The organism is Dokdonella fugitiva, assembly GCF_004342425.1.
Lineage (GTDB): Bacteria > Pseudomonadota > Gammaproteobacteria > Xanthomonadales > Rhodanobacteraceae > Dokdonella_A > Dokdonella_A fugitiva.
In genome coordinates this window covers 57,672-114,521 of the sequence record NZ_SLWQ01000006.1, presented here as the reverse complement: position 1 = coordinate 114,521, position 56,850 = coordinate 57,672, and the positions used below count along the sequence as shown (strand labels likewise).

Genomic DNA, 56,850 nt, shown 5'->3' with positions numbered 1-56,850 from the left:
GGTGAGGCGCTCGAGTTCCTCGTCGTAGCTCTTGACGATATGGTCGTGGGAGTGCGGCGTCACGTTCATGTCTTGGCCTGTCGCAGGTTGTCGTTTCGTCGTGGGGCGGCTCAGCCGAAGCGGCCGGTGATGTAGTCCTCGGTCCGAGTCTTCGCCGGCTTGGTGAACAGGGTTTCCGTTTCACCGAATTCGACCAGTTCGCCGAGGTACATGAACGCGGTGTAGTCGGAGCAGCGCGCGGCTTGCTGCATGTTGTGCGTGACGATCGCGATGGTGAACTCGTGCTTCAATTCCGAGATCAGCTGCTCGATCTTGCCGGTGGCGATCGGGTCGAGTGCCGAAGTCGGCTCGTCGAGCAGGATCACTTCCGGTCGCAATGCGATCGCGCGCGCGATGCACAGGCGCTGCTGCTGTCCGCCGGACAGGCCGAGCGCGCTCTGCCTCAGCTTGTCCTTGACTTCGCCCCACAGCGCGGCTTGCGTGAGCGCCTGCTCGACGCGTGCATCCATCTCGCCCTTCGGGAGCTTCTCGTGATGGCGGATGCCGTAGGCGATGTTGTCGTAGATCGACATCGGGAACGGCACCGGCTTCTGGAACACCATGCCGACCTTCGAGCGCAGGCGGTTGAGCGGGAAGCGCGGGTCGAGGATGTTGTCGCCGTCGAGCAGAACCTCGCCCTTCGCCTCGAGCTTCGGATAGATCGAGTAGATGCGGTTGAACACGCGCAGCAGGGTCGACTTGCCGCAACCGGACGGACCGATCAGCGCGGTCACGCGCTTCTCGGCGATTTCGAGGTTCACGCCCTTCAGCGCGTGGAAGCCGTCGTAGTGGAAGTCGAGGTTGCACGCGGCCATCTTCGGGCGCGCCCCGGTGGCGGGCGCAGCCGCGGCGGCGGTGGGCGCGGACGGAGCGATGGCGAAATGGGCGTCAGTCATGGCTGGCCTTGTTGCGGAGCAGGATCGCGCGGGAGAGCAGGCTGAGCAGCAGCACGAACAGCGTGACGACGAACGCACCGGCCCAGGCAAGCGCGTGCCACGAGTCGTACGGGCTCATCGCGTACTGGAAGATCACGACCGGCACGCTCGCCATCGGCTGCGACAGGTCGTGCGTCCAGTACTGGTTGTTGAGCGCGGTGAACAGGAGCGGCGCGGTCTCGCCGCTGATGCGCGCGAGCGCGAGCAGCACGCCGGTGACGATGCCGGGCAGGGCGGAGCGGTACAGTACCTGGATCGTCACCTTCCACTGCGGCACGCCGAGCGAGAGCGCGGCTTCGCGCATCGTGCCCGGCACGAGCTGCAGCATCTCGTCGGTCGTGCGCACGACCACCGGCAGCACGATCAGCGCGAGCGAGAGTGCGCCGGCGTAGCCGGAGAAGTGCCCGCTGGTGCGCACGACGAGCGTGTAGACGAACAGGCCGAGCACGATCGACGGCGCCGACAGCAGGATGTCGTTGACGAAGCGGATCGCCTCGCCGATCGGAGCCTTGCGCGCGTATTCGGCGAGGTAGGTGCCCGCGGCGACGCCGATCGGCGTGCCGACGAGGATCGCGCCGAGGCTCATCACCGCGCTGCCGAACAGCGCGTTGGCGAGGCCGCCGTCGGACCCCGGCGGCGGCGTCATCCGGGTGAACAGGCCGGGTTTCATCGCGCCGAGGCCGGTGCGCAGCGTGGTCCAGAGGATCCATACGAGCCAGAACAGGCCGAACAGCGTGGCGAGGCCGGACAGGCCGAGCGCGATCGCGTTCCTGACGCGCCGGTTGCGGTAGAGGCGGTCGGACACCGCGTGCGACGGGGCGTTCACTTCGCGCCCTCCTGGCGGGACAGGCGGCGCAGCATGAGTTTCGCCGCGGCGAGGACGATGAACGTCACTACGAACAGCAGGAAGCCGAGCGCGATCAGCGAGGAGCGATAGATGTCCGAATCGGCTTCGGTGAATTCGTTGGCGATCGTCGCGGCGATCGAGTTGCCCGGCATCAGCAGCGAAGCGGTCAGCTGGTGCGCGTTGCCGAGCACGAAGGTGACAGCCATCGTCTCGCCGAGCGCGCGGCCGAGGCCGAGGAAGATGCCACCGATGACCGCCGAGCGCGTGTACGGCAGCACGATGTCCCAGACGACTTCGGTGGTGGTCGAGCCGAGCGCGTAGGCCGACTCCTTGAGGCGCGTCGGCACGGTGAGGAACACCTCGCGCATCACCGAGGAGATGAACGGGATCACCATGATCGCGAGCACGATGCCCGCGGTGAGCATGCCGATGCCGAGCGGCGGGCCGGTGAACAACGGGCCGACCAGCGGCAGCGCGCCGACGTGCGCGTCGAGCCACGGGCTCACGTATTCGCCCATCAGCGGCACGAACACGAACAGGCCCCACATGCCGTAGATGATCGAAGGGATGCCGGCGAGCAGTTCGATCGCGGCGCCGACCGGGCCGCGCATCCAGTCCGGCGCGACCTCGGTGAGGAACAGCGCGATGCCTAAGCTCACCGGCACGGCGATGATCATCGCGATGAGCGCGGTGACGAGCGTGCCGTAGATCGGCACGAGCGCGCCGAAGTGGTGGTTGACCGCATCCCATTCGGTCGAGAAGAGGAAACCGAGGCCGAACGTCGAGAACGCCTCGCGTCCGCCCCGGAGCATCGACAGCGCCGCGCACGCGAGCGCGAGCAGCACGAAGATGCCGGCCGCGGTGACGATCCAGCGGAACGCGCGGTCGGCGCGCGCGTCGCGCGCGCTGCGGCGGTCTGCATCGACGATCGCGGCGGTGATCGCCGGGGTGATGACGCTGCTGTTGGCGGCCATGGGGTGTCGTCGTTCGCGCAGTCGAGGAGGGTCTGCCGATGGCCACGGGAAGGGGATGGCGTTCGCGGCGACGTGGACCGCGACGCCATCCCCGGCCACGCCTTCCTCGCGGAAGGGTCCGGTGCGACGGGATCAGAGCTTGATCTGCGCCTGCCAGTAGGCTTCGACCTGCTCGACCAGGCCCTTCGGCAGCGGCACGTAGTCGAGTTCCTCGGCCTGCTTGCCGCCGTTCTCGTAGGCCCACTTGAAGAAGTCGAGTGCGGCCTTGGTGCCGGCACCGTCCTTGGGCTGCTTGTAGACGAGGATGAAGTTGGTCGCGGCGATCGGCCAGGCGTTCTCGCCCGGCGCGTTGGTGATGACGAGGAAGAAGTCCTTCGCATTCTTCCAGTCGGCGCCCGCGGCGGCGGCCTGGAAACTGGTCAGGCTCGGTTGCACGAACTGGCCCGCGGCGTTCTGCACCGCGGCGTACGTCATCCTGTTCTGCAGCGCGTAGGCGAGTTCGACGTAGCCGATCGAGCCCTTGATCTGCTTGACGTACGCGGCGACGCCTTCGTTGCCCTTGCCGCCGACGCCGACCGGCCACGATACGGCCGTGCCTTCACCGACCTTCGACTTCCACTCCGGCGACACCTTCGACAGGTAGTTGACGAAGTTGAACGTCGTGCCCGAACCGTCCGAGCGATGCACGACCGTGATCGCGCCGTCGGGCAGCCGGGCGTCCGGATTGATCTGCGCGATCGCCGGATCGTTCCATCGGGTGACCTTGCCCTGGAAGATGTCGGCGAGCAGCGGACCGGTGAAGCGGACCTTGCCCGCGTCGATGCCTTCGATGTTGACCACCGGCACGACGCCGCCGATCACCGAAGGGAACTGCGCGAGGCCGGCGTCGTCGAGTTCCTTCGGGTCGAGCGGCTTGTCCGACGAACCGAACACGACCGTCCCGGCCTTGACCTGCGCGATGCCGCCGCCGGAACCGATCGACTGGTAGTTGATCCTGTTGCCGGTCGCATTGTTGTAGCTGTCCGACCACTTCGACAGGATCGGATAGATGAAGGTCGCGCCGGCGCCGGTGATGTCGGCGGCGTGCGCGGACGCGGCGCCGATCACGCTGGCGAGACCGGCGGCGACGAAGCGGGACTTGATCGAGTTGAACACGCGGGACTCCTCACATGGAAAGGCGGACCGGCTTTGTGCCGACGCCGCGCTTTGTAGGCCCGCACAGTTGCAGAACGATGAGGGTTTTGTGACGGAAAGGTTTCAGGCACCACCGGCAACGGGCCGACGGATGCGAATGTCGTTGCCGTACAGCGACTTGCGCCATCGATGTCGATGGATCGGAGATGACCCATTCGCGGGTCAGTCGCTGCCGATCGTCTCGGGGCCCTCGCCCGTGGTCTTTTCGTAGCGCCCCTTGCCGACCTTGCGGTACTGCGTGAAACCGTGCTTCGCGAGATGGCCCTCGCGCAGCAGGTGGGCGCCACCGACGGCGACGGCCGGCGCGCCGAGCACGCGGCGCACCGGCGTGCCGCATGCGGTGCAGTGCGTCAGCGGAGCATCGGACAGCCGCTCGAGGCGCTCGAAGCCGTAGCAGCAGAGCGCGCAGCCTGGCGGTTCGAGCGGGACGTATTCGTGGATCGGCATGGCGTGCTGAACATGCGCCCTTGCTGCCCCGGTATCAAGCGACCGCGCGCACGGCGGCGGTCGCCCGGGGCACGCGTCAGGGCTTCTTCGTGACCGTCAGTTCATACGACGACGATGCCCCCTTGTCCACCGCGCCCTGCGTCATGAACACATGGATGACGTACGTGCCGTCCGCGCCCGGCTTGAGCGTCATGCGGGTCCGGCCTTCGCCTTCGCGCTGCGGCGCGCCCGGCGCGAAGACGTTGAAGTAGGTCACTCGGCTCTTGCCGTCGTCGACCGCCACGTCGTAGCTGGCGCCCGCCTCGAGGTCGATCGCGTAGTTGCGCACGACATCCTTGGGGGCCTTGAACTTTCCCTTGGCGGCGGCGCGCGCGCCGTCCTTGCCGAACTTGAGGACCGCCGGCGCGGCTTCCTTCGTCGCCGCGTCCTTCGCGGCGGTCGTCGCCGTCGCGGCGCCCTTGGCGCCTGCCGCGAACAGGATGGCGAGCACGGCGCCCGCGGCGAGGAGGACGATGCGGCGACGGATGGGCGAAACAGGCATGGCAGGCTCCGGGAGGAATGGAAACGATCAGGCGAAGGCAGGCATCGCGCGTGCGGATTCTTCCAGCTTCCGCCAGCGATTGACGATGTCGCAGAACAGTTGCGCCGTGCGCTCGGTGTCGTACACCGCCGAATGCGCCTCGCGCGGGTCCCAGGCGCGCCCCGAGGCCTCGACCGCGCGGCTCAGCACGGTCTGCCCGTAGGCGAGGCCGGCGAGCGACACGGTGTCGAAGCAGCTGAAGGGATGGAACGGGCTGCGCTTGTGTTCGGTGCGCCGGATCGCCGCGTTGAGGAACGCGAGGTCGAACGCGGCGTTGTGCCCGACGAGGATCGCGCGCTGGCAATCGCTCTCGCGCATCGCCACGCGAACCGGCCGGAACACGAGGTCGAGCGCTTCCTTCTCGGGCAACGCGCCCCGTAACGGATGCGTCGGGTCGATGCCGGTGACCTCGAGCGAGCGCGGGTCGAGCAGCGAGCCGGTGAATGGCTCGACGTGGGTCGACACGACCGGGTCGGCGTGGACGAAGCCGGACTCGTCCATGCGGATCGTCGAGACCGCGATCTCGAGCAGCGCATGGCGCTCGCTGTCGAAGCCGCCGGTCTCGACGTCGACGATCACGGGAAGGAAGCCACGGAAGCGCTGTGCCATGCGCGTGGCGGACGGGGAACTGCTGGCCATCACCTGAGCATAGCAAGCCGCGGCAGCGCTTGCCGCCGCGGCGGTCGAGCGGCCGGGTTCAGGAGGCGCGCAGGGCGCGCGTCGGCGCGCCGCTGCGACGCGCCGCGAGCGCGAGCAGCAGCGCGAGCACGAGCAGAGCGATGCCGAACTTCGGCAGCAGCATGAGGAACGGCACGCCGAGCACGGCCGAGGCGAACGACCAGGCGAGCGGGTCGTCGATCGCCGCGGGCGGGCTCTTCGCGCCGAGCAGGCGCGACGCGAGGTGGTCGAGACTGAACTTGCCCGCGCCGCGGAAGATCAGTGGCAGCAGCATCACCGCGAACAGCAACGGCAGCTTGAAGTTGCCGTGCCCCATGTCCTTGATCGCATATCCCTTGGCGAGGTCGCTCCACATCGACCACATGTCGGGCCAGTGCACGGCCGCGGTCGCGACGAAGGTGACGAACAGCAGCGCGAATGCGGCGACGCGCGTGCCGAGGCCGAGCCAGAGCAGCAAGGCGCCGGCGACTTCCGTCCACGTCGACAAGGTCCAGCTGAAACCGGCCGGCAACTGGTCGAACGGAAACGGGAAGCGCTGCTGGATGTCGGCGAACCAGTTCTCGCCGTGCAGCTTCTCGAGGCCCGACTCCCAGAACTCCCACCCCATGATCAGGCGCAGCACGAAGGGCGGCAGGGTCTCGCCGGCGCCGTCGAGGCGCGCGACCAAGAGGTTCCAGCTGCCCGCGCAGCGGGCAAGGACAGCGTTCATCGGTGTCTCCCTCGACAAGGATGCGGATCGGTGTGCGTGGACGGCGTGAATGACCGGGCCGCGGCGCATCCGCTTTCAGCGTGGCATGCTCGGAGACGCCCCGGGCTTGACCCTCACGCAACGTGAGGCCGCACGATCGGCCTGCCGCAACCGGAAGGAACGATGTCCACGCGCTACACCGTCAGCCAGATCGCCCGCCGCACCGGTCTCACCGTGCGCGCGCTGCACCACTACGAAGCGGCCGGCCTGTTGCGGCCGGCCGCACGCAGCGACGCCGGCTACCGCCTCTACGGCGAAGCGGAACTCCTGCGCCTGCAGCACATCGTGTCGCTGAAGGCGCTCGGCTTCACCCTGGCGGACATCCGCGCGTGCATCGACGCCGACGCGCCGTCGCTCGCCAACGCGCTGGCACGGCAGATCGACCGGTTGCGGCAAGCGGTCGTGCGCCAGCAGGAATTGCTCGGCCGGCTGGAGCGCGTCGCGCACCAGCTCGCCACCGGCGCCACGATCGATGCGGAAACCCTGCTCAACGGCATCGAGGCAACGACGATCATGGAAAAGCATTTCAGCAAGGAACAACTGCAGGCGATCAAGGCACGCGGCGATGCGCTCGGCACCGAGCGCATCCGCGAGGTCGAACGCGCCTGGCCGGAGGTCATCGCCGGCATGCAGGCAGCGCTCGCGCTCGGCAAGGATCCGGCGAGCGCGGAGGTGCGCGCGCTGGCGCGACGCTGGCGCGGGCTCGTGCGCGAATTCACTGGCGGCGACCCGGGGATCGAGCGATCGCTCGGCACGCTGTACCGCGCCGAGCCGCGAGCGATGCAGGAACGCACGGGCATCGATCCCGCGCTGATGGCCTACGCCTGCAACGCCATCGCCCTGCTCGGGGAGGGATGAGCGACCGCGGTGCGGCCGCAGGCGCCGGCATGAACGAGGCTGAACGCGGGCTCGGCAGGGACGCCGACCGCCGCTTGCGGCGTTCGGCGGCGGCAGAGTAGTGTCGGCGCCGGTGGCCGTTCCGGCGCGAGAAGGGAGACGCTCATGCTCTGGCAGAAGTCGCGGCGCAGCGACAACGTGGTCGAGGACGCCGGCGGCGGAGGCGGTGGTGGCGGCTTCGGCGGCGGTCGCGGACTCGGCCTCGGCGGCATCATCCTCGTCGTCATCGTGAGCCTGATCTTCCACAAGAACCCGCTGGAGATCCTGCAACTGATCGGCGGCGGCATCGACGACGGCGGCGGCAGCGCGCAGCAGCAGGTCGCGCCCGCAGGCAACGACCAGCAGACCGATTTCGTGCGCGCCGTGCTCGGCAGCACCGAGGACGTCTGGGGCGACATGTTCCGCGCGAGCGGCAAGCAGTACCCGGCGCCGCGCCTCGTGTTGTTCCACGGCGCGGTGCAGTCCGCGTGCGGCGCGGCGTCGGCGGCGATGGGCCCGTTCTACTGCCCGGGCGACCGCCAGGTCTATCTCGACCTCGATTTCTTCCAGGAAATGCAGCAGCGTTTCCACGCCGCAGGCGACTTCGCGCGAGCCTACGTGATCGCGCACGAAGTAGGCCACCACATCCAGAACCTCATCGGCGTCATGGACCAGGTCGAGCGCGCGGCGCGCGGAGGCGAACCGATGCAGGGTGCCGACGGGCTGTCCGTGCGCCAGGAATTGCAGGCGGACTGCTTCGCCGGCGTATGGGCGAACCATGCGCAGCAGAAGCTCGACTGGCTCGAGCAGGGTGACGTCGAAGCCGCGCTCAATGCCGCCAACCAGATCGGCGACGACACCCTGCAGCGGCAGGCGCGCGGCTACGTCGTGCCGGATTCGTTCACGCACGGCAGCTCGGCCGAACGCGTGCGCTGGTTCCGCACCGGCTTCTCGTCGGGCAACCTCAAGAGCTGCGACACGTTCGCCGCGACGCAGCTCTGATCGTCGGCAAGCCCCGTGGCAGGTGCCTCAATGCGCCGGCACCGGCGGCTTGCGCACCGGCAGCGGCACGTTGCACAGCCCGATCTTTCCCGCCGGCACCTTGTACCAGTCGTCGCGGCGGTTCCGCCGTGATTCGACCAGCGCGGCGAACGTCGGCGTGTCGGTGCGCAACACCTCGAGCGGCGTGCGTTCGGCTTCGGGCACCTCGGCGGCGAGGCGTACCGACGTGATCGGCAGGCGTTGCCCGGCGTCCTCGTAGAAGCCGAGCGGGCCCGTGCCACGCGGCAGGCTCGCGAGCAGTTCCATGCCCTGCACCACGCGGCCGACGAGGGCGATGTTGCGATCGAGCTGGCGCGGTTCCTGGCCGATCACGACGTAGAGTTCGGCACCGCTGCCGGTGTCGGCGCCATTGTCGCGGCCGGCACCGACCATCCCGTAACAATGCGCGAGCCAGGTCTTGCCGGCCTTCGGGTCGCGTGCGACCGGCATGCCGTCGCTGAAGCCGACTTCGGGCGCGTAGACATCGCCGTCGGGCAGGCGCGTGAACGCGAGGTCCTTCGTGATGCCTCGTTCGAACTCCGGCGCGAGCGTGCGCGAAGCCTTGCCGAAGTCACGCGCCTTGTCCTTCTCGCCCGCGTCGGGGTCGCCCCATTGCGTGACGAAGTTGTCCTGCACGCGCAGGATCGCGAGCCCGTCGAAGTAGTGCTCGCGCGCGAACGTGCGCAGATTGGCCGCATGCAGTGGCGCATAGGCTTCGGCAAGCTCGATGACGACGCGGCCCGCGGCAAGGTCGAGATACAGCGTGTTGCGTGGATCGAGCGCGCGCCAGTCGCCGGGCTTCGATGCCTCGAGCACCTGCTGCATCGTCCGCGCCGGCATCGTGGCCTGGGCGAGGGCGAGCGGGCAGGCGGGCGCAAGCATGAGGGCGAGGGCGAGGCGACGGACGGCAATCGGCATGGGCGGCTCCTGCGGGAACGGCCAGTCTACGCGAAGCGGCTCGCGCGGGTCCGTAACCCCGGTCCGCTTCCACGCGGCGGTGGCTGCCGTATCATGAGGCCGCGGTTCCATGCGAGGAGGGGTGTCATGATCGACCGACTGATCGAACGATACCGCGATGCGCTGCTGTTGATCGCGCGCATCCTGCTGATGTCGCTGTTCATCATTTCCGGCTTCGGCAAACTGATCGACTTCGACGGCACCGTGCATTACATGGAATACGTGCACGCACCGATGCCGGCGGTGTCGGCGACGATCGCGACGATCATGGAATTCGCCGTCGGCGCCGCGGTGCTGTTCGGCTTCCAGGTGCGCCTGCTTGCGCTCTTGCTCATGGTGTTCGTCGCAGGCACGGCGCTCATCGGCCATCCGTTCTGGACCATGGAAGCGGCTGAGCGGTCGCTCAACCAGGTCCACTTCCTCAAGAACATGGCGATCATGGGCGGCTTGCTGCTGCTCGCGATAACGGGTGCAGGGCGCTATTCGCTGACGAGACGCTGAGCGCGGTGGCGCGGGCGGTCCCCGCGCCGTTCGCGGCGGGCCCGGATCGCGAGGCCGGTCGCACGACCGTTCGCATCGGGCGCAGCTCGCGCAGCGAGCGGAGTCGAAACGCTTGCGTCAGGGTCGCGCGGCCCGTCGACTCCGGCCGTGCGGGCCTGCCGACCGTCGCGCCTCGGTGCATCGCGACGCTGCGGTTGCCCCAGCGTGGGCTCCCACAGGTTGCACCGCGCGTGCGATGGGAGCTCATCCGTACGCCCTGAGCGCAGGCCGCAGCCGGAGTCGAAGGGCCGTTGCCTCGATGGCGGGCGCTTCGACTCCGCCCGCTTCGCGGGTTGCGCTCAGCGCGAACGGAACGGGCGGTGTGCCGGCCGGCAAAGGCAGCGGGTCCCACAAGAGAACGCCGGTATTGGCGCCTCTCAGCCCCGGGTCATGCCTCGTGGTAGCGGCGAATGAACGCGCGCACGTCCGGATAGACGACATCGCGCCAGCGACGACCGCTGAAGATGCCGTAGTGGCCCGCGCCTTCGACCTCCAGATGCGCGTGGTCCTTCGCCGGGATGCCGGTGCACAGGTCGTGCGCCGCACGCGTCTGGCCGAGGCCGGAGATGTCGTCGAGCTCGCCCTCGATCGTGAGCAGGGCCGAGCCGTGGATCGTTTCGGGCGCGACGCGCTCGCCGTCGACGTGCCAGGTGCCGAGCGGCAGCCGGTGTTCCTGGAACACGATGCGGATCGTGTCGAGGTAGAACTCGGCCGGCATGTCGAGCACGGCATTGTATTCGTCGTAGAAGCGCCGGTGCGCCGCGGCGTCCTCGAGGTCGCCGCGCAAGAGGTTCTGGTAGAAGTCCCAATGCGCGTGGAAATGGCGGCTCGGATTCATCGCGACGAAGCCCGCGTGCTGCAGGAATCCCGGGTAGACGCGGCGGCCCTTGCCCGGGTAGTTCGGCGGCACGTCGAACACGACGTTCGTCTCGAACCAGGCGTACGGCTTGTGGGTCGCGAGATCGTTGACCTGGGTCGGGCAACGGCGCGGATCGATCGGTCCGCCCATCATCGTCAGCGTACGCGGCGTGGTTTCCCCGGCCGAGGCCATCAGCGACACCGCGGCGAGCACGGGCACGGTCGGCTGGCACACCGACATCACGTGCAGGCGTTCGGCGCCGAGGTGGCCGATGAAGCGGCGCACGTTGGCGATGTACTCGTCCAGGCCGAACGGACCCTTGTCGACCGGCACCATGCGCGCGTCGACCCAGTCCGTGATGTAGACGTCGTGGTCGCGCAGCAACGTGCGTACCGTGTCGCGCAGCAGGGTCGCGTGATGCCCCGACAGCGGTGCCACGACGAGCACGACCGGATCCTCGCGCAGCTGCGTCAGCGCCTGGGGATCGTCGCTGCAGCGCTTGAAGTGCAGCAGGTTGCAGAACGGCAGCTCGAGCGAGCGCTCCTCGATGACCGCCGCTTCGCGCCCGTGCGCGTGCACCTCCGTGATGCCGAACGCGGGCTTCTCGTAGTCCTTGCCGAGCCGGTAGAACAGTTCGTAACCCGCGGCGATGCGATCGACGCCCGGCATGCGCGCGAGCCAGTTGTCCGGCGCGGAGAGTGCATTCGCGGCCGCCCCCGACCAGGTGACCAGCGGGTTCAGCAGGGTGCGGTTGATTTCGTGCAGGTGGTACAGCATCGCGGATCCGGCTCGACAGGACAGCCGATCATAGCAGCCCGTCCGTGCGCGCCGGCGTGCCGTTCGTCAAGGACGGTGCCAGCGGTGCCGCCGTTCAGGGACGCTCCGGCCGTGCATGCGTGCAGTGCCCGCGCGTTCCGCCAGCGACCGTCGCCTGCGGCAGCGGCCAGACCCGGGCGCTGCGCGAGCGCGTGAAGATCGCGAGCGTGGTCGCGCCCGGCCGATGACGAGGTCCCGGACCATCGCCGGCAGGATGGCCTCGAAGCGGTTCCATACCGGCACGTCGGCATCGATGTCGTCGGTGTGCCCGCGTAGGCTTGGCCGGCACGTTCGGGTTTAGCGCGATGGCATCCGGGATCGCAGTCGACGCGGCGGGCTAGCCTCGAGTTTCCCGACGCCGCGTTTTTAACGAAGAACTTCGTAGATGGCGAGCGGGTGCGCCATGTGCGCATGCGGCGGCGCGATGCCATGTTCCGGCCCCACGTCCGACGCTCACGTGCCAACCGGTCGTGCCACAATCGGGGACTGTTGCGGCCGTTGCCGCGTTCCACGGAATCCCGCATGTCGTCATCGCGCCGCGCCGCCACCGCCATCGCCTTGTCATTCACGTTCGCCCTCGGCGGCGCGCATGCCGCGCAGGCGCCTCATCCGCTCGCCGCGAGCTGGCCGGGCACGATCCGCCTCGATGTCGACGCAACCGACATCGACCATCGCATCTTCCGCGTGCGCGAACAGGTCCCCGTTTCGCCGGGGCCGCTGACCCTGCTGTACCCGCAATGGCTGCCGGGCAAGCACGCACCGCGCGGGGCGATCGACAAGCTCGCGGGCCTGCATTTCAGCGCGAACGGCCAGTCCGTCGCGTGGAAGCGCGATCCGCTCGACGTTTACGCGTTCCAGCTCGAGGTGCCCGCAGGCGCGGACCGGCTCGACGTCGAATTCGAGTTCCTCACGCCGCAGAACCCCACGCAGGGCCGCGTCGTCGTGACGCCGTCGATGCTCAACCTGCAATGGGAAGCCGTGGCGCTTTATCCGGCGGGCGTCGAGGCGCGCGGCGTCATCGTCGACGCGAGCGTCAGGCTGCCGTCCGGCTGGCGCTTCGCCGGTGCGCTGGACGTCGCGCCCGGGCAGACGCCGAACGCGCCCGGCGCCGACGGCAGCGTGCGCTTCGCGCCGGTGCCGTTCGCCACGCTGGTCGACTCGCCGCTCTACGCAGGCCGCCATTTCAGGCGCATCGATCTCGCGCCCGGTGCGAAGCGGCCGGTGTTCCTCGACCTCGTCGCCGACGATGCGAAGGACCTCGAGGCGAAACCTGCGCAGATCCGCGCGCACCAGGTGCTGGTCGAGCAGGCGCGCAAGCTGTACGGCTCGCAGCATTACGACCACTATGATTTCCTGCTCGCGCTGAGCGACGACCTCGGCGGCATCGGCCTCGAGCATCACCGCTCGAGCGAGAACAGCGCCGATCCCGCGTATTTCACCGACTGGGACAAGCAGGCGCCGGGGCGCAGCCTGCTGCCGCACGAGTACACGCATTCCTGGAACGGCAAGTTTCGCCGGCCGGCCGACCTCGCGACCGCGAACTTCAACACGCCGATGCAGGGCAGCCTGCTGTGGGTCTACGAGGGCCAGACGCAGTACTGGGGCCACGTGCTTTCGGCGCGTTCGGGCCTGTGGAGCGAGGAGCAGGCACGCGATGCGCTCGCGCTCGTCGCGCACACGTACGCGGAAAACCGCCCCGGCTTCGGCTGGCGTGACGTGCAGGACACGACCAACGATCCGGTCGTCGCCGCGCGCCGCCCGCTGCCGTACCGCAGCTGGCAGATGAGCGAGGACTATTACAACGCCGGCTTGCTGACCTGGCTCGCGGTCGATGCGAAGCTGCGCGAGCTCAGCCACGAAAGGCGCTCGCTCGACGATTTCGCGCGCGCGTTCTTCGGCGTCGACGACGGCGAGTGGGGCGTCAGCACCTACACGCGCGCCGACGTCGTCACCGCGCTCGCGGCGATCGCGCCGTTCGACTGGGACGCCTTCCTGAGCGCGCACGTCGAAGCGAACGCGGCGCCGCTCGACGGCCTTGCCGCGGCCGGCTGGAAACTCGTCTACACCGACTCGCCGAGCGCTTACCAGCGCAGCGTCGAGGCCGACCGCAAGTCGCTCGACCTGTCGGCCTCGCTCGGCATCGTCGTCGGCACGAAGGACGGCCACATCAGCGACGTGCGCTGGAACGGCCCCGCGTTCAAGGCCGGCCTCGGCGCGACCGGCACGCTCGTCGCGGTCGATTCGCGCGCGTTCACGCCCGAGCGCCTCGCCGATGCGATCAAGGCTGCGAAGGGCGGCGGCGCGCCGATCGAGCTGCTGGTCAAGGACGGCGACTACTACCGCACCGTCCGCGTCGACTACCACGGGGGGCTCAAGTACCCGCACCTCGAGCGCATTCCGGGCACCGTCGATCGCCTCGCCGCGATCTTTGCCCCGCGCCGCTGAGCGCCACGCGAGCGGAACGCATCGTGCAGCGGATCGGGGCGCAGCAGGCACGCAACCTCCATCTCGCGGCGCAAGGCCTGCTCACGCCGCCGCGCCGGCGCGCGCGCAAGGACGACGTGTTCGCGGCGATCGCGCGCATGCGCGTGCTGCAGATCGACACGATCCACGTCGTCGCGCGCAGCCCGTACCTCGTGCTGTATTCGCGGCTCGGGTCCTACGCGCCGCGATGGCTCGACGAACTGCTCGAGGAAGGGCGCATCTTCGAATGCTGGGCGCACGAGGCGTGCTTCGCGCCGTTCGTCGACCACGACCTGCACCGCTTCCATGCCGACGAGGGCGGGCGCAAGCACTGGTCGCTGAGGAGTGCCGCACGCACGCGCGACGCCCACGCCAAAGCCGTGACCGCGCTGCTCGAGCACATCCGCGCCGGCGGGCCCGTGAAGGCGTCGGAGTTCGAACGCAAGGACGGCGCCGGCGGCGGCTGGTGGGGCTGGAAGGACGAAAAGCGTTGGCTCGAGGCATTGTTCGCCCACGGCGACCTCATGATCGAGCGGCGCGAGAATTTCCAGCGCGTCTACGATCTCGCCGAGCGCGTGCGCGCGAAGGCACTGCGGTTCGCGAAACCCGATCCGGTCGGCGACGAGGCGACGATGCGGCGCGCGTTCGTGCTCGGCGCGGTGCGCGCGCTCGGCGTGACGCAGGCGCGCTGGATCAACGACTACTTCCGCTCCGGCGGCAAGCTCAGGGATGCCGAACTCGATCCGTGGGTCGATGCGGGCGAACTGCTGCGCGTCGACGTCGAAGGCTGGGACAAGCCCGGCTACGTGCATGCCGCGCACGCGGACCTGCTCGCGCAGGCGGCGCGCGGCCGCCTGCGCGCGACGCGCAGCGTACTGCTGTCGCCGTTCGACCCGGTCGTGTGGGATCGCGAACGCGCCGCGACGATGTTCGGCTTCGACTACCGCATCGAATGCTACGTGCCGGCGCCGAAGCGGCGCTATGGCTACTACGTGCTGCCGATCCTGCACCGCGGCCGCCTCGTCGGCCGGCTCGACGCGAAGGCGCATCGGGCCGAAGGCGTGTTCGAGGTCAAGGCGCTCTACCTCGAACCGGGCATACAGGCAGACGAGGCCCTGGTTGCGGCGCTGGCCGCGGCGATCGGCGACTGCGCCGGCTGGCATGCGACTCCGCAGGTACGCCTCGATCGCTGCGATCCGAAGGCGTTGCGCACGCCGCTGCGCGCCGCGCTCGCCGCCTGCGCGAAGGCCTAGCGGGTTGCCGCGTCGCGTCGATCTGCGCAAGATCGTCCGGCGTGCACGCGTCGCGAGGAGGCATCGATGAACTTCGAGGACATCGGCACGATCGCGCTCCGCCTCGGTCTCGCCGTCGTCGTCGGCGGCCTTGTCGGGCTCAACCGCGACCTGCATCGCAAGCCGGCCGGGGTGCGCACGCATGCGCTCGTGAGCCTCGGCACCGCACTCATGGTGATCGCGATCCTGCCGCCGGGCAGTTCGCTCGACCTGCGCGTCGATGCGCTCAGTCGCGTGATCCAGGGCGTGCTCACGGGGATCGGCTTTCTTGGTGCCGGGGTGATCCTGCACGACACCGGCAACGGTCGCGTGCGCGGGCTCACGACCGCGGCGACGATCTGGGTCACTGCGCTGATCGGCGTCGCCTGTGGCGCGGGCCAGTACGCCGCGATCGCGATCGCGTTCGTCTTCGGTGCACTCGCGGTGCTGTTCGGCGGCAGCATCGAGCGCGCCTTCCGCCGTCGTTTCCCGGATCGGGCCGGGAGCGATCCACCGCCGTCGTGAGCCGCGTCATGCACGCGGCATGGCGAGCCGCTAGGATGGCGTCCACACCGTTCCGAGTCGGAGGATACGATGCACTTCGTCCTTGGCCTGCCGCTGCTGCTTTCGCTCGTCGTTCCGTCCGCGCTCGCCCGCGAGCCGAAGGCATCCGAGCCGCCGCGCCCGGCCTCCGCCGAAGCCTCGACCGCGCGCGGCCTGCTGCGCATGCCCGCGCAGGCGCGCATCGGTGACACGCAGTTGCCCGATGCGAAGATCGAATTCAGTTGCACGACGGGCAAGGGCGGCGCGTTGCAGGTCGCGGTGATCCTGCCGACGCCGGAAGCGGTCGCCGGTTTTCCGCTCGAAGCGTTCGAGGGGCCCGACGGCATCGGCGAGACGAAGACGCTCGCGAAATGGTCGATGCTCGGACCGAACGCGATGGAGGTCGCCGGGCCGATCTCGGGCTGGCGCGGCGTCGACGGCGACGGCTTCCTGCTCGCGAGTTCGCGTCGGTCGAAGACCGAATCGGACCTCGCGCGCCTGTTGCGGCGCTGGGTCAACGACGGCGGCCAGCAGCTCTGGCTCACCGTCGACTCGCCCGCGGGCGGGGAGAAGCTCGAAGTGCGCGCGATGCCCGAAGGCTGGCGCACGCGCCTCGGCGTGGCGCTGTCGCAGTGCTTCGCGGTCGTGCACCACCGCTGACAGAGCGCGACGCCCCCGGAATTCATGCCGGCCGAGCTGCGCCGCGCGATGCAACGCGCGGCGCACGGTGGGCGCCGTCAGGCCGGGCGCGAGTTGCGCTGGCCGCCGCCGCGCTGCGGCTTGCGGTTGCGCGCGCCGGGATGGGCGCCGTTGCCGCTGTTGTTGCCGACGTGCGGGCGGCGCGCGTGGCGCTGCGGCGGACGCTGGTTCTGCTGCGGGCGCGAGCGCGCCGAATCGTCGACGCGCAGCGGCCGCGACGGCTCGAAGCCCGCGACCTCCTCGACCGCGATGTCCTGCTTGAGCAGGCGGCGGATGTCGCGCAGCAGGCCGTCCTCCTCGTGGGAGACGAGCGAGATGGCGAGGCCCTCGGCGCCGGCGCGACCGGTGCGGCCGATGCGGTGCACGTAGTCCTCGGCGACCATCGGCAGATCGTAGTTGATGACCATCGGCAACTGGTCGATGTCGAGGCCGCGCGCGGCGATGTCGGTCGCGACGAGCACGCCGACCTTGCCGCTCTTGAAGTCCTTGAGCGCGCGCGTGCGCTGGTTCTGGCTCTTGTTGCCGTGGATCGCCGCGGCGGCGAGGCCCGCCTGCTCGAGCGTGCGCGCGAGCTTGTCCGCGCCATGCTTGGTGCGGCCGAACACGAGCGTCTGGCGCGCGTCGTTGCGCAGGAGGTGCAGCAGCAGGTCGCGCTTGCGCGCCGCATCGACCGGATGCACGCGATGGGTGACGGTCGCGGCGACGCTGTTCGGCTTGGCGATCTGGATCTCCACCGGTTCACGCATGAACTCGCCGGCGAGCGCCTTGATTTCCGGCGCGAACGTCGCCGAGAACAGCCACGTGACGCGGTTCTGCTTCGGCAGGTGGCCGAGGATGCGCTTGATCGACGGCAGGAAGCCCATGTCGAGCATGCGGTCCGCCTCGTCGAGGATGAGCACCTCGATGTGCGACAGGTTCACGCTGCGCTGCTGGATGTGGTCGAGCAGGCGGCCCGGCGTGGCGACGAGGATCTCGACGCCGCGACGCAGCGCCTCGACCTGCGGCTGCATGCCTACGCCGCCGAAGATCGTCGTCGCGCGCACGCTCAGATGCTTGCCGTAGGCGCGCACGCTGTCGTGCACCTGCGCGGCGAGTTCGCGCGTCGGCGTCAGCACGAGCGCGCGCGGTGTCTTCGGCGTCGCCGGCTTGCGTTCGCCGGTGTAGAGCCGGTGCAGCAGCGGCAGCGAGAACGCGGCGGTCTTGCCGGTGCCGGTCTGCGCGCCGGCGAGCAGGTCGCGGCCTTCCAGCGCCGGCGGGATCGCCGCGGCCTGGATCGGGGTGGGATCGGCATAGCCTTGTTCGGCGAGCGCGCGCAGCAGCGCAGGCGCAAGCCCGAGGGTTTCGAACGACATGGTGGACTCCTGATGACGAGTCGGCACACGGATGTGCCGTGCCGGCGTTTCCGTCGATGACGGGCGGAAGGCAGGCAGCACCCAGCGTTCCCAAGAAACCGCGCTGGAGGTGCGAAGATGGTCGGATCGCGGCCGGGATGGCCGGTGATTCCGGAATGAGGCGACGAAGCCGATCGGTGCGGAGTGCCGATCGTGCCGGGAAGGCGACGATCGATGCGCTCCAGAGGGAAAACCGCGTAGCGGCGCAACAGACCGCGCGAACGATACACGAACTGCGGTGATTCCGCCATTCACGGCCTCGCGGCGATGCATGCGATTCAGTTTGGACGCGTTGACCATCCATCGCGCCGGGCCTAGGCTCGTTCGACGCATTCGCTGGTTGCACCCATCATGTCGCTGCCCTGGATCCACCTGCTGCTCGCCGGCCTCGCCGAGATCGCCTGGGCGGTCGGCCTCAAGTACACCGACGGCTTCTCGCGTCCGCTGCCGACGCTCGCGACGATCGCCGGCATGGCCGTGAGCTTCTGGCTGCTCGCGCTCGCGATGCGCGAGATTCCGCTCGGCACCGCATACGCGGTCTGGACCGGCATCGGTGCGGTCGGCACGGTCATCCTCGGCATGATCCTGTTCGGCGAATCGCGCGACCTCGCGCGGCTCGCCTGCATCGCGCTGATCGTCGCGGGCGTGATCGGACTCAAGTGGCTCGGCGGAGCAGGCCAGGCATGAGCAAGGCGCCGGATCGCGCGGCGGCAGGCGCCGAACTGCGCCGGGGCGTGCGCCTCGACGTCTGGCTGTGGGCGGCGCGCTTCTTCAAGACGCGCTCGCTCGCCAAGCAGGCGATCGAGGGCGGCAAGGTCGACCTCGGCGAAGGCAGCGCGCGGCCTGCACGCCTCGTGCACGTCGGCGATCGCCTGCGCATCGCACGCGGCGAGGAGCGTTACGAGATCGACGTGCTCGGGCTCAGCGAAACGCGTGGCCCGGCGAGCGTGGCGCAGCAGTTGTACGGCGAAACCGAAGCCGGCCGCGCCGCACGCCTCGCCGCCGCGGAGCAGCGGCGACTCACGGGAGCAGGTTACGCCAAGCCGCCGGGCAAGCCGGACAAGCGCGCGCGCCGGCTGATCCGCGCACTCGGCGACATCGATGCGATGTGAGCGGCCGGTCTCAGCTGCCGGCCGGCATCGCGGCGACGTCGCGCAGTACGCGTTCGAAGTCGTCGGCGAGCAGGCGCGTGGCATGCGCGCTCAGGTGGTCGCCATCGAAGAACAGCGGCTTGCCGTCGCGGATCGTCGAGCATGACGCGCCGGGGCAGAGCAGCGGGAGCGGATCCCACACCCTGAGCGAGGGCACGCGCCCGGCGATGCGCTGGAGGCTGTCGAGGACCGGCTGCCGATACTGCTCGAGGTCGTTGCGCGACATCTCGAGCCCGGGCGCGCAAACGGGATTGCCCGCATCGAACCAGTCCGCGCAGCGGAACGCCGGCGCGCGGAAGACCGGCTTGGGCGCGTCGATGATCATCCGCAGGCCGTGCCTGGCGAGCGGGGCGAGCTGCGCGACGAGCGCGTCCTCCGAGGCCGCGCGGCGCGCCGTCGCGGAAGGCCCGCGCATGCTCTCGCGTGCCTTTGCCTCGTCGAGCCGGGAATACTGGCTGCTCAGGCGCGCCAGGCGCAGTGCGGCAAGGAAGACGACGTCGCCGGGCCGTCCACGCGCGATCATGTCCTTGATCGCGGCATCCGCACGCTCGGGGCACGGGCCCTGCTCACGCTCGGGCTGCAGGCTCGCGAACGTGCAGCCCTCGTTGTTGTACATGACGAGCGTGGTGCCGGAGCGGAGCGCATGCTCGGTCAGCATGGTCAGGTAGGCGGCCGCGTGCGAATCGCCGAGCACGAAGATGTTCCGCGGCGGCGTCGCGGGCTGCGCGCATCCGGCAGGCGTGTAGATCCCGACCGAACCCGTGCCGGCGCGCGCGACCTCGATCTGCAGGTGGCACTGCGGCGCACCCGGCGACGCGAGTACCGCATGCGGATACCAGTCGTCGGCGTGACGCGTCACGGTGCTCAGCGACAGCGAGCCCGGTGCGCCGATGATGCGCATCGACAGCCAATACGCGCTGCCGATCGAAGCGAGACCCAACGCCACGACCGCGACGCGCGGCCAGGCGCGCAGGCGGGCCGAGTAACGCAACGGTTGCTCGAGCCAGCGGAACGACGCCATCGCGAGCATGAAGGTGAGCGCGGTCGCGGCGATCCGCGTCGCAATGGAATCCAGCCCGCAGGTCCAGCGGAACAGGACGAACACCGGCCAATGCCACAGGTACAGCGAATACGACAAGCGGCCGACGTAGGCGGCCGGGCCGCTGCCGAGGATAGTGCGCAGCACGCCGCCGCTGCGGCCGTGCAGGCAGGCGAGCAGGCCGAGCGTGCCGAGCACCGGCAGCAGCGCGCCCGGGAACGGGAAGTTGCCCGGGCGCGAGACGACGAGGCCGGTGCACACGACGGCCGCCGACAGCCATGCGCCCGCCGTCGCGAGCCACGGCGCACGATCACTGCCCGCCATGCGTCGTTCGCGCCAATCCAGCAGCTGGAACAGCAGCACGCCCGCCGCGAGCTCGAACAGGCGCGTCGTGATCAGGTAGAAGCTCGCCGTCGGGTCCGTGCGACCGAGCTGCCAACCGCGCGCGACCGACGCGCAGAATGCGATCGCGAACAGCACGACCGACACCACGCGCCCCCGGCGTCCGCGCGTCCAGGCGAAGAACAGCAGCGGGAAAAGCAGGTAGAACTGCTCTTCCACGCCGAGCGACCACGTGTGCATGTACGGGTTGTAGTCGATCGCCGGCGAGAAATAGTTCTCCCGGTGATTGGCGAGGTAGTAGTTGCTGAACCCGAACAGCGCGTACAGTCCGGTGGTTTCATTCGCATGGCTCAGCCAGGCACTGGGCACGAGCAGTTTCGAGGCGAGCGCGGTGAGCAGCAGGCAGGCCAGCAGCGCGGGCACGATGCGTTGCATGCGCCGCGCGTAGAACCATGGAAGGAAGGCAATGATCCCGCCCTTGTTCCAGGCGCCGACGGAAGCGCTCACGACGTAGCCCGAAATCGCGAAGAAGATGTCGACGCCACCGAATCCGCCGGGGAGCCAGCGTTCGTCGAGGTGATAGGCGATGACGGCGAGCACGGCGAGCGCGCGCAGGCCATCGATGTGCGCGACATGGCGCGTCGGCGTCACGCGGTCCGCGGCCGGGCCCGCCGCGCGCGAGGCCTCCGCGGCGCCACCGGCCGGCGGGTGCGCCGGGGCGCGGTCGGCGATCGTATTCATGTGAGCTTCTTGAGCCGGTAGAGCGCGTCGAGCGCTTCGCGCGGCGACATCGCATCGGGATCGAGCGCGCGCAGGGCTTCCTCCGCGGGCGAGGGTAGCGGCGGCGCGAACAGGCCGAGCTGTGGTTGTGCCTGCGCGGCCGCGGCCGTCGCGGCGCGTGCGCCGCCTTCGAGCGTGCGCAGCGTCGCGCGCGCGTCGGCGATCACCGCCTTGGGCAGTCCGGCGAGCGCGGCGACCTGCAGGCCGAAGCTGCGGTTGGCCGGTCCCTCCTTCACCGCATGCATGAACACGAGCTGCTCGCCGCGCTCCTTGTCGTGGAACTCGACCGCGTCGAGGTGCACGTTCGCGATGCCTTCGACCTCGCCCGCGAGCGCGGTGAGTTCGAAATAGTGCGTCGCGAACAACGCGTAGGCGCGATTGACGGTCGCGAGGTGCAATGCGCATGCGCGGGCGAGCGCGAGGCCGTCGTAGGTCGAGGTCCCGCGGCCGATCTCGTCCATGAGCACGAGGCTGTTCGCGGTCGCGTTGTGCAGGATGTTGGCGGTCTCGCTCATCTCGACCATGAAGGTCGACTGGCCGCGCGCGAGGTCGTCGCCGGCACCGATGCGCGTGAAGATGCGATCGACCGGCCCGATCGTCGCGCTGTCGGCGGGCACGTGGCTGCCGATGTGCGCGAGCAGCACGATCAGTGCCGCCTGGCGCATGTAGGTCGACTTGCCGCCCATGTTCGGGCCGGTGACGACGAGCATGCGGCGCCCGTCGTGCAGGTCGAGGTCGTTCGGCTCGAAGGGGTCGCTGCGCACCTGCTCGACGACCGGATGGCGGCCGCGCACGACGTGGATGCCGCCGCTGTCGGCGAGCGTCGGCCGGTTCCAGCGCAGGGAGTCGGCGCGCTCGGCGAGGTTGGCGAGCACGTCGAGCTCGGCGATCGCCGCGGCGGCCGCCTGCAAGGGCGCGAGCCGTTGCAGAAGCACGTCGAGGATGCCCTCGTAGAGCGCGCGCTCGCGCATCAGCGAGCGTTCGCGCGCCGAGAGCACCTTGTCCTCGAATGCCTTGAGTTCTTCGGTCACGTAGCGCTCGGCACCCTTGATCGTCTGCCGGCGCGTGTAATGCACCGGCGCCTTGTCGGCCTGCGCCTTGCTGATCTCGATGTAATAGCCGTGCACGCGGTTGTAACCGACCTTGAGCGTCGGGATGCCGCTCGCGGCCCGCTCGCGCTCCTCGAGGTCGACGAGGAACTGGTCGGCGTTGGTCGCGAGCGCGCGCAGTTCGTCGAGTTCGGCATCGAAACCGTCGCGCACGACGCCACCGTCGCGCGCGAGCACGGGCGGCACGTCGACGATCGCCGCGGCGAGATAGGCGGCGGTGTCGGCATGTTCGCCGAGGCGATCGACGAGTTCGCCGAGCAAGGGGCTCAGGCGCGACGCGCCGTCGTCCTCGAGCGCGGCGCGCGTCGCGACGATCGCCTCGGCGAGTTTCGGCGCGAGCGCGAGGCCGTCGCGCAGTGTCGAGAGGTCGCGCGGCCGCGCCGAACGCAGGGCGACGCGCGCGAGGATGCGCTCGAGGTCGCCGATGCCGCGCAGCACTTCGCGCAGGTCCTCATGGCGCCGCGCATCGACGAGGCTGTCGACCGCCTGCTGGCGCCGGCGCAGCACGGCGCGGTCGCGCAGCGGGCGATGCAGCCAGCGGCGCAACAGGCGTGCACCCATCGGCGTGATCGTGCGGTCGAGCACGCCGAGCAGGGTGTGCTCGCGGTTGCCGCTCGCGTGCGTGTCGAGCTCGAGGTTGCGGCGCGTCGCCGCGTCCATCGCGAGCGTTTCGTCGGCGGTCTCGACCGCGAGCCCGGCGAGATGCGGCAGCGCCGCCTTCTGCGTTTCCTGCACGTAGCCGAGCAGCGCGCCCGCGGCCGCCACCGCGAGCGGCAAGCCGTCGCAGCCGAAGCCGGACAGGTCGCGCGTGCCGAAGAAGCGCGAGAGTTCGCGCTGCGCAGTGGCGGTGTCGAAATGCCACGGCGCGCGCCGGCGCAGGCCGGGCAGGGCGGTGACGAACGCGGGCCAGGCGACGTCCTCGCCGACCAGCGTTTCCGCGGGCGTCAGGCGGGCGAGCTCGGCCGCGAGCGCTTCCGCGTCCGCCGCCTCGCCGAGCAGGAAGCGCCCCGCGGAGAGATCGACCCAGGCGAGCCCGTAGTTCGACTTTCCGGCGGCGATCGCCAGCAGCAGGTTGTCGCGGCGCTCCTCGAGCAGCGCCGCATCGGTGACCGTGCCCGGCGTGACGACGCGCACGACCTTGCGCTCGACCAGGCCCTTGCTCGCCGCCGGGTCGCCGAGCTGCTCGCAGATCGCGACCGACTCGCCGAGCTTGACGAGCCTGGCGAGGTAACCCTCGACCGCGTGATACGGCACGCCCGCCATCGGGATCGGCGCCCCCGCCGACGCGCCGCGCTGCGTCAGCGTGATGTCGAGCAGCCGCGCGGCCTTGCGCGCGTCTTCGTAGAACAGCTCGTAGAAGTCGCCCATGCGGAAGAACACGAGCGTGTCGGGGTACTCCGCCTTGGCGGCGAAGTACTGGCGCATGAGCGGTGTGTGTTGCGTAACGTCGACGGCAGACATCCGGTCCGGCCTGGGCGGGCTGACCGGATAGTCTAGCGTGCGCGGGCGCGACTACGCGGATTCGTCGAAGCCGTCGTCGTAGATCGCGTCGGGCGGCACCCAGATCGGCGCGCCGATCGTGTCGAGGCCGGTGTGCGGGCCGGCGATCACCTGCAGCGGCGCAGCGTCGCCGTCGCCGTCGAGCTCGAACACGAGCAGCTTGTTGTTGGCCGCCACGGTGTCGGCGGCGACGCTCGCGACGAGGCGGCGCCGCAGCGGGTCGATCGCGAGGCCGAGGAGATGCGAGCCGGACGGGAGTTCCAGCCCGGTCGCCGCGCCGCCGATCACGCGCAATGGTGCGACGTTGCCGTCGGCATGGTCGTCGAATGCGAGGATGCGCGCGGACACCGAGTTGTCGGGGTTGCGCGTGTTCGCGGCGACGTGAAGCACGTGGGCCTGCGCGTCCCAGGCGATGCCGCTGGCCCAGCCGCCCAAAGCCGTGAGATCGCCCTTGATCACGCGCTTGGGCGCTGTGTTTCCCGCATCGGTGCGATTGAACACGAGCACCTTCGGTGCGTATGGCGCGCCGTTGTCGTAGTCGGTGAGCGCGACTTCGTCGCTCGCGGCGAGGTAGGCGAGCGACGCCGGATAGTTGAGCTGCGTCACGCTCGACGGCAAACCGCCCCAGTCGAGCATGTGCAGCCGCGGCGCCTGGCCGCTCGCATCGAGCGCGAAGCCGACGAGGCAGCAGCCACTCGCGGTCGTCAGGAGTTCACCGTGCGCCGGGTCGAGCGCGACCGTTCGCGGCTGGCCGAGGATCGGTGCGTCGAGCACGCGCAGCGGGGCGACGTCGCCGGTTGCATAGGCGGGGAAAACGCGGATCGCCTGGCCCCAGAAGTCGGCGACGTACACACTGCCCTCGCTCGCCAGGTAGCTGCCGCCGGTCGCCGACACGATCGTCGACAGCGGGCCGCCGAGCGTGCGCAGCGGTACGGCGTCGCCGTCGGCGTCGTCGGCGAACGCGCGCAACGGTTGCGGCGTGCTGCTGTCGCCGTAGCTGCCGATGAGGATGTCGGCCTGCGCGGGCAGGGTGAACGTGGCGAGCAACGCGACGGCGAGCCGGCGGATCATGGTGGCGTACCTCCTGTTTCCTGCCACTACGCGGTTCGGCGGCGAATCCCCGAACCGGCGCGTGCGGCGGGCGGAATCAGGCGGGCACGAGATCGAACGCGATCGTCAGGCGCGTGCCATTGCCATGGAAGGGGCGCGTGCCATGCCACAGCCACGATGGGAACAGCACGAGCAGGCCAGGCTCCGGCTTGAGCACGTAGTCGGCAGGCAGCGGCGTCGGTGTCGGCACGCCGCATTCGCCGAAAGCGAGCCAGCCGGCACCGTCGCGCTCGCCCATGCCGGGCGGCAGCTCGATGTAGCACGCCGACGACAGCCAGCCGCGGCCATGGAAGTGGCTCACGTGGTGGCCGCGGCTGCGCAGGCGCACCGACCACATGTCGGCGACGCGGCAGGCGCCGGTATTGCGCCGGCGCAGTGGGTCGGCGCCGTAGCCGATGCCTTCGAGGTAGCGGCGCACGGGGCCTTCGAGCGCGCGCGCGAACGCGCGGATCGCCGGCTCCGTCGCGCGTGCGGGTTCGATCGATACCTGCGTGCCGTGGCGCAAGGTCTGGCGTACCGGATGTGCGCGCAGCACATGGCGCCGGTGCAGCGCGGCGGCGAGATCGTGAAGGTATGCACCCAGGTCGGCCCAGCCTGGCGGCGTGTCGAGCATCGATGCGCGCACGAGCGCGTAGTCGCATGACGTGCGGTAGCGCTCGTCGCCGAGCAGGCGCCAGGCGCTCATGCGCAGCGCGAGCGCGTGGCCGTCGCACGGATCGCGCCGCAGCAGTTCGCCGGTGACATCGACCACGTCGCGCGCGCGGCCGAGGGCGAGCAGGGTGTCGGCCTGGGCCGCGACGACGTCGGTACGGTCGGGCGCGCTGCGTTGCGCGCGTTCGACGTGCGCGAGCGCGCGCTGCGCGTCGAAGCCGATCGCGAGTTGCGCCGCCGCGAGGTGCAGGTCCGGCTGGTCCGGCGCGAGCGCGAGGCCGGCGGCGAGCGCGGAATAGCCGCGTTCGTGCTCGCCCGCGCTCTCGAGCAGGCGCGCCTTGGCGATGCGCAGCATCGCATGCCCCGGTGCCACTCGCAGCGCCGCGTCGATCTCCGCCGCGGCGGCCGCGGCGTCGCCGCTGCGCATCCAGACGAGTTCGGCGAGGTTCGTGTGCGCCGGCACGTGGGTCGGACAGAGGCGAAGCACGTGGCGGAACTGCGCCTCGGCTTCGTCGATGTCGCCGCCGTCGAACAAGGCGCGCGCGAGCACGAAGCGGGCGCCCGGATTGTCGGTGCCCTTGGCGATCGCGCTGCGTGCGGCGAGCGCGGCCGCTTCGTGCTGGCCGTGCTGGCCGAGCGCGACCGCGAGCCCGAGTTGGGCCGTGCCACTGCGCGGGCACGCCGCGACCGCCTCGTGGAATGCCGGCACCGCCGCTTCGATGCGGCCTGCCGCGAGCAAGGCCTGCGCGCGCAGCAGCAGCAGATCGCCTGAAACGCGGAACGTCGCGCGGACGAACCGATCCAGCAGCGTGGCGGCTTCAGCGGCGCGCTCGCCGGCGAGCAGCATGCGACCGAGCAGGGCGGCCGCCGCCGCGTCGCGGGGCTGGCGCGCGAGTACCTCGCGCAGCAACCGCTCGGCTTCGCCACCGTGTCCATCGCGCTGGAGGCGGGCGGCGCGTTCGACGTCGTGCCTGGCGTCGTCGCGATGGGCGCCGAAAGCGAGCTGTGCGTTCAGCACGAAACGACGGCGCTTGGCATGGAATCGGGCCGCCTGCGGGCGGCGCAAGAGAAGGTGGCCGGCATATCCCCTGTTCGTATCGATGCGCGCGCGGCACGCGCCTCCGCAGTATTACGTACGAGGCTCGACGTCGACTTGCATCGCCAGATCGATCGCGTTGCGGAAATTGCGCAAAACGCTCGACGACTCAGGGGCGCGGGGCGCGCGGTCTCGGTTCGAGCGGAGGCTCAGGGTCGTTGCGCATCAGCAACGAAACACATATTCTTGTGTTCGTCGAAGGCGCCCAGCACAACATCTGGGTCGCCGGCGTTATGCCGGCGAGGGAATCCGGTGCGAATCCGGAACTGCCCCGCAGCGGTGAACGGGAACGAACGACGTCAACAGCGCCGGGCCAGGAGGCCCGGGAAGCGGCGTCCAGTAGGAGAGGGGATACCCCTCGCGCCCGCGAGTCCGAACACCCGCCCCGACCGCCCTGCCGCAAGGCGTGGGCGCAGGCTCGAAGGCCCTCGCGGGAGGGGCCGGCCGGAAGTCGGTGCGTCCGCCCGGGCCGCCGCTCTTTCGTCGGCATCCATCCGCGGGTCTTCTTTCGCTCGCGGGAGCGAAGGCCGGCGGAGTGCGGACGGTCGTCTCGTTCCGTGCAACGCCGTGCCGTTCTCCTCGCGGGTTCCACCGCTCGCGAAGGAGAACCGCCATGTCCATCCCCGAAGTCGACGAAGCCGTCGCCTCGACCGTCGCTGCATCCCCTGCGCAGCCGGGTTTCCGTCTCACGGCGCCGCACGGGGGGCCGGTGTCGATGTCCGTGACCAAGCGCTCGGGTGCGAAGGAGCCGGTCGATCTCAACAAGATCGTGCGCGCGGTCACGCGCTGTTGCGATGGCCTCGCCGATGTCGATCCGATGCGTGTCGCGCTGAAGACGATCGCCGGCCTTTACGACGGCGCGTCGACGCGCGAACTCGACGAGCTGTCGATCCGCACCGCGGCGTCGTTCATCGCCGAGGAGCCGGAATACTCCAGGGTCGCGGCGCGACTGCTCGCCGGCTACATCGACAAGGAGGTGCAAGGCCTCGGCGTGCATTCGTTCTCGCAGTCGATCCGGCTCGGCCACGACGCCGGCCTCATCAACGAGCGCGTGCTCGCGTTCGTCGAGGCGAACGCGCGCAAGCTCAACGATGCGATCGACCCGGCGCACACGCGCCGCTTCGAGTACTTCGGCCTGCGCACGCTGTACGACCGCTACCTGCTCAAGCACCCGACCTCGCGCCAGGTGATCGAGACGCCTCAGCAGTTCTGGCTGCGCGTCGCCTGCGCGCTCAGCGAGCAGGTGGGTGATGCGATCGAGTTGTATGGCCTGTTCGCGCGCCTCGACTACGTGCCGAGTTCGCCGACGCTGTTCAACTCCGGCACGCGCCACGAGCAGCTGTCGAGCTGCTTCCTGCTCGACTCGCCCGCCGATTCGCTCGAGGCGATCTACGACAAGTACCGCGATGTCGCGCTGCTGTCGAAGTTCTCGGGCGGCATCGGCCTCGCCTGGCACCGCGTGCGTTCGGAGGGCTCGCTCATCCGCTCGACCAATGGCCTCAGCAACGGCATCGTGCCATGGCTGAAGACGCTCGATTCGTCCGTCGCCGCGGTGAACCAGGGCGGCAAGCGCAAGGGCGCCGCCTGCGTCTACCTCGAGCCCTGGCACGCCGACATCGAGGCGTTCCTCGAACTGCGCGACAACACCGGCGACGAGGCGCGCCGCACGCACCACCTCAACCTCGCCAACTGGATCCCGGACCTGTTCATGCGCCGCGTCGACGCCGACGGCCAGTGGTCGCTGTTCGACCCCAAGGACGTGCCGGAGCTGCCCGACCTCTGGGGCGAAGCGTTCGAACAGGCCTACGCGCAGGCGGAGGCGCAGGGGCTCGCGCGCAGGACGGTCAAGGCGCGCGACCTCTACGCACGCATGATGCGCACGCTCGCACAGACCGGCAACGGCTGGATGACCTTCAAGGATGCGTGCAACCGCGCCGGCAACCAGACCGCACGCGCGGGCAACACCGTGCACCTGTCGAACCTGTGCACCGAGATCATCGAGGTCACGGGTGGCGGCGAAACCGCGGTGTGCAACCTCGGCTCGATCAATCTCGCGCAGCATCACGACGGCGTCGCGTTCGACTTCGACAAGCTCGCGCACACGGTGCAGGTGGCGGTGCGCCAGCTCGACCGGGTGATCGACCTCAACTTCTATCCGATCGACGGCGCGCGCGCGTCGAACCTGCGCTGGCGGCCGGTCGGGCTCGGCCTGATGGGCCTGCAGGACGTGTTCTTCGCGCTGCGCCTGCCGTTCGACGGCGACGCCGCGCGCGAGCTGTCGGCGCGCGTGTCGGAGGAGATCTACTACTGGGCGCTGCGCACCTCGCTCGAGCTCGCGCGCGAGAAGGGCGCGCATCCCGCGTTCGCCGAGACGCGCGCTGCCCGCGGCGAGTTGCAGTTCGACGCGTGGAACGTAGCGCCGCGCGATGCTGCGCGCTGGGACGCGCTACGCGGGGAGATCCGCGCGCACGGCCTGCGCAATTCGCTGCTCGTGGCGATCGCACCGACCGCGACGATCGCCTCGATCGCGGGCTGCTACGAGTGCATCGAGCCGCAAGTGTCGAACCTGTTCAAGCGCGAGACCCTGTCTGGCGACTTCCTGCAGGTCAACCGTTACCTCGTCGACGAGCTCAAGCGCCTGGGTCTGTGGACCGCGCAGATCCGCGACGCGATCAAGCTCGCGGAAGGGTCGGTGCAGGCGATCACGGCATTGCCGGAGGAACTGCGCACGATCTACCGCACCGTGTGGGAGATGCCGATGCGTGCGCTGATCGACATGGCGGCCGATCGCGGCGCGTTCATCGACCAGAGCCAGTCGCTCAACCTGTTCATCGAGAACCCGAACATCGGCCAGCTCTCGAGCATGTACATGTACGCGTGGAAGCGCGGGCTGAAGACGACCTACTACCTGCGCTCGCGCCCGGCGACGCGCATCGCCAAGGCGACGATCGGCGCGGCACCGGCGAAGGCCTACAGCGACGCCGAAGCCGTGGTCTGCTCGCTCGAGAACCCCGAACTGTGCGAGGCCTGCCAATGAGCGCCACCAGTCGCCTTCTCGATCCCGGCTTCGACCTCACGCTGCGGCCGATGGGCTATCCGCAGTTCTACGAGATGTATCGCGCCGCGATCAAGAACACCTGGACGGTCGAGGAAATCGACTTCCAGATCGACCTCGGCCATCTCGCGCAGCGCATGACGCCGGCCGATCGGCACCTGGTCGAACGCCTCGTCGCGTTCTTCGCGACCGGCGATTCGATCGTCGCGAACAACCTCGTGCTCAACCTCTACCGGCACATCAATGCGCCCGAGGCGCGCATGTACCTGTCGCGCCAGTTGTACGAGGAGGCACTGCATGTGCAGTTCTACCTGACCCTGCTCGACAATTACATCCCGCAGTCGGACCGGCGCGCGCAAGCCTTCGCGGCGGTCGAGAACATCCCGTCGATCCGCCGCAAGGCGGCGTTCTGCCAGCGCTGGATCGATTCGATCCACGCGCTCGAGCGGATCGCGTCGGACGAGGACCGGCGCTCGTTCCTGCTCAACCTCGCCTGTTTCGCGACCTGCATCGAGGGACTCTTCTTCTTCGGCGCGTTCGCCTACGTCTACTTCCTGCGTTCGCGCGGCCTGCTGCCGGGCCTCGCGGCGGGCACGGCGTGGGTGTTTCGCGACGAATCGGCGCACATGGGTTTCGCGTTCGAGGTGCTGCGCACGGTCGAGCGCGAGCAGCCGCAGCTGTTCGACGATCGCTGGGCCGCGCAGGTGACCGAGATGATCGGCGAGGCGGTCGAGTGCGAGACGCAATTCGCCGAGGACGTGCTCGGCGGCGGCGTGGTCGGCATGACCTTGAAGGAGATGCGCCAGTACCTCGAGTACGTCGCCGACCAGCGCCTCGCGATGCTGCGCCTGCCGCCGCGCTACGGCGCGCGCAATCCGTTCCCGTTCATGGAGCTGCAGGACGTGCAGGAACTCACCAACTTCTTCGAACGCCGCGTGTCCGCCTACCAGGTCGCGGTGCAGGGTGAGGTGGGATTCGACCATGCGTTCTGAAGCGGCCGGGACCGAGGCGCGCGTCGTCGAGATCGTGTTCCCGCACCACTGCAACCATCTCGGTACCTTGTTCGGCGGGCAGGCCCTCGCCTGGATGGACAAGGCCGCGTTCCTCGCCGCGAGCCGCTTCTGCGGGCGCACGGTGGTCACCGCGCGATCGGACCGCATCGACTTCCGGCGCGCGGTGCGGCTCGGCGAAATCGTCGAGCTCGTCGCGACCGTCGTCGGCGTCGGCCGCAGTTCGATGACCGTGCGCGTGGGCCTGTCGAGCGAGGCGACGCCGGGCGCGCCGTCGGCGCTGGCGACGAGCGGGGAGTTCGTCATGGTCGCGGTCGACCAGGACGGGCGCGCCGTCGCGGTGGATCGTGCGATCGGAGCGTAACGTCGCCTTCGCGCGGCGTTGCGCGTCGCTGTGGCATCATGCGGCGTTCGGCCACGGGAACCCATCATGAACACGGACATTCCGACCGACGTCGAGCTGCATGCGCTCGCGCAATCCGTGGCTGAATGCCTCATCGCCCGAGCGCAGACGGTGGTCGCGGCGGAGTCGTGCACGGGCGGCTGGATCGCCAAGGTGCTGACCGACATTCCGGGCAGCTCGAGCTGGTTCGAGTGCGGCGTCGTCGCCTACAGCTACGAGGCGAAGGAGTCGCTGCTCGGTGTGCAGCCGCAGACGCTCGAGCGGCATGGCGCGGTGAGCCAGGAAACCGCGGTCGAGATGGTCTCGGGCGCGCTCGCGCGCTACGGCGCGAGCGTCGCGGTGGCGGTCACCGGCGTCGCCGGGCCGGGTGGCGGCACCAAGGACAAGCCGGTCGGAACGGTCTGGATCGGCTGGAAGCGGCGCGGTGGCTACGCGCGTGCCGAGCTGTTCCACTTCGACGGCGATCGCGAGGCGGTGCGGCGGCAGACGGTCGGCGCGGCGCTCGACGGCGTTCGGCGGATTCTTACGAGCTGAAGCGCGCGCCGCGCGTAGCGGACGCGCGTGGCTGTGGGATAATCGCGTGACGAGGCGTCTTACACGCTGAGACGCCGCGGCGGCACCTTCGCCGCACCCACACGATATCGAGGAATCCGCGATGGACGACAACAAGCGCAAGGCGCTCGCCTCCGCACTCAGCCAGATCGAGAAGCAGTTCGGCAAGGGCGCCGTGATGCGCATGGGCGACAAGGCCGACGAAGCGATCGACGTCGTTTCGACGGGCTCGCTGGGCCTCGACATCGCGCTCGGCATCGGTGGCCTGCCGCGCGGGCGCATCGTCGAGATCTATGGCCCCGAATCGTCCGGCAAGACCACCTTGACCCTGCAGGTCATCGCGAACTGCCAGCGCAACGGCGGCACTGCCGCGTTCGTCGACGCCGAGCACGCGCTCGACCCAAGCTATGCGGAAAAGCTTGGCGTCAACGTCGACGACCTGCTCGTGTCCCAGCCCGACACCGGCGAGCAGGCGCTCGAGATCGCCGACATGCTGGTGCGTTCCAATGCCGTCGACGTCGTCGTCATCGACTCGGTCGCGGCGCTCACGCCGAAGGCGGAAATCGAAGGCGAGATGGGCGATTCGCACGTCGGCCTGCAGGCGCGCCTGATGAGCCAGGCGCTGCGCAAGCTTACCGCGAACATCAAGAAATCAGGGACTTTGGTCATCTTCATCAACCAGATCCGCATGAAGATCGGCGTCATGTTCGGCAACCCCGAGACGACCACGGGCGGCAACGCGCTGAAGTTCTACGCGTCGGTGCGTCTCGACATCCGCCGTATCGGCAGCGTCAAGCGCGGCGAGGAAGTGATCGGTTCGGAAACACGCGTCAAGGTCGTCAAGAACAAGGTCGCGCCGCCGTTCCGCCAGGCCGAGTTCGAAATCCTCTACGGCGAGGGCTCTTCGCGCGAAGGCGAGCTGATCGAGCTCGGCGTCGCCAACAACATCGTCGACAAGTCCGGCGCCTGGTACAGCTACAACGGTGATCGCATCGGCCAGGGCAAGGACAACACGCGCCAGTACCTCAAGGAGCACCCGGAAATCGCCGCTGCGATCGATGCGCAGCTGCGCGCCAGCTTGCTCGCCAAGGGTGCGAATTCGCCGATGGTGGAGATGGAAGAGGCCTGAGCGCCGCTGAACGACGCGGCGGCCTCAGGTGAGGCGCCTGCGCAATGTCGACAGGGCATTGCGCAGCCGCGCGGGCAGCAGTGCGCCGCGTGAGGCGGTGCGTTCCGGGCGGAGGCGTGCGGCGTAAGGCCACAGGTACGCGGGATGGTTGGCGAGGAACCTCGCCTCTTCGCTCTCGCGCAGCATGCGCTCGACACCCTCGCGCGTGCGCCGTCCGGTGGCGAGTGCATCGACGGACGAGGCGAGTCCCGAAGGGTCCGCGGGCCGGCCGAGCACCGAGAAGTACAGCGAATGGACGAATTCGCGGTCGTCGTCCAGGCGCTCGGCCTTGCGTGACTTCACGTCGAACAACCACCCGTGCAGGATCGACGCCTCGCATACGCGCAGTCCGGCACGGCGCAGGGACGCATCGAGCGTTGCCGCGGTGAACCCGGCGAGATGGTAATCACCGTTGTAGGCCTGCCGTAGACGAGATGGATGATCCCATCGGCTTCGACGCCTCGCGGCGATCGGGCCGGCTGAGCAGGTCGAACATGCCGGTAAGGGTGGGCACGCGCACGTGCAGGATGCCGCCCGGCGCGAGCAAGCGCGCCCATTCCTGCAGGGCCGGCACGGTTTTGGCGCGTTCGAAGTGCTCGAGCACGTCCTGTGCGAGGACTTCGTCGAACGCGCCCGAGGGAAGCATCGGCATCGAGACGACGTCGGCGACCAGATCGGGCCCGTGTACCGCGTGCAGATCGACGTTGAGATAGCCTTCACGGCGGTCGTAGCCGCAGCCGACGTTGATCTTGCGCGGCAGCGGGTCGGGAAGTTTCGCGTCGTTCGCGGTCGCCAGCATGCGTTGCGATATCCGTCGGAAGCCGTCGTAGGATACGCGTTCGATCCGCGGGCCGTCAGCCGAGGTGCGCCATGAAGCAGAAGGACCGGCGAACCGGCGACGGGGCAACGCGTTCGGGCTACGACCGTGCCCTGGGGCTGCTCGCGCGACGCGAGCATTCCGCGCGGGAACTGAAGACGAAGCTCGCCCGGCGCGGACATGCCGACGGCGAGGCCGGCGATGCGATCGAGCGTCTGCAACAGCAGGGTTACCAGGACGATGCGCGCTTCGCCGCGAGCATCGCGCGCCAGCGCAGCGCGCAAGGCTATGGCCCGCGCCGGATCCGGGCCGAGCTCAAGTCGCACGGTCTTGCCGAACCGGCGATTCGCGAGGTGTTCATCGCCCTGGACGCCGACTGGGAGGCGATCGCCGCGGCGCAACTGCGGCGCCGCTACGGTACGAAGGCGCCGTCCGATCGCGCGGAACGCGCGGTCCGCGCCGGTTTTCTCTTGCGCCGCGGCTTCGATCCGGCGACAGTACGCGCCGTCACGCAGGCCGAAGTGGACGATCCGGGCGAAGAGTTGGATTGATGGCTCGAAATCCGGACCGCATCTTCGGCGTGTCCGCCTTTCGCATCCGCCCCGATCCGTCCCGATGAAAACCTCCGAAATCCGCTCCGCGTTCCTGGAGTTCTTCCGCTCCAAGGATCATACGATCGTGCCGTCGAGCTCGCTCGTACCGTCGAACGATCCGACCTTGCTGTTCACCAACTCCGGCATGGTGCAGTTCAAGAACGTGTTTCTCGGCAGCGAGAAGCTCGGTTACGTGCGGGCGGCCGACGTGCAGCGTTGCCTGCGCGCGGGCGGCAAGCACAACGACCTCGACTCGGTCGGCTATACGGCCCGCCACCACACGTTCTTCGAGATGCTCGGCAATTGGTCGTTCGGCGACTACTTCAAGCGCGAGGCGATCGCTTGGGCGTGGGAATTCCTCACCGGCGTGCTGGGGCTCGAGAAGGAGCGCCTCTGGGTCACCGTCTACCACACGGACGACGAGGCCCACGCGATCTGGAAGGACGAGATCGGCGTCCCGCCGGAGCGCATCGTGCGCATCGGCGACAACAAGGGCGCACCGTACGCTTCCGACAACTTCTGGCAGATGGCCGACACCGGGCCGTGCGGGCCGTGCACCGAGATCTTCTACGACCATGGCCCCGGCATCCCCGGCGGCCCGCCGGGATCGCCGGACGAAGACGGCGATCGCTACATCGAAATCTGGAACCTCGTCTTCATGCAGTTCGACCGTGCCGCCGATGGCACGCTGTCGAAGCTGCCGGCGCCGTGCGTCGATACCGGCATGGGCCTCGAGCGCCTCGCCGCCGTGCTGCAGCACGTGCATTCGAACTACGAGATCGACCTGTTCCAGCGCCTGATCGGCGAGGCCGCGCGCCTGACCGGCACGCGCGACCTCGAGAACAAGTCGCTGCGCGTGATCGCCGACCACATCCGCGCGTGCGCGTTCCTCATCGTCGACGGCGTGCTGCCCTCGAACGAGGGCCGCGGCTACGTGCTGCGCCGGATCATCCGGCGCGCATTGCGCCATGGCTACATGCTCGGCCAGAAGCAGCCGTTCTTCCACGCGATGGTGCCGGCGCTGATCGAGGTCATGGGCGACGCCTATCCGGAACTGCCGGCCAAGCGCGAGCTCGTCGAGCGCGCGCTCAAGGCCGAAGAGGAGCGTTTCGGCGAGACCCTCGAGCAGGGCATGAAGGTGTTCGAGGATGTCGCGCGCAAGTCCGGCAATACCATTCCCGGCGCCGACGCATTCCGCTTGTACGATACCTACGGCTTCCCGGTCGACCTCACCGCGGACATCGCGCGCGAGCGCGGCCTGTCGGTCGACATGGCGGGCTTCGAGGCGGCGATGGAGCAGCAGCGCGAACGCGCGCGCTCGGCGAGCCAGTTCGACAGCAAGGCGACCTTGCCCGCGGATGTCGCGAGCGCGCTCGCGCCGACCGTCTTCCTCGGCTACGAAGCGCTTTCGGCGAGCGGCGCGACCGTCGTCGCGATCGTACGGGACGGCCGCGCGGTCGATGCGCTCGGCGACGGCGAGGAGGCGGTGGTGCTGCTCGACCGCACGCCGTTCTACGCCGAGTCGGGTGGCCAGGTCGGCGACACCGGCGTGTTGCGCGGAGAAGGTGGTCGCTTCGATGTCGCCGACACCATCAAGCTCGGCGGCGTGTTCCACGCCCATCTCGGGCGCTGGCACGGCGCGCCGCTGCACAAGGGCGCCATGCTCGATGCCGATGTCGATGCGCAACGCCGTCAGTCGACCGTGCTCAACCATTCGGCCACGCACCTGCTGCATGCCGCATTGCGCCGTGAGCTGGGAACCCACGTGCAGCAGAAGGGCTCGCTGGTCGCGCCCGACCGCCTGCGCTTCGACTTCGCGCATTTCCAGCCGATCAGCGCCGCGGAACTGCGCCGCATCGAGGATCTCGTCAACGCCGAGATCCGCCGCAACGCCCCCGCCGAGGTGCGCGAGATGGCGTACCAGGACGCGCTCGACTTCGGCGCGATCGCGCTGTTCGGCGAGAAGTACGGCGACGAGGTGCGCGTGCTGAAAATGGGCGATTTCTCCACCGAGCTCTGCGGTGGCACTCACGTCGGGCGCACCGGCGACATCGGCCTGTTCAAGATCGTCGGCGAAAGCGGCGTGGCTGCAGGCGTGCGCCGCATCGAGGCGGTGACCGGCGCGGCGGCGATCGCCTTCGTCGCCGAGGAGGAACGGCGCCTCGACGAGATCGGCGACCTCTTGTCGGCGAACGGCCCCGAGATCGTCGACAAGCTGCGCCAGGTGTTCGAACGGCAGAAGAAGCTCGAGCGCGAGCTGGAGTCGTACAAGGCGAAGGCGGCGAGTTCCGCGACGCAGGACCTCGCGGCATCGGCGCGCAAGGTCGGCGGCGTGAACGTCGTGGCCGCGCGGGTCGACGGCCTCGACGCGAAGGCACTGCGCGACGGCGTCGATACGCTCAAGCAGAAGCTCGCCGACTGCATCGTGCTGCTCGCCTCGGCCAGCGACGGCAAGGTCGCGCTCGTCGGCGGGGTGCACGGCGCCGCGCTCGGCAAGGTCAAGGCCGGTGAAGTCGTCGCGCACGTCGCGGCGCAGATCGGCGGCAAGGGCGGTGGGCGCCCGGACATGGCGCAGGGCGGAGGCATCGATTCACCCGCGCTGGATGCTGCGCTTGCAGCGCTCCCCGCGTGGCTCGAGCAGCATATGTAAACGTAAAGAAAACGTGTCGGCGCAAAGGCTTTCGTTCATTGCGCGTGCCGGATGCCTTGGTTAGTATCGGGCCGCTTCGATATCGGTGCCGGCGCCGGGTGGCGCAGCGAGAACGTCGAATCGAGGTACATAAAACAGGGGAAGGGTAGCGAGGGAGGCTGCCACTTGGTCCCCGGGACCACATGCGCAGGGTGAACGCAGTCGCACATGCGGATCCAAAAGGACCGATAAACGAGTAAGGAGAGCCACATGCTTATTTTGACTCGCCGGGTCGGCGAGACGCTGATGATCGGAGACGAGGTGACCGTCACCGTACTCGGCGTCAAGGGCAACCAGGTCCGCATCGGTATCAACGCACCGAAGGACGTGGCCGTGCATCGCGAAGAGATCTACCAGCGCATCAAGCGCGAACTCACGCCGGGCGAGGAATCCGCCGAAGGTTCCGGCGGCCATCACGCGAACTGAGCTTCACCGCACCGTCTTTACCCGCACCGCCGTAGCCGCTATCCTGCGCGGCCGGACGCGAACAGCCGAAGCTGGCGCGGACCGCACGATCCCGGAGAGATGCCCGAGAGGCCGAAGGGGCTCCCCTGCTAAGGGAGTATAGGGTCAAAAGCTCTATCGAGGGTTCGAATCCCTCTCTCTCCGCCAGTAACGCAAAACGCCCCTTCGGGGGCGTTTTGCGTTACTGGGGGTGCGTGCAGGGTGGAGAACCGGCGCCCTTCGCAGAAGGCACCGGTTCGACCGATTCGCCGGGAGCGAATCGGAACAGCCGCGAAGCGGCTGGCCCATACCGTGCAGCGCCGAGGGGTGAGGCTCAGGATGAGCCGAGCAATCGTGGACGTCCCGGTTCCGTTATACGAGCCCACCTGTGGGCGACGGGATCGCGGCGAGGTTGGATGCCGCGGTCGCGCACGGGTGCGCTCCCACAGGGTATGTCCCGGCCTCGGCCGACGCGCCGGCGCGAACGTTTTTCGGGGTGCCTCGTCGATGGTTCGGTTCCGTTGCAGGAGCCCACCCGGTGGGCGACCGCGCGTTCCGTTGCGCAGGGAATGAACAGCTTCTGCGCAAACTCTCGCCAATCGCAACGAATGTTGCAGAAAAAGGTTGACGCCCGGCGTCGCGATCAGAATAATCGCGCGCCTTCCGACGCTGTTTCGAAAACGGTTCGCCGAGGTGTTATGCTAGGCGACCGTCGTTCGGCGACGGGGAACAGGTTGCAACGCGCCCGTAGCTCAGCTGGATAGAGCACCAGGCTACGAACTTGGTGGTCGGGAGTTCGAATCTCTCCGGGCGCGCCACTTGTACGCGAAGGGTGCTTCGGCACCCTTTTTGTTTCTGCAGGAATCCGGGGGCCGCGTCGCGCAGGACGGCGTCGAGGTTTCCGATTTGACGCGAAGGACGCTGCTTCGTACCATCGTCGATCGTTTTTTCGCGGCCGGCACGGCGCGGGAACGGACTGAACGGGGTATAGCGCAGTCTGGTAGCGCGCCTGCTTTGGGAGCAGGATGTCGGGGGTTCGAATCCCTCTACCCCGACCATCCGCTCGCGGAGCAGGCGGGATCGGCGCAGCGTCTGGCGCCGGGACTTGCGACAATGCGGCTGTCGATGCGCCCGTAGCTCAACCGGATAGAGCATCGGCCTTCTAAGCCGACGGTTGCAGGTTCGAGTCCTGTCGGGCGTGCCACCCGCCGTGCGGTACGACGGTGGGATGGAAAGCCTGCAACGAGGTGTTGCGCGGCGGTGACCAGCCGGTGTGCACAGCTTCAGTGGTGGGCGTAGCTCAGTTGGTTAGAGTACCGGATTGTGATTCCGGTTGTCGTGGGTTCGAGTCCCATCGTCCACCCCAACTTTCGTTACAATCTAGAAGTCATGCGGGCCGTTAGCTCAGTTGGTAGAGCAGGAGACTCTTAATCTCTTGGTCCTAGGTTCGAGTCCTAGACGGCCCACCAATTTTCCCCTGGCGCGAGCGCGCCGGCTCCCCGGAAGAGCCTTCGCGCGGGCGGCAGGCCGGTCCGGGCGAAAGTGGCGAAACTGGTAGACGCACCAGATTTAGGTTCTGGCGGGGCAACCCGTGAGAGTTCGAGTCTCTCCTTTCGCACCACTTCCCTCCGCAACGAGCCTGTCGCAACGACCGCCTGGGGTGACCCGGATCGCGGCGTTTCATGACGTCCGTGGCCCGGCGGGGAAACGCAACGACGGCACAGGACGTGCCGACGCATCGGGCGCGCGGCGCGTGATGCGAAAAACGTGGCGCGGCGGGGCCGCGACCGTTTTTCAGCAGGCCGCGACCGGACGCGCGGCCCTGCCAACTGCATACTGATCCTGAGGAACACCATGCAAGTCTCGATCGAAAACGTCGGTTCGCTCGGCCGCAAGCTCACGGTCCGCCTCCCCGCCCAGCGCCTCGAGGACACCGTCCGCTCGCGCATCCAGGAGATGGGTCGCAGCGCGCGCCTCAAGGGCTTCCGCCCGGGCAAGGTGCCGGCCAAGGTGATCGAGCAGCGCTTCGGCAACCAGATCCGCAACGAAGCCCTGTCGGAAATGATCGGGTCCAGCTTCCAGGAAGCGGTCACGCAGGAGAAGCTGCGCCCGGCCGTGCAGCCGTCGATCGCGACCACGGGCCGCCCGGAGAACGGCGAGATCGAGTACACCGCGACGTTCGAAGTGCTGCCGGAGATCGGCAATCTCGACGTCAGCGGGCTCGAGATCGTCAAGCCGGTCGCGAGCGTGACCGACGCCGACATCGACCAGATGATCGAGACGCTGCGTCTGCAGCGCCGCAGCTGGCACGCGGTCGAGCGCGCGGCGAAGGACGGCGACATGGTGCTGTTCGAGTTCTCCGCCCAGGGCGAGGGCTTCCGCCATCCGGAAGCCGGCACCGATCGCGTCGGCGCCGTGCTCGGCTCGGGGGCGTACTCGAAGGAACTCGAGGACAAGCTGGCCGGCCACAAGGCCGGCGACGAATTCACCACCCATGTCGATTTCCCGGCCGCCGTGCGCACGCCCGCGCTCGCCGGCAAGTCGGTCGACGTGAGCGTCAAGCTCGTGCGCGTGCAGGAAGCGCAGCTGCCGGTCGTCGACGAGGCGTTCGCGGCGAGCTTCGGCGTCAAGGAGGGCGGCCTCGAGCGCTTCCGCGAGGACGTGCGCGCGAACCTCGAGCGCGAACTCAAGGGCGTGCTGATGGGTCGCCTCAAGGCCGGCGCGCTGGAGAAGCTCGTCGAGGCGCATCCGGAGCTCGAAGTGCCGCAGGGCATGGTCGAGAACGAAGCGCGCCAGCTCGCGCGCCAGGCCGGCCTGCAGAGCCCCGACGCGGTCGCGCAGTTCCTGCCGACCGCGCGCCGTCGCGTCAGCGCCGGCCTGCTCATCGGCGAACTCGCGCGCCAGAACGACATCCGCCTCGATTCGCGTCGCGTCAGCGAAGCGCTGGCGACGATCGCCTCGACCTACGAGGAACCCGAGCAGGTCGTTGAACTCTACTCGCGCGATCCCCAATTGATGAGCGCGTTGCAGAACCGCGTGATCGAGGACCAGGTCGTCGAATGGCTCGCCGACCATGCCAAGTGCAGCGAACAGCAGTTGAGTTTCAACGACGTCATGCGACCGGGCGCCTGAGCGCGCACGGCGCCGGGAGAATGCCATGTCCAGCCTGATCACCCCCGCCACCGGCCTCAACCTCGTCCCGATGGTGGTCGAGCAGACGTCGCGTGGCGAGCGCGCGTACGACATCTACTCGCGCCTCCTGAAGGAGCGCGTCGTGTTCGTGGTCGGCCCGATCGACGACTACATGGCGAACGTGGTGGTCGCGCAGTTGCTGTTCCTCGAGTCGGAGAATCCCGACAAGGACATCAACCTGTACATCAACAGCCCCGGCGGCGTCGTGACGGCGGGCCTCGCCATCTACGACACGATGCAGTACATCCGCTGCGACGTCAGCACGATGTGCGTCGGCCAGGCCTGCAGCGCGGCGTCGCTGCTGCTGACCGCGGGCGCCAAGGGCAAGCGCTACGCGCTGCCGAACTCGCGCGTGATGATCCACCAGCCCTCCGGCGGCGCGCAGGGCCAGGCGACGGACATCGAAATCCAGGCGCGCGAGATCCTGTACCTGCGCGGGCGCCTGAACCAGATCTACGTCAAGCACACCGGCCAGCCGCTCGAGCAGATCGAGCGCGACATGGAGCGCGACCGCTTCATGAGCGGCGAGGACGCCAAGGCGTACGGCCTGATCGACGCGGTGCTCGACCGCCGGCCCGGCGAAGCGCCGGTGACGCCGGCCTGATCGCGCAGGATCGGCGTCCCTTCACGCTTTTTTACATCAATCGCGGCCGGACCGAGGGTCCGGTCGCGCTGTGCTATCCTGCGCCGGCAAATGCGGCGACACTCCGAGGCGGAGCATGACTGACGACCGGCAAAGCCGATCGGGCGACAACGGCAAGATCCTCTACTGCTCGTTCTGCGGCAAGAGCCAGCACGAGGTCCGCAAGCTCATCGCGGGCCCGTCCGTGTTCATCTGCGATGAATGCGTGGAGCTGTGCAACGACATCATCCGCGAGGAGCTCGAGGAGAAGGCGGCCAGCGCGCGCAGCGACCTGCCCAAGCCGGCCGAGATCCTCGACGTCCTCGACCAGTACGTGATCGGCCAGGCGCGCGCGAAGAAGGTGCTCGCCGTCGCGGTGTACAACCACTACAAGCGGCTCGAGACGCGCAGCCGCAACGACGACGTCGAACTGGCCAAGTCGAACATCCTGCTCGTCGGTCCGACCGGCTCGGGCAAGACGCTGCTGGCGGACACGCTGGCGCGCCTGCTCAACGTGCCGTTCACGATCGCCGACGCGACGACGCTGACCGAAGCCGGCTACGTCGGCGAGGACGTCGAGAACATCATCCAGAAGCTGCTGCAGAAGTGCGACTACGACGTCGAGAAGGCGCAGAGCGGCATCGTCTACATCGACGAGATCGACAAGATCTCGCGCAAGAGCGAGAACCCGTCGATCACGCGCGACGTCTCCGGCGAGGGCGTGCAGCAGGCGCTGCTCAAGCTCATCGAAGGCACGGTCGCCTCGGTGCCGCCGCAGGGCGGCCGCAAGCATCCGCAGCAGGAATTCCTGCAGGTCGACACCAAGAACATCCTGTTCATCGTCGGCGGTGCGTTCGCGGGCCTGGAGAAGATCATCCTGCAGCGTTCGGAAGCGACCGGCATCGGCTTCAACGCCGAGGTGCGCAGCAAGGATCGCCAGGCGGAGACGGGCAAGCTGCTCGCCGACGTGCAGCCCGAAGACCTGATCAAGTTCGGCCTCATCCCCGAGTTCGTCGGCCGCCTGCCGGTGGTCGCGACGCTGGAGGAGCTCGACGAGACGGCGCTGGTCAAGATCCTCACCGAACCGAAGAACGCGATCACCAAGCAGTTCAAGAAGCTGTTCGAGATGGAAGGCGTCGAACTCGAGTTCCGTCCCGATGCGCTGACCGCGATCGCGCGCAAGGCGATCCGGCGCAAGACCGGCGCGCGTGGCCTGCGCACGATCCTCGAGCAGGTGCTGCTCGACACGATGTTCAACCTGCCGTCGCTCGAGCACGTGAGCAAGGTCGTCGTCGACGAAGCCGTCATCAACGGCCAGGCCGAGCCGTACCTGATCTACCGCGGCAACATGCAGAACCGCGCCGCCTCCGAGTGAGGCCGGCGCGGCGCCAGGCGCGCCGCGGCCGCCTGCGTCCAATCCAAGGGGAATGCCGATGAAGATGCGATTCGTTGCAGGCGTGCTGCTGTCTTCGTTGATGCTCGCGGGCGTCGTCGCGCCGGTACAGGCGAAGCATGCCGCGGCGCCGACCGCGCCGGGCCGCTACGAGGACTGGGGGCCGGACATCGACGTGGTCGAGATCGCCCGCACGTTCATCCTGTCCGACTACGATCGTGTCGAAGTCGAGCCGCTCGCCACCGACGGCGTCGCGCTGCCGCCCGCCGACGAGAACACCTACGAGCCCGTCAAGGCCATGCTCGGGCGGTTCACCACGGTATTCGCCGAAGGCCTGCGCGAAGCACCGGCCAAGCCGGTGGAGGTGATCGAAACCGCGGCCCCGGCCGCCCGCGTGCTGCGCCTGCGCGGCAAGGTGCTGCTGCTCGACCCGGGTTCGCGCGCGAAACGCTACTGGGGCGGCTTCGGCGCGGGCGCGGTTCGCGTCGAGGTTCGCTGCGAACTCGTCGACGGTGCGTCCGGCGACGTGCTGCTTTCCTTCACCCAGCAGCGGCGCTCCGGCTTCGGCGGTTTCGGCGGCAGTTACGAGGAACTCATGGCGCGCACGATCCGTCAGATCGGCGGTGATGTGGCCAACCTGCTGAAGCAGTTCTGAGCGGATCCGGGCGGGGGCCGTGGCGGCGCGCCGAATGCTTGCAAACGCCGCGACGAATCCTCACTTGACGATACGGCAGCGTGGGTCCACGCTGCCGTTCGCATATCCGCGCGACCCGTTTCGCCACCGTTTATCCAGAGCCCGATGACCGACAAGCCGAACAAGCTTCCCACGCCCCCCCACGACCCGATCGAGCTACCGGTCCTGCCGCTGCGCGACGTGGTCGTGTTCCCGCACATGGTGATCCCGCTGTTCGTCGGCCGCGAGAAGTCGGTGCGCGCGCTCGAGAGCGCGATGGCCGACGACAAGAAGATCCTGCTCGTCGCGCAACGAAGCCCGGACGTGGACGAGCCCGCCGTCGGCGACCTCTACACGATCGGCACCATAGCCACGGTGCTGCAACTGCTGAAGTTGCCGGACGGCACGATCAAGGTGCTCGTCGAGGGTACCGATCGCGCCGAGATCGCCGCGTTCGGCGAGCGCGACGGGCTCATGGTCGCGCATGCGCGCGTGCTCGAGCCGAACTACACGCGCGGTGAACGCGAGATCGAAGTGATCGGCCGCCAGCTGGTCAGCCTGTTCGAGCAGCTCGTGAAGCTGTCGCGCAAGATCCCGCCCGAACTCATGTCCACGCTCGCCGGCATCGACGACCCGTCGCGCCTCGCCGACACGATCGCGGCGCACATCGCGGTGCGCGTCGCCGAGAAGCAGCGCGTGCTCGAGACGGTCGACGTCGCCGACCGGCAGGAACTCCTCGTCGGCCTCGTCGACGGCGAAATCGACGTCCAGCAGATCGAGAAGCGCATCCGCGGCCGCGTCAAGTCGCAGATGGAGAAGAGCCAGCGCGAGTACTACCTCAACGAGCAGATGAAGGCGATCCAGAAGGAGCTCGGCGACATCGAGGATGCGCCGAACGAACTGGAGGAACTCGCGCGCAAGATCGGCGCCGCCGGCATGCCCAAGCCGATCGAGGCGAAGGCGCGCGCCGAGCTCAACAAGCTCAAGCAGATGTCGCCGATGTCGGCCGAGGCGACTGTCGTGCGCAACTACATCGACAGCCTGCTCGGCGTGCCCTGGAAGAAGAAGACCAAGGTGCGCCGCGACCTCGAGCGCGCGCAGCACGTGCTCGACGCAGACCATTTCGGCCTCGAGAAAGTCAAGGAACGCATCCTCGAGTACCTCGCCGTGCAGCAGCGCGTGCACAAGATGAAGGGTCCGATCCTCTGCCTCGTCGGCCCGCCCGGCGTCGGCAAGACCTCGCTCGGCCAGTCGATCGCCAAGGCGACCAACCGCAAGTTCATCCGCATGTCGCTCGGCGGCGTGCGTGACGAGGCGGAGATCCGTGGCCATCGGCGCACGTACATCGGTTCGATGCCGGGCAGGATCATCCAGAACCTGACCAAGGCCGGCACCAAGAACCCGCTGTTCGTGCTCGACGAGATCGACAAGATGTCGATGGACTTCCGTGGCGACCCGTCCGCGGCGCTGCTCGAAGTGCTCGATCCGGAACAGAACCACACGTTCAACGACCACTACCTCGAGGTCGACGTCGACCTGTCCGAGGTCATGTGGATCGCCACGGCGAACTCGCTCAACATCCCGCCGGCGCTCGCCGACCGCATGGAGATCATCCGCATCCCCGGTTACACCGAGGAGGAAAAGCTCAACATCGCCCAGCGCTACCTCGTGCCGAAGCAGCTCAAGGCGAATGGCCTCAAGGCGGCGGAGCTGTCGGTATCCGAGGACGCGCTGCGCGACGTCGTGCGCTACTACACGCGCGAGTCCGGCGTGCGCAGCCTCGACCGCGAGATCTCCAAGATCTGCCGCAAGGTGGTCAAGGAACTCAGTCTCGCTGCGGCGAAGGCGGCCAAGAAGGGCGGCGAGCGCAAGCGCGGCAAGGTCAGCGTGACCGCGAAGAACCTCGACGACTACCTCGGCGTGCGCAAGTTCACCTACGGTCGCGCCGAGCAGCAGAACGAAGTCGGCCTCGTGACGGGCCTCGCCTGGACCGAAGTGGGCGGCGATCTGCTCAGCATCGAGGCGACGATCGTACCGGGCAAGGGCAAGCTCATCCACACCGGCCAGCTCGGCGACGTGATGCAGGAGTCGATCCAGGCGGCGCTCAGCGTCGTGCGCGCGCGCGTCGATCGCCTCGGCGTCGACGCGGAGTTCCACCAGAAGCTCGACATCCATGTGCACGTGCCCGAAGGCGCGACGCCCAAGGATGGCCCGAGCGCGGGTATCGCGATGTGCACCGCCCTCGTGTCGGCGCTGACCAAGGTGCCGGTGCGTTCGGAGGTCGCGATGACCGGCGAAATCACCCTGCGCGGACGCGTGCTGCCGATCGGCGGCCTCAAGGAGAAGCTGCTCGCGGCGCATCGTGGCGGAATCACTACGGTGATCATTCCGGAAGAGAACCGCAAGGATCTCGTCGACATCCCGAAGAACGTGACGCAATCGCTGCAGATCCATCCGGTGCGCTGGATCGACGAGGTACTCGACATCGCGCTCGAGCGGCCACTCGCGCCCGCATCGAAGGGCGACGGCGACGCGCCACGCACGCGCGACGAGCATCCGGCCGAGGCGGGCGTACGCCCCCACTGAAGCGTGCATGGCCGCGGCGGCGACCGGTCGCCGCCGCGGTCGCCGCATGCGTGCAAAATGGGCGCAAATGCGCGAAATTCCTGCAAATCCGTGCGACACGTCGTGTTGCGTGGCCATGGGGGCGCTGGTATAAAGAGCGCGCCGCGATCCAGGTGACGCAGCCGTCCGGGCGATTGCGGGGTACCGAGACGCGCTGACCCGAGGTGCATCACCTCCGCCCATGCGCGTTTCGACTCGATCAAATTCTGCGGGGTGCACGCCCCGTGCGGGAGTCCTACATGAATAAAGCCGAATTTGTCGCCGCGATCGCGGATGCCTCCGAACTGACCAAGGCCGACGCCGAGCGCGCCATCGAGGCGATGTTCAAGGTGGTGAAGAAGACCCTCAAGGCCGGCGAGTCGATCTCGCTCGTCGGTTTCGGTACGTTCGTGGTGCGCAAGCGCGCCGCGCGCACGGGTCGCAACCCGCGCACGAACGAGGCGATCAAGATCAAGGCGTCCAAGGTTCCCGCGTTCAAGGCCGGCAAGGCCCTCAAGGACGCGCTGAACTGAGGCACGAATACGCGGGCGCGGCGTACCGCCGTGCCCGTCGCGACACGGGTGCTTAGCTCAGCGGTAGAGCGTCGCCCTTACAAGGCGAGGGTCGGGGGTTCGAAACCCTCAGCACCCACCAGCTTCGGTCGCGGTGGATCGCGACCGGCACGCTCGGCGCACGGGGAGTGCGCGCCCGATCCCGCGGGCGGCAGGCGTCCGGCAGCGATCCCGCAATGCCAGCGACGGCGCCCTCGGGCGCCGTCGCCTTGTTCGGGAAAGTCCCGCGCGGCGGGCGTGACCGCGTAAAATCGTCTTTCCGGTCCGGCCGTCGCGCCGACCGTCTCCACCAGACAGGTTCCCAATCCATGCTGCAGCTCCTGCGCGGAAAGAAATCCAGCTTGTTCGTGAAGATCGTCCTCGGGGTGATCGTCATCGGCTTCTCGTTCTTCGGCATCGAGTCGTACTTCGTCGCGAACACGAACACGAACGTCGCCAAGGTGGGCGGGAGCGCCATCAGCGAGCAGGAATTCACCCAGCGTTACAACCGCGCGGTGCAGGCCGAGCTGCAACGCATGCGCCAGCAGTTCGGCGCCAGCGTGAACGCGTCGATGTTCCAGACGCCGGAGTTCAAGCGCCGCGTGCTCGACGACCTCGTCAACGAACGCGTCCTGCTCGAGACCAACGACGAACTCGGCCTGGTCGTACCGGTTCAGCGCCTGCGCGACGAGATCCAGAAAATACCCGCGTTCCAGAACGAGGGCGTGTTCGACAAGGAGCAGTACCGGCAGGTGCTGCAGGCCAACGGCATGAGCCCGCAGTCGTTCGAGGACGACATGCGCAAGGACATCGGGCGCACGTTGCTGCCGTCGCAGGTCGTCGCGACCACGATCGCGACCGATGCCGAAGTCGATGCCTACCTGCGCCTGCGCGACCAGCGCCGTGATTTCCGCTATGCCAGGCTCGACAAGCCGGCGGCGGAGCAGGGCGAAGTCAAGGACGAGGAAATCGAAGCCTGGTACAAGCAGCACCAGGCCGAGTTCATGGTGCCGGAACGCGTCGCGCTCGAATACGTCGAACTCGATGCCTCCAAGCTCGAGATCGACCAGATGCCGGACGACAGCGTGCTGCAGGAGCGCTACGAGAAGGCGAAGTCGCGCTACGTCACGGCGGAACAGCGCCTCGCCTCGCACATCCTCGTCAAGGTCGGAGGCAAGGGTGCGCCCGAGGACCAGAAGGCCGCGCTCGCGAAGGCGGAAGAGATCGAGAAGCAGCTGAAGGCCGGCAAGGATTTCGCCACGCTCGCCAAGCAGGATTCGGCCGACCTCGGTTCGAAGAACCAGGGCGGCGATCTCGGCTGGCTCGACCGCGGCACGACCGAGGAAGCGTTCGAGAACGCGCTGTTCGCGCTCGGCAAGGGCGAGGTGTCGCAACCGGTGCTGACCAGCGAGGGTTACCACATCATCGAACTGCGCGACGTCCGCCCGGGCAAGACGCGCAGTTTCGACGAGGTCAAGCCGGAGCTGCTCAAGGAATATGCCGACGGCGAGCGCGACCGCGTCTATTCCGACAAGGCCGGTCGCCTCACCGAGCTCACCTACCAGGATCCGTCGACGCTCGAGACCGCGGCGAAGGAACTCGGCCTGGCCGTGCAGAAGACCGAGCTGTTCCCACGCACCGGCGGCCAGGGGATTGCCGCGAACCCGGGGGTCGCGAAGGCGGCCTTCAGCGACGGCGTGCTCGTGCAGAACAACAATTCCGATCCGATCGAACTCGGCCCCAACCACATCGCGATCGTGCGCATCGCCGAGCACAAGCCGGCGACGCCGAAGCCGCTCGACGAAGTGCGCGACACCGTGCGTGCGCGCATCGTCGCCGAGCGCGAGAGCAAGCAGGCGAAGGACCGCGCCGACGCGCTGTACGCGCAGCTCGGCAAGGACAAGACGCTCGACACGCTCGCGGCATCGGACAACCTCAAGGTCGAAGAGCAGAAGGGCATCGGTCGCGACGCGGCCACGCTGGACAGCCGCCTCGTCTCGGCGGTCTTCTCGATGCCGCGCCCGGAGCAGGACAAGCCGAGTTACCGCCTCGTCGATCTCGGCGGCGACAACTATGCCCTCGTGCAACTGACCGCGGTCACCGACGGTGATCCGTCCAAGCTCGACGCGAAGACGCGCGAAGCGGCCCGCAACACGCTGCAGCAGCAGGCGTCGATGTCGGCGGCGCGCGAGTTCGTCGAAGCGCTGCGCAAGGCGACCAAGGTGTCGATCTCCGAAAGCAAGCTGCAGGACCAGGGGCCGTAACCGCGGGCGCAGGGCTTCGTGCGCCGGGCGGGTCGAGCGCGGAGCGCGCGCCCGCCCGGCGCGTCGCGATGCGCGTGTCGCGCGGTCGAAGATTCCCCCGTCGTCGTCCCGGCGAAAGCCGGGACCCCAGCGTCTTCGACCCATCACACGATGGATTCCGCCTACTCGGGAATGACGGCCGCCTGCGCAGCGGCGGGTCCCACCCATGAGCGTTACCTGGTCCCGGGACTGAATGCCGGATCACGCTCTCCGTGCTGACGGGCAAACGAAGTCTCGCGTCACTTGATCGGACGCCGCGGCGGCCCGAAGAATGAAAAGTCGCGCATCTGCGCGGCTTTTTCGCATTGCGAACCGGATCAGGACTCGAAGTCGTCGCGGAAGATCACGTCGCTCGCGTCCGGCCCGCAGGCCACCGCGATGTCGGTGACTTCGGCATCGATGATGCCGCTGCCGTTCACGATCGTGCAGGCGAAACCCGGCGGTTGCGTCTCGATTGCCACGTCGTAGGGCGCCCCGTACGGCAGCGTGCCCGTGAATGCGAAGCTCGTCGCGCCGGCCGGTACGGACAAGGGCGATTCGCCGTTGAGCGACAAGGCGAGGCCGTCCGCGGCAAGGCCGGCGATGGTGCCGCCAATCGCGAACTGATCCGGTGCGAAGGTCGCGGTCAGCGTGCAGCTCGACAGCAGCGGGCCGGCCGCGAACACGGGGGCGACGTACGTGCCCGGGCAGCCGCCGATGCTCTCCACGTGCTGGCCGGTGCCGGGGGTCACGGTGAACGAGAGGATCGTCCCCGCTGCGACCGACTGCGGCGACGACGGATCGATCGCGCCATCGCCGACGACCAGCGGCGTGGCCGTGACCATCTGTGGCGCATCCGGCACGTCGACGAACACCGCATTCGGCGTGCCGGGCGTGCCGTTGCCGCCGCCGAGGGTGTTGATGCCTTGCACGTAGATGATGTGCCGCCCGGGCGCGAGGCCATTCAGCGTGATGTCGCCACGCACGGTTTCGGCCTTCGCGTCGAACGTGCCGTCGACGGCGGACAGCCCGATCGGCGTGGCGCCGGGTTCCCATGGCAGGCGGTCGACGTAGGCATTCGCGGCGCGGATCGGGAAAGACGTCTGCGTGTTGGCCTTGTAGCGCTGGTCGTCGATGGTCGCTGAAACCGTCGTGTACATCCCGCCGGCTCCGCTGGCCACCGCGGTGGCCGTGATGCCGTAGGCGTCGGGGCCGCCCGGCAACCGGTACGGCGCGGCGGCGGCACGCGCGGCGTAACGAAGCGCTGCGAAGTTCTTCGGGTAGGTGGTGGACGTGAACGTGCTGCACGACTCGAAGAACTGCACGCCGAGTTCGATCGTGTACGCAGGCACGCCGAGCGTGCCGTAGAAGTTGTCGTCGGTCGCGCCGTCGGTCGGGTACAACGAATCGGACTGTTCGGGCGTGTAGCCGTTGAACCACGCGAGGCGTCGACCGAACGTCTGCAGCGGCGTTCGGTTTGGCGCGGCGTTGGTCGTGTCGCCCCATGGCCACAGCACGAGCTTCGAGTAGCTGTGGATGTCGAAGAACAGGCCCGCGTAGTCGTCGGGCGAAGCGATGCTCACGTTGTCCGGGCGGCGATCGGGAAGCAACCCGCCGCTGTAGACGCCATCCGTTCCGGGCGAACCTGCGACGTAGGCGACGAGATTCCGTGTTTCCGGTTCCGATGCCGCCGTGGGGCCGCGGTAGTCTTCGTCGCACGTGTCGCTGCTGGAGCCGCTTTCACCCGTGGTATGCCAATGGAACGGGAAGTTGCGGTTGAGATCGATGCCCGAACTATTCGCATTCCTGGCGCAATTGCCGTTGGCTGTATCGGCATTCTTGCGCCACGAGAGTCCTGTTTCGGCCTTCTTGCGCCCATCCGGATTGGCCTGCAGTACGAAGCGGAAGTCGACATGGTCGACCAGCCAGGTCGCTTCGGGGTCATTGCCGTAAGCGCTGACGAGCCATTCGGCCATGCGCGTCAGGAGTTCGGCCGGAGTGTATTCACGCGCGTGGATCGAACCGAACACGACCATCTTCGGGCGATCCGGATCGGTCGCGGCGGTGGCGAGATTCGTCACGCGCAACGCGCGCATCTCGTATCCGGTGGCGGAATTCTGCGTCTTCTGCCAACTCGGCCCGATCGAATGCACTTCGACGAGATCGCCGTGCACGGCGGCGAGATCGTCCATGGTCTGGTAGGTGCCCTCGACGGTGCGGTAGCAGGGATAGCCGGGAATGCCCGGGTAGCCGTCATCGGTGAGCTGGGGCGCCCGTGACTCGACCGCCTGCTGCATCGTCGCGTAGAAGCCGCGCAGGCGCGCGGTGTCCGCCGCATCGATCGACACCGAGAGGCCGGCGTCTTCGAGCTGGCGGATGCCTTCGTCGTCGGTGTCCACGCGCAGCACCTGGCGTTCGGTATCGACGATCACGTGCTGGAACAGTGACGCGCCCCGCACCAGTGCGTCATGGTCGGGATAGTGTGCTTCGACGAACCATTCGTCGGCGTGGGCGGCGGGCAAGGCGGCAGCAACGATCGCCAGCGACAGCAGGGTCTTGCGCATGGATGGTCCCCGGGGCAATCCATCGATGCTAGCAGGACGGCCGCCGGTGGCCACGCCGCAACGCGGCGTTCTCGTGACGGGCGCCGCGCTACTCGAGCTGCTCGCGCGCCCACGCCGCGTCGAGTGCCTCCATCGCATCGCGCGGCTTCAGCTTCGCGGCCTTGTCCCAAGCCTCGGCGACCTCCTCCTCGCGCTTGTCGCCGTGCAGCAGGAGCAGCCCGTTGCCGTATTCGATCCAGGCGATCGGCGCGGCCGGCGTGAGCTTCAGCGCCTGCTTCAGGTGCTTCTCGGCTTCGCCCGCGCTCGCGCCGTAGGTGAGCTTGGCCAGCATGCCGCCGACCTTGCCGACGATCTCGGCGTGGTAGAGACCGAGCGCAGTTTCCGCTTCGGCGTGACTGGGCGCGAGTTCCAGCGCCGCATCGAGCGACTCGCGCACCTTGCCCGCAAGGCCCTGGGCGAGCGCCTTGGTGATCGAGATCGTCTGGCTCAGGCGGCCGATTGCGAAGGCGCGCCGGTAGTGGCTGTTCGCTTCGTCGGGCAGGGCGGCGACCGCCGCGTCGGCGAGGGCGATGAGCTCCTCGTAGCGCGCGGTCTTTGCCTTGTCGTCATCGAGCAGGTAGGTCGCGTGGATGCCGCCGGCCTTGATCGCGACCGAGGCGCCGAGCGCCTTCAACGCGACGCCGGCCTCGTACGCCTGCTGGAAGTCGCCGCGATGGAAGGCGCGCCACGCATCCTGCAGCGCGGCCGCGAGCGCGCCGGCATCCTTGCCGAGCCCGGGTTGCTTCTTCAGCAACGCGGCAACGTGCTTCTCGTCCGGGAACGGCTCCTGATCACCCGCGTGGAGACCCTTCCACGCCTTGGCGAGCCTGTCGCCGGCATAGTCGAACGCCTTGTCCGGATGCGGGAACGCGGCCCAGCCTTTCTTCGCCATCGGAGTGTCCTCGGGGCAAGCCATGCGCATGGAAGTCTGCCGTGCCTGAACGCCCTGCGTCACGCCGCCCTGCGGCAAGCCGCTACACTTCGCGCATGAACCCGCCGCGCCCGAACCCCGCCGCGCGCGCCGCCGAGCTGCGCGTGCGCATCGAAGACGCCAACTACCGCTACCACGTGCTCGACGAGCCGGACATCGCCGACATCGAGTACGACCGCCTCATGCGCGAGCTCGAGGCACTGGAAGCCGAATACCCGGAGCTCGCGACGCCGGATTCGCCGACGCAACGCGTCGGCGCCGCGCCGTCGAGCGCGTTCGCCAAGGTGCGCCACGACATCCCGATGTTGTCGCTCGCCAATGCGTTCAGCGACGAGGAAGTCGAGGACTTCGTGCGCCGCATCGTCGAGCGGGTCGACGACGCCGACCCGCTGTTCTCGGTCGAGCCGAAATTCGATGGCCTTGCGATCAGCCTGCGCTACGAAGACGGCGTGTTCGTGCGCGGCGCCACGCGCGGCGATGGCGAGGAAGGCGAGGACGTCAGCGCGAACCTGCGCACGATCAAGGCGATCCCGCTGCGCCTGCGCGGCACGGGTTGGCCCGCCGTGCTCGAGGTGCGCGGCGAGGTCTACATGCCGCGTGCGGGCTTCGAGGCCTACAACGAAAAGGCGCGCGCGTCCGACGGCGCGATCAAGCCGCTGATCAACCCGCGCAACGCCGCTGCCGGCAGCCTGCGCCAGCTCGATCCGCGCATCACCGCGCAACGGCCACTCGCGTTCTACGCCTACGCGCTCGGCGCGGTGCAGGGCGGCGAATTGCCGTCGTCGCACTCGGAAGTCCTGCGCACGCTGCGCGGTTGGGGCTTCCCCGTCAGCGAACTCGTCTCCACCGCGCGCGGCGCGCGCGGCTGCCTCGACTACTACCGCGGCATCGGCGAACGGCGTGATGCGCTGCCGTTCGACATCGACGGCGTCGTCTACAAGCTCGACGACCTCGACGCGCAGCGCGAACTCGGTTTCGTCGGGCGCACGCCGCGCTGGGCGATCGCACACAAGTTCCCTGCGCAGGAACAGCAGACCGTGGTCGAGGCGATCATCGTCAACATCGGTCGAACCGGCGCGGCGACGCCCGCGGCGAAGCTCGTTCCCGTATTCGTCGGGGGCGTCACGGTCACCAATGCGACCCTGCACAACGCCGACCAGGTCGCGCGCCTCGACGTGCGCGTCGGCGACACCGTGATCGTGCGCCGCGCGGGCGACGTGATCCCGGAAGTCGTGCGCGTCGTGCCCGAGCTGCGCCCCGCGCACGCCAGGCCGTGGCGCATGCCGAGCCATTGCCCGATCTGCGGATCGGACATCGTGCGCGAGGAAGGCGAGGCGGTGGCGCGCTGCACCGGCGAACTCACCTGCGCCGCGCAGCGCACGCAGGCGGTATTCCATTTCGCCTCGCGGCGCGCGATGGACATCGACGGCCTCGGCGAGCGCTACATCGAGGACCTCGGCGACCTCGGCTACCTGCGCTCGGTCGCCGACCTCTACGCGCTCGGCCTCGACGACCTGCTGGAGATGAAGCGTCGCGCCGACGAGCGCGACGGCACGACGCCCGAGACCGTGAAGGCGGGCAAGGTCGCGACGAAGTGGGCGGAGAACCTCATCGAGGCGATCGCGAAGAGCCGGCACACCACGCTCGCGCGCTTCCTCTACGCGCTCGGCATCGCGCACGTCGGCGAGAGCACCGCGAAGGTGCTCGCGACGTGGTTCGGCGATCTCGAACGCGTGCGCCACCTGCCGTGGCCGATCCTCAAGCTGGTCCCCGACATCGGCGGCGAGGTCGCGCGCGCGATCGACGCATTCTTCCAGCAGCCCGGCAACCAGCAGGTCATCGACGACCTGCTCGCGCGCGGCGTCGAGGTCACCGACGCGCATCCGCCGTCGCCGAAGCTCGCGCGCCAGCTCACGCCCGCGAATGTGCTCGCGCAGGCCGAGATCCCCAAGCTCACGGCCAAGCGCGCCGAGCAGCTCGGTGCCGCGTTCGATTCGATCGAAGCGGTGATCGCGGCGGATGCGGACGCACTCGTCGGTGCGGGCCTGCCGGCCGAGACGGCGTCTGCATTGCGTGACTACGTCGACGACGCGGCGGGCCGCGCGCTGCTCGAGCGTTGCGCGGTTGCGCTCGCACGCCTGCAGGAGGCGGCGCCCGCCGCGGCGAACGCGAAAGAGGGCGCACTCGAGGGCCAGACCGTCGTGCTCACCGGGACGCTCGCCGCGCTCACGCGCGACGATGCGAAGGCGAAGCTCGAAGCCCTCGGCGCGAAGGTTGCGGGCAGCGTGTCGAAGAAGACGAGTTTCGTCGTCGCCGGCACCGAAGCGGGTTCGAAGCTCGACAAGGCGCGGGAACTCGGCATCGAGGTCTGGGACGAGCAACGCCTGCTCGCATTCCTGGCGAAGCACGCGGAGCGCTGAAGCAGCGGTCCGGGTTCGCCGTTTCAGCCGTGGGGCGCGCTCCCGCCCGTTTCGGCGTCGTCGTGGAGGTGGCCGGAGCCGAAGCCGATGCCGGCGCCGAGGCCCATGCCGGCGCCCATGCCACCTCCGCCGCCCCCGCCGCCGCGCCCGCCTCCACCTGTGCCTTTGTCGCCGTCGCCCTTGCCGCGCCCGCCGCCGCCGGCTCCGCCGCCGCCCGGGCGCGTCGGGCCCTGGCGCGGGATCGCGACCGACGCGGGGATCGGATCGAGGTCGAGCGCCTCGCGCACGAAATTGCGCAGCGATACCACGAGGTCGTGCGTATGGATCGGCCGGCCTTCGGCCAGTTCCGTGGCCGCACGCGCGGCGAGATGGACCTGCTCCTCGGTGCCGAGCAGGATGATGTCCGACAGCGCCGCCTCGACCGCGTCGCGCATGCGCCGCGTGCGGTCGCTGCCGGGCGGTCCATCGCCTTCGGCCTGTTCCGCCGCCGCGCGGCGCAGGTCGCGCAGGTGTGTGGGATCGACCGCGAGGTCGCCCGTGAACGAACCGCCGAGCGTCTTGTACGCGGCGATCAGCGTGCGCAGGCGCTCGTTGATCTGCCGGTTCTCGCGCTCGCGTCGCTGCTGGATCGTCTGCATCGCGAGCAGGCGGATGCCGACGCCGATCAGGGTGATCACGGCGAGCCCGAGCAGGGTCGAGAGCAGGGCCTGCCAGGAGCTGAAATCGAGGTTGCGCATGCACGAACTCCGTCGGCCAGCCGCGTCACGCTACAGGGTAGCGGCGGCGGTGGCGGAGCGCGACCGGAGCCCGCCAGCGTGAATGCGCTGGTCACGCGCGGGCGACATCTCGACCCGTTCGCGTCGAGCGCCGCTCGCGCGGCGAGCGAAGTCGAACCACCTGCGAGGATTCGGCCCTTCGGGCCAGCCTCACGCGCGAACGGCCGGGATCCCTCGAGCGACCGGGCGGGCGTCGAGGAATGGATCGTGCCGCCGTTTACCGAGGCAGCACCGGGTCGACTGCTTCCTGCTCGAGCAGGATCGGCTCGCGCCCGATCGCGTCGGCGACGCCGGGCCACCCCGCGCGTGTCGCCCAGCGCCGCATCGAGGCGAGCACGGCCGGCGTGGGCGTGCGAGCGTGCCGGCGGATCGCAGCGGGAATGTCCCCCGGGCTCATCAGCCATGGACGCAGGTCGAAGCCAGCGTCCCGCGCGGTTTCGGCGATCTTCGCGGCGATGCGCATGCCACCCTCGTCGATGTCGCCCCAGTGGTATACCGCGGCGTCCGCGCACAGGCCGCCGAGCAGGCGCCGATACGCCGCGCGCCACGTCGGCGACGGCATGCCTCCCGCGTAGAGCAGCAGCACCGGCGCATCGCCGCGCGCACGTGCGGCATCGTGGAAGCTGGCCGCGTTCTCGATGCTGAGCACATGCCGCGCGGGCGTGTCGATCGCGCGAACCGATTCAGCAGGCAAGCCCAGATACCGGCGTGGCAATGCGACACGCGAGCCGTCGTCGAGTTCGACCAGGCCGACGCCGGCGAGCAGCAACGGCAGCGGCTCCTTGCGCAGGCCGAGCGCGGCCCAGACCTGTTCCTTGTCGAGCCCGCTCGATGCCGGCTCGCCGTTGAGGAGGATGTCGAGCCACGGCGTCAACGCTTCGATGCGCTTGCTGTCGCCGAACAGGCGCACGCTTTCCCTGCGCAGGGTGCGCTCGCCGCGCGCCGCCTCGGGGTCGGCGAGCAGCGCATCGACCGCGAATGCGGCCGCGGCGAGGTCGTGGGCGGCTTCGGGCCCCTGCTTGCGCAACGTCGCGTCGCGTCGCCACAGCGCGAGGATTTCCGCGATGACGGGGAAGCGCGCGGTCCACGGCGCGAGCGTGGCGGCGGCACGGGCGCTGCGCTGCGCGACGGTGTCGACGCCGAGATGCCGTGCCAGCGCATCGACGTCGGCGACGACGAGGCGGAGCAGGGTCTCGCCGTCGCCGCGATGCCGGTCACGCTCGGCGACGATCGCACCGTCGCGTTCGGCCAGCGCGATGGCGGCATGGAATGCTTCGATCTCGCGCAGCGACTGCAAGGCCGCGTACTCGCGCGCGTCGCGCGCGCTCGCCATCGACAGCGCAGCGGGCGCGGCGTCGCCGCGCAGGCGCGCGCGCTCGGCGCGGCCGAGCAGGCG

The 56,850-nt window shown here is 68.9% G+C and carries 46 protein-coding genes, 8 tRNA genes, 1 pseudogene and 1 riboswitch (2 of these 56 running past the window's edge); of the genes and pseudogenes, 33 read left to right on the top strand and 22 right to left on the bottom strand.

Going from position 1 to position 56,850, the window contains the following annotated elements; genetic code table 11:
• The 9 genes and pseudogenes from phoU to EV148_RS11840 form a co-directional block, all read right to left on the bottom strand.
• Nucleotides 1-69, bottom strand: the beginning of a protein-coding gene (phoU, locus tag EV148_RS11880) for a phosphate signaling complex protein PhoU (RefSeq protein ID WP_425479859.1). 660 nt of this gene lie to the left of the window's left edge; only the first 69 of its 729 coding nucleotides appear in the window; the start codon lies at nt 67-69; its stop codon lies off the left edge, out of view.
• 41 nt (nt 70-110) lie between these two features.
• Nucleotides 111-935 (bottom strand): phosphate ABC transporter ATP-binding protein PstB, encoded by an 825-nt coding sequence (pstB, locus tag EV148_RS11875; RefSeq protein WP_131998456.1) that lies wholly within the window; start codon nt 933-935, stop codon nt 111-113.
• Nucleotides 928-1,800 carry a phosphate ABC transporter permease PstA gene (pstA, locus tag EV148_RS11870; RefSeq protein ID WP_241988068.1) on the bottom strand — a complete coding sequence of 291 codons (873 nt, stop codon included), beginning with the start codon at nt 1,798-1,800 and terminating at the stop codon, nt 928-930. Before pstA ends, pstB begins: the two co-directional genes overlap by 8 nt.
• Complete coding sequence (gene pstC, locus EV148_RS11865) at nt 1,797-2,795, bottom strand: phosphate ABC transporter permease subunit PstC (protein ID WP_131998453.1); 999 nt, start codon at nt 2,793-2,795, stop codon at nt 1,797-1,799. Before pstC ends, pstA begins: the two co-directional genes overlap by 4 nt.
• Before the next feature lie 132 nt (nt 2,796-2,927).
• Nucleotides 2,928-3,920, bottom strand: a pseudogene (gene pstS, locus EV148_RS11860) (phosphate ABC transporter substrate-binding protein PstS); the annotation flags it as partial.
• A gap of 231 nt (nt 3,921-4,151) precedes the next feature.
• Entirely contained in the window at nt 4,152-4,436 is a 285-nt protein-coding gene (locus EV148_RS11855; RefSeq protein WP_131998447.1) for an FmdB family zinc ribbon protein, read from the bottom strand.
• Nucleotides 4,437-4,512: 76 nt separating this feature from the next.
• Complete coding sequence (locus EV148_RS11850) at nt 4,513-4,977, bottom strand: hypothetical protein (protein WP_131998444.1); 465 nt, start codon at nt 4,975-4,977, stop codon at nt 4,513-4,515.
• A gap of 27 nt (nt 4,978-5,004) precedes the next feature.
• Nucleotides 5,005-5,655, bottom strand: a complete 651-nt coding sequence (gene rnt, locus EV148_RS11845) for a ribonuclease T (protein WP_131998441.1) — start codon at nt 5,653-5,655, stop codon at nt 5,005-5,007.
• A gap of 58 nt (nt 5,656-5,713) precedes the next feature.
• The gene (locus tag EV148_RS11840) at nt 5,714-6,403 is read right to left on the bottom strand and encodes an HvfX family Cu-binding RiPP maturation protein (protein WP_131998438.1); all 690 of its coding nucleotides are present in this window, start codon (nt 6,401-6,403) and stop codon (nt 5,714-5,716) included.
• A 162-nt stretch (nt 6,404-6,565) separates the two neighbouring features.
• On the opposite strand from EV148_RS11840, the gene EV148_RS11835 reads away from it, so the two are divergent.
• Both EV148_RS11835 and ypfJ read left to right on the top strand, forming a co-directional pair.
• Nucleotides 6,566-7,300 carry a MerR family transcriptional regulator gene (locus tag EV148_RS11835; protein WP_131998435.1) on the top strand — a complete coding sequence of 245 codons (735 nt, stop codon included), beginning with the start codon at nt 6,566-6,568 and terminating at the stop codon, nt 7,298-7,300.
• A gap of 144 nt (nt 7,301-7,444) precedes the next feature.
• Complete coding sequence (gene ypfJ, locus EV148_RS11830; RefSeq protein WP_131998432.1) at nt 7,445-8,320, top strand: KPN_02809 family neutral zinc metallopeptidase; 876 nt, start codon at nt 7,445-7,447, stop codon at nt 8,318-8,320.
• A 27-nt stretch (nt 8,321-8,347) separates the two neighbouring features.
• On the opposite strand, the gene EV148_RS11825 is transcribed toward ypfJ, so the two are convergent.
• Nucleotides 8,348-9,277 (bottom strand): peptidylprolyl isomerase, encoded by a 930-nt coding sequence (locus tag EV148_RS11825; RefSeq protein ID WP_131998429.1) that lies wholly within the window; start codon nt 9,275-9,277, stop codon nt 8,348-8,350.
• 126 nt (nt 9,278-9,403) lie between these two features.
• Between EV148_RS11825 and EV148_RS11820 the strand changes: the two genes are divergently transcribed.
• Nucleotides 9,404-9,817: a DoxX family protein gene (locus EV148_RS11820; protein ID WP_182518094.1), complete on the top strand. Its 414-nt coding sequence runs from the start codon at nt 9,404-9,406 to the stop codon at nt 9,815-9,817.
• A 427-nt stretch (nt 9,818-10,244) separates the two neighbouring features.
• On the opposite strand, the gene EV148_RS11815 is transcribed toward EV148_RS11820, so the two are convergent.
• On the bottom strand, nt 10,245-11,492 hold the full coding sequence (locus tag EV148_RS11815) for a polyhydroxyalkanoate depolymerase (protein ID WP_131998426.1): 1,248 nt from the start codon (nt 11,490-11,492) through the stop codon (nt 10,245-10,247).
• A gap of 561 nt (nt 11,493-12,053) precedes the next feature.
• On the opposite strand from EV148_RS11815, the gene EV148_RS11810 reads away from it, so the two are divergent.
• From EV148_RS11810 to EV148_RS11795, 4 genes are all read left to right on the top strand, one after another.
• Nucleotides 12,054-13,976 carry a M61 family metallopeptidase gene (locus EV148_RS11810; RefSeq protein ID WP_131998424.1) on the top strand — a complete coding sequence of 641 codons (1,923 nt, stop codon included), beginning with the start codon at nt 12,054-12,056 and terminating at the stop codon, nt 13,974-13,976.
• A gap of 23 nt (nt 13,977-13,999) precedes the next feature.
• Nucleotides 14,000-15,247 (top strand): winged helix-turn-helix domain-containing protein, encoded by a 1,248-nt coding sequence (locus EV148_RS11805; RefSeq protein ID WP_241988067.1) that lies wholly within the window; start codon nt 14,000-14,002, stop codon nt 15,245-15,247.
• Nucleotides 15,248-15,313: 66 nt separating this feature from the next.
• Nucleotides 15,314-15,790: an MgtC/SapB family protein gene (locus EV148_RS11800; RefSeq protein ID WP_131998421.1), complete on the top strand. Its 477-nt coding sequence runs from the start codon at nt 15,314-15,316 to the stop codon at nt 15,788-15,790.
• Nucleotides 15,791-15,859: 69 nt separating this feature from the next.
• Nucleotides 15,860-16,468 carry a hypothetical protein gene (locus EV148_RS11795; protein ID WP_131998418.1) on the top strand — a complete coding sequence of 203 codons (609 nt, stop codon included), beginning with the start codon at nt 15,860-15,862 and terminating at the stop codon, nt 16,466-16,468.
• Nucleotides 16,469-16,545: 77 nt separating this feature from the next.
• Here the strand turns inward: EV148_RS11795 and EV148_RS11790 are convergent, their stop codons facing one another.
• The gene (locus EV148_RS11790; RefSeq protein ID WP_131998415.1) at nt 16,546-17,859 is read right to left on the bottom strand and encodes a DEAD/DEAH box helicase; all 1,314 of its coding nucleotides are present in this window, start codon (nt 17,857-17,859) and stop codon (nt 16,546-16,548) included.
• A 396-nt stretch (nt 17,860-18,255) separates the two neighbouring features.
• Between EV148_RS11790 and sugE the strand changes: the two genes are divergently transcribed.
• Together sugE and EV148_RS11780 are read left to right on the top strand one after the other, a co-directional pair.
• Complete coding sequence (gene sugE, locus EV148_RS11785; RefSeq protein ID WP_131998755.1) at nt 18,256-18,585, top strand: quaternary ammonium compound efflux SMR transporter SugE; 330 nt, start codon at nt 18,256-18,258, stop codon at nt 18,583-18,585.
• Nucleotides 18,582-19,010, top strand: coding sequence for an RNA-binding S4 domain-containing protein (locus EV148_RS11780; RefSeq protein WP_131998412.1), 429 nt, complete (start codon nt 18,582-18,584; stop codon nt 19,008-19,010). Before sugE ends, EV148_RS11780 begins: the two co-directional genes overlap by 4 nt.
• A gap of 10 nt (nt 19,011-19,020) precedes the next feature.
• Here the strand turns inward: EV148_RS11780 and EV148_RS11775 are convergent, their stop codons facing one another.
• The 4 genes from EV148_RS11775 to EV148_RS11760 all read right to left on the bottom strand — a co-directional run bounded on the left by EV148_RS11775 (nt 19,021) and on the right by EV148_RS11760 (nt 26,598).
• A complete protein-coding gene (locus EV148_RS11775) occupies nt 19,021-21,171 on the bottom strand; it encodes an acyltransferase family protein (RefSeq protein ID WP_131998409.1) in 2,151 nt (716 codons plus the stop codon).
• Nucleotides 21,168-23,780, bottom strand: coding sequence for a DNA mismatch repair protein MutS (gene mutS / locus EV148_RS11770; protein ID WP_131998406.1), 2,613 nt, complete (start codon nt 23,778-23,780; stop codon nt 21,168-21,170). Before mutS ends, EV148_RS11775 begins: the two co-directional genes overlap by 4 nt.
• 51 nt (nt 23,781-23,831) lie before the next feature.
• Nucleotides 23,832-24,890, bottom strand: a complete 1,059-nt coding sequence (locus EV148_RS11765; RefSeq protein WP_131998403.1) for an NHL repeat-containing protein — start codon at nt 24,888-24,890, stop codon at nt 23,832-23,834.
• Between the two features lie 76 nt (nt 24,891-24,966).
• A complete protein-coding gene (locus tag EV148_RS11760) occupies nt 24,967-26,598 on the bottom strand; it encodes a putative 2OG-Fe(II) oxygenase (protein ID WP_131998400.1) in 1,632 nt (543 codons plus the stop codon).
• Nucleotides 26,599-26,892: 294 nt separating this feature from the next.
• Nucleotides 26,893-27,065, top strand: a riboswitch (cobalamin riboswitch).
• Between the two features lie 326 nt (nt 27,066-27,391).
• Between EV148_RS11760 and EV148_RS11755 the strand changes: the two genes are divergently transcribed.
• The 5 genes from EV148_RS11755 to recA all read left to right on the top strand — a co-directional run bounded on the left by EV148_RS11755 (nt 27,392) and on the right by recA (nt 32,825).
• Nucleotides 27,392-29,713 (top strand): ribonucleoside-diphosphate reductase subunit alpha, encoded by a 2,322-nt coding sequence (locus tag EV148_RS11755; RefSeq protein WP_241988080.1) that lies wholly within the window; start codon nt 27,392-27,394, stop codon nt 29,711-29,713.
• Nucleotides 29,710-30,723 carry a ribonucleotide-diphosphate reductase subunit beta gene (locus tag EV148_RS11750; RefSeq protein WP_131998394.1) on the top strand — a complete coding sequence of 338 codons (1,014 nt, stop codon included), beginning with the start codon at nt 29,710-29,712 and terminating at the stop codon, nt 30,721-30,723. The genes EV148_RS11755 and EV148_RS11750 overlap by 4 nt, the downstream gene beginning before the upstream one ends.
• Nucleotides 30,713-31,105, top strand: a complete 393-nt coding sequence (locus EV148_RS11745; protein WP_131998391.1) for an acyl-CoA thioesterase — start codon at nt 30,713-30,715, stop codon at nt 31,103-31,105. The genes EV148_RS11750 and EV148_RS11745 overlap by 11 nt, the downstream gene beginning before the upstream one ends.
• A 66-nt stretch (nt 31,106-31,171) precedes the next feature.
• A complete protein-coding gene (locus tag EV148_RS11740; RefSeq protein ID WP_131998388.1) occupies nt 31,172-31,678 on the top strand; it encodes a CinA family protein in 507 nt (168 codons plus the stop codon).
• Nucleotides 31,679-31,799: 121 nt separating this feature from the next.
• Nucleotides 31,800-32,825 (top strand): recombinase RecA, encoded by a 1,026-nt coding sequence (recA, locus tag EV148_RS11735; protein WP_131998385.1) that lies wholly within the window; start codon nt 31,800-31,802, stop codon nt 32,823-32,825.
• A gap of 24 nt (nt 32,826-32,849) precedes the next feature.
• Here the strand turns inward: recA and EV148_RS11730 are convergent, their stop codons facing one another.
• Nucleotides 32,850-33,167, bottom strand: a complete 318-nt coding sequence (locus EV148_RS11730) for a DUF4214 domain-containing protein (protein WP_158287444.1) — start codon at nt 33,165-33,167, stop codon at nt 32,850-32,852.
• 103 nt (nt 33,168-33,270) lie between these two features.
• Nucleotides 33,271-33,663: a class I SAM-dependent methyltransferase gene (locus EV148_RS11725; RefSeq protein WP_131998382.1), complete on the bottom strand. Its 393-nt coding sequence runs from the start codon at nt 33,661-33,663 to the stop codon at nt 33,271-33,273.
• Between the two features lie 71 nt (nt 33,664-33,734).
• On the opposite strand from EV148_RS11725, the gene EV148_RS11720 reads away from it, so the two are divergent.
• The 18 genes from EV148_RS11720 to EV148_RS11635 all read left to right on the top strand — a co-directional run bounded on the left by EV148_RS11720 (nt 33,735) and on the right by EV148_RS11635 (nt 48,706).
• Nucleotides 33,735-34,232, top strand: coding sequence for a regulatory protein RecX (locus EV148_RS11720; RefSeq protein WP_131998379.1), 498 nt, complete (start codon nt 33,735-33,737; stop codon nt 34,230-34,232).
• A 64-nt stretch (nt 34,233-34,296) separates the two neighbouring features.
• A complete protein-coding gene (gene alaS / locus EV148_RS11715) occupies nt 34,297-36,924 on the top strand; it encodes an alanine--tRNA ligase (protein ID WP_131998376.1) in 2,628 nt (875 codons plus the stop codon).
• A 249-nt stretch (nt 36,925-37,173) separates the two neighbouring features.
• Nucleotides 37,174-37,389 carry a carbon storage regulator CsrA gene (csrA, locus tag EV148_RS11710; RefSeq protein ID WP_131998373.1) on the top strand — a complete coding sequence of 72 codons (216 nt, stop codon included), beginning with the start codon at nt 37,174-37,176 and terminating at the stop codon, nt 37,387-37,389.
• A 93-nt stretch (nt 37,390-37,482) separates the two neighbouring features.
• A tRNA-Ser gene (locus EV148_RS11705) sits at nt 37,483-37,575 on the top strand.
• Between the two features lie 573 nt (nt 37,576-38,148).
• Nucleotides 38,149-38,225 (top strand) — tRNA-Arg (locus tag EV148_RS11700).
• Between the two features lie 163 nt (nt 38,226-38,388).
• A tRNA-Pro gene (locus EV148_RS11695) sits at nt 38,389-38,465 on the top strand.
• Nucleotides 38,466-38,534: 69 nt separating this feature from the next.
• Nucleotides 38,535-38,611: transfer RNA gene (locus EV148_RS11690), tRNA-Arg, on the top strand.
• A gap of 85 nt (nt 38,612-38,696) precedes the next feature.
• Nucleotides 38,697-38,773: transfer RNA gene (locus EV148_RS11685), tRNA-His, on the top strand.
• Nucleotides 38,774-38,800: 27 nt separating this feature from the next.
• Nucleotides 38,801-38,876 (top strand) — tRNA-Lys (locus EV148_RS11680).
• A 67-nt stretch (nt 38,877-38,943) separates the two neighbouring features.
• Nucleotides 38,944-39,028, top strand: a tRNA-Leu gene (locus EV148_RS11675).
• A gap of 233 nt (nt 39,029-39,261) precedes the next feature.
• The gene (tig, locus tag EV148_RS11670; RefSeq protein ID WP_131998371.1) at nt 39,262-40,539 is read left to right on the top strand and encodes a trigger factor; all 1,278 of its coding nucleotides are present in this window, start codon (nt 39,262-39,264) and stop codon (nt 40,537-40,539) included.
• A gap of 25 nt (nt 40,540-40,564) precedes the next feature.
• Nucleotides 40,565-41,203: an ATP-dependent Clp endopeptidase proteolytic subunit ClpP gene (gene clpP, locus EV148_RS11665; RefSeq protein WP_131998368.1), complete on the top strand. Its 639-nt coding sequence runs from the start codon at nt 40,565-40,567 to the stop codon at nt 41,201-41,203.
• A 115-nt stretch (nt 41,204-41,318) separates the two neighbouring features.
• Nucleotides 41,319-42,596 carry an ATP-dependent Clp protease ATP-binding subunit ClpX gene (clpX, locus tag EV148_RS11660; protein ID WP_131998365.1) on the top strand — a complete coding sequence of 426 codons (1,278 nt, stop codon included), beginning with the start codon at nt 41,319-41,321 and terminating at the stop codon, nt 42,594-42,596.
• Nucleotides 42,597-42,654: 58 nt separating this feature from the next.
• Nucleotides 42,655-43,269 carry a DUF4410 domain-containing protein gene (locus tag EV148_RS11655; RefSeq protein WP_158287443.1) on the top strand — a complete coding sequence of 205 codons (615 nt, stop codon included), beginning with the start codon at nt 42,655-42,657 and terminating at the stop codon, nt 43,267-43,269.
• A 144-nt stretch (nt 43,270-43,413) separates the two neighbouring features.
• Nucleotides 43,414-45,873: an endopeptidase La gene (gene lon / locus EV148_RS11650; RefSeq protein ID WP_131998359.1), complete on the top strand. Its 2,460-nt coding sequence runs from the start codon at nt 43,414-43,416 to the stop codon at nt 45,871-45,873.
• A 263-nt stretch (nt 45,874-46,136) separates the two neighbouring features.
• Nucleotides 46,137-46,424, top strand: coding sequence for an HU family DNA-binding protein (locus tag EV148_RS11645; RefSeq protein WP_277871153.1), 288 nt, complete (start codon nt 46,137-46,139; stop codon nt 46,422-46,424).
• Between the two features lie 46 nt (nt 46,425-46,470).
• Nucleotides 46,471-46,545: transfer RNA gene (locus EV148_RS11640), tRNA-Val, on the top strand.
• 226 nt (nt 46,546-46,771) lie between these two features.
• Nucleotides 46,772-48,706 carry a SurA N-terminal domain-containing protein gene (locus EV148_RS11635; protein ID WP_158287442.1) on the top strand — a complete coding sequence of 645 codons (1,935 nt, stop codon included), beginning with the start codon at nt 46,772-46,774 and terminating at the stop codon, nt 48,704-48,706.
• 356 nt (nt 48,707-49,062) lie between these two features.
• Here the strand turns inward: EV148_RS11635 and EV148_RS11630 are convergent, their stop codons facing one another.
• On the bottom strand, nt 49,063-51,288 hold the full coding sequence (locus EV148_RS11630; protein ID WP_158287441.1) for a M14 family zinc carboxypeptidase: 2,226 nt from the start codon (nt 51,286-51,288) through the stop codon (nt 49,063-49,065).
• An 88-nt stretch (nt 51,289-51,376) separates the two neighbouring features.
• Complete coding sequence (locus EV148_RS11625; protein ID WP_131998347.1) at nt 51,377-52,219, bottom strand: tetratricopeptide repeat protein; 843 nt, start codon at nt 52,217-52,219, stop codon at nt 51,377-51,379.
• A gap of 95 nt (nt 52,220-52,314) precedes the next feature.
• Between EV148_RS11625 and ligA the strand changes: the two genes are divergently transcribed.
• Nucleotides 52,315-54,678 carry an NAD-dependent DNA ligase LigA gene (gene ligA, locus EV148_RS11620; protein ID WP_131998344.1) on the top strand — a complete coding sequence of 788 codons (2,364 nt, stop codon included), beginning with the start codon at nt 52,315-52,317 and terminating at the stop codon, nt 54,676-54,678.
• A 23-nt stretch (nt 54,679-54,701) separates the two neighbouring features.
• Here the strand turns inward: ligA and EV148_RS11615 are convergent, their stop codons facing one another.
• On the bottom strand, nt 54,702-55,415 hold the full coding sequence (locus EV148_RS11615; protein WP_131998341.1) for a hypothetical protein: 714 nt from the start codon (nt 55,413-55,415) through the stop codon (nt 54,702-54,704).
• Nucleotides 55,416-55,671: 256 nt separating this feature from the next.
• A protein-coding gene (locus EV148_RS11610) for a Wadjet anti-phage system protein JetD domain-containing protein (protein WP_131998338.1) crosses the window boundary here: on the bottom strand, nt 55,672-56,850 show its 3' portion. It continues 27 nt past the right edge of the window; 1,179 of the gene's 1,206 nt are visible here — the last part of the coding sequence; its start codon lies beyond the right edge, outside the window; its stop codon occupies nt 55,672-55,674.

Bases quoted from the DNA above. Each gene is read 5' to 3' on its own strand.
- pstB (WP_131998456.1), bottom strand. From the start codon at position 935: ATGACTGACGCCCATTTCGCCATCGCTCCGTCCGCGCCCACCGCCGCC.
- pstC (WP_131998453.1), bottom strand. From the start codon at position 2,795: ATGGCCGCCAACAGCAGCGTCATCACCCCGGCGATCACCGCCGCGATC.
- EV148_RS11855 (WP_131998447.1), bottom strand. From the start codon at position 4,436: ATGCCGATCCACGAATACGTCCCGCTCGAACCGCCAGGCTGCGCGCTC.
- EV148_RS11850 (WP_131998444.1), bottom strand. From the start codon at position 4,977: ATGCCTGTTTCGCCCATCCGTCGCCGCATCGTCCTCCTCGCCGCGGGC.
- rnt (WP_131998441.1), bottom strand. From the start codon at position 5,655: ATGGCCAGCAGTTCCCCGTCCGCCACGCGCATGGCACAGCGCTTCCGT.
- EV148_RS11840 (WP_131998438.1), bottom strand. From the start codon at position 6,403: ATGAACGCTGTCCTTGCCCGCTGCGCGGGCAGCTGGAACCTCTTGGTC.
- EV148_RS11835 (WP_131998435.1), top strand. From the start codon at position 6,566: ATGTCCACGCGCTACACCGTCAGCCAGATCGCCCGCCGCACCGGTCTC.
- ypfJ (WP_131998432.1), top strand. From the start codon at position 7,445: ATGCTCTGGCAGAAGTCGCGGCGCAGCGACAACGTGGTCGAGGACGCC.
- EV148_RS11825 (WP_131998429.1), bottom strand. From the start codon at position 9,277: ATGCCGATTGCCGTCCGTCGCCTCGCCCTCGCCCTCATGCTTGCGCCC.
- EV148_RS11820 (WP_182518094.1), top strand. From the start codon at position 9,404: ATGATCGACCGACTGATCGAACGATACCGCGATGCGCTGCTGTTGATC.
- EV148_RS11815 (WP_131998426.1), bottom strand. From the start codon at position 11,492: ATGCTGTACCACCTGCACGAAATCAACCGCACCCTGCTGAACCCGCTG.
- EV148_RS11810 (WP_131998424.1), top strand. From the start codon at position 12,054: ATGTCGTCATCGCGCCGCGCCGCCACCGCCATCGCCTTGTCATTCACG.
- EV148_RS11800 (WP_131998421.1), top strand. From the start codon at position 15,314: ATGAACTTCGAGGACATCGGCACGATCGCGCTCCGCCTCGGTCTCGCC.
- EV148_RS11795 (WP_131998418.1), top strand. From the start codon at position 15,860: ATGCACTTCGTCCTTGGCCTGCCGCTGCTGCTTTCGCTCGTCGTTCCG.
- EV148_RS11790 (WP_131998415.1), bottom strand. From the start codon at position 17,859: ATGTCGTTCGAAACCCTCGGGCTTGCGCCTGCGCTGCTGCGCGCGCTC.
- EV148_RS11780 (WP_131998412.1), top strand. From the start codon at position 18,582: ATGAGCAAGGCGCCGGATCGCGCGGCGGCAGGCGCCGAACTGCGCCGG.
- EV148_RS11775 (WP_131998409.1), bottom strand. From the start codon at position 21,171: ATGAATACGATCGCCGACCGCGCCCCGGCGCACCCGCCGGCCGGTGGC.
- mutS (WP_131998406.1), bottom strand. From the start codon at position 23,780: ATGTCTGCCGTCGACGTTACGCAACACACACCGCTCATGCGCCAGTAC.
- EV148_RS11765 (WP_131998403.1), bottom strand. From the start codon at position 24,890: ATGATCCGCCGGCTCGCCGTCGCGTTGCTCGCCACGTTCACCCTGCCC.
- EV148_RS11755 (WP_241988080.1), top strand. From the start codon at position 27,392: ATGTCCGTGACCAAGCGCTCGGGTGCGAAGGAGCCGGTCGATCTCAAC.
- EV148_RS11750 (WP_131998394.1), top strand. From the start codon at position 29,710: ATGAGCGCCACCAGTCGCCTTCTCGATCCCGGCTTCGACCTCACGCTG.
- EV148_RS11745 (WP_131998391.1), top strand. From the start codon at position 30,713: ATGCGTTCTGAAGCGGCCGGGACCGAGGCGCGCGTCGTCGAGATCGTG.
- EV148_RS11740 (WP_131998388.1), top strand. From the start codon at position 31,172: ATGAACACGGACATTCCGACCGACGTCGAGCTGCATGCGCTCGCGCAA.
- recA (WP_131998385.1), top strand. From the start codon at position 31,800: ATGGACGACAACAAGCGCAAGGCGCTCGCCTCCGCACTCAGCCAGATC.
- EV148_RS11725 (WP_131998382.1), bottom strand. From the start codon at position 33,663: ATGCTGGCGACCGCGAACGACGCGAAACTTCCCGACCCGCTGCCGCGC.
- EV148_RS11720 (WP_131998379.1), top strand. From the start codon at position 33,735: ATGAAGCAGAAGGACCGGCGAACCGGCGACGGGGCAACGCGTTCGGGC.
- alaS (WP_131998376.1), top strand. From the start codon at position 34,297: ATGAAAACCTCCGAAATCCGCTCCGCGTTCCTGGAGTTCTTCCGCTCC.
- csrA (WP_131998373.1), top strand. From the start codon at position 37,174: ATGCTTATTTTGACTCGCCGGGTCGGCGAGACGCTGATGATCGGAGAC.
- tig (WP_131998371.1), top strand. From the start codon at position 39,262: ATGCAAGTCTCGATCGAAAACGTCGGTTCGCTCGGCCGCAAGCTCACG.
- clpP (WP_131998368.1), top strand. From the start codon at position 40,565: ATGTCCAGCCTGATCACCCCCGCCACCGGCCTCAACCTCGTCCCGATG.
- clpX (WP_131998365.1), top strand. From the start codon at position 41,319: ATGACTGACGACCGGCAAAGCCGATCGGGCGACAACGGCAAGATCCTC.
- EV148_RS11655 (WP_158287443.1), top strand. From the start codon at position 42,655: ATGAAGATGCGATTCGTTGCAGGCGTGCTGCTGTCTTCGTTGATGCTC.
- lon (WP_131998359.1), top strand. From the start codon at position 43,414: ATGACCGACAAGCCGAACAAGCTTCCCACGCCCCCCCACGACCCGATC.
- EV148_RS11635 (WP_158287442.1), top strand. From the start codon at position 46,772: ATGCTGCAGCTCCTGCGCGGAAAGAAATCCAGCTTGTTCGTGAAGATC.
- EV148_RS11630 (WP_158287441.1), bottom strand. From the start codon at position 51,288: ATGCGCAAGACCCTGCTGTCGCTGGCGATCGTTGCTGCCGCCTTGCCC.
- EV148_RS11625 (WP_131998347.1), bottom strand. From the start codon at position 52,219: ATGGCGAAGAAAGGCTGGGCCGCGTTCCCGCATCCGGACAAGGCGTTC.
- ligA (WP_131998344.1), top strand. From the start codon at position 52,315: ATGAACCCGCCGCGCCCGAACCCCGCCGCGCGCGCCGCCGAGCTGCGC.
- EV148_RS11615 (WP_131998341.1), bottom strand. From the start codon at position 55,415: ATGCGCAACCTCGATTTCAGCTCCTGGCAGGCCCTGCTCTCGACCCTG.